Here is a 55,888-nt window from a genome sequence, read left to right as displayed (position 1 = left end):
TTTGGCGCTTGAGGCGGCGACGCTCGCGGTCCGAGAGCCCGCCCCAAATTCCAAAGCGCTCGTCGTGTTCGAGTGCGTATTCCAAGCACTCATCGCGCACTGCGCAGGCTTGGCAGATGCGCTTCGCCTCACGCGTCGAGCCGCCCTTCTCTGGAAAGAAAGCTTCCGGGTCGGTCTGCGCGCACAGCGCCTGGTCTTGCCACTCTTGCTCAACAGCGCCAAAGAGTTCATCCAACGACAGCGCCGCCGCAGCAGCGCCACGGAGATTGGCGTTATTAGCCATGTCGTCCACGCCGTTTTCCTTTCTCCGTTGGTCGTATCCGCCACGGGCTGCGCCTACAACGCGCCCGGGGGACCTTGTTCTGATTCCAAGGGCGGCGGGGCCCATCCTCCCACTGACGGTGATGTCGATGGAGAGTCACTGCTCCCGCCACGCTTTCTTACACACTTGTGATTTAACCCGCCGCCACTAAATATCGTCAACCTGCGGGAGCTGTTTTTTACCTGAGAACCACGAACGTGCAGCTCGTTTTTAACATCCGCCACATTGATCACAATAAAACCATTCAGGGGGCAAAAGCCGGGGGTACTACATCTAGTGGCAGCAAGGATCGACACTCACAATTTCGCACAATCCTCGGCGTGTCGCACCACTGCGCCGAAAAACTTTTCCCCCCCTTTCGACACGCAGCCCGCGACGCACGAAAGGCCCAACCCGCAGCTACAGGGATTGGACCTTTGCATGGCCGCGCCCGCACACCGGGCTGGGCGTTTTAGGCGTCAGAGCTAAAGCGCACGCCTGCGTCCGGAATCTGCACACCCGGAAAGACGCGCATGCCGCCTTGCAGCTCGCAGCGCGCACCAATGGTGGCGCCTTCGCCGATGACGCAATTGTCGATGTGCGCGTTCGCACCCACGTGGACGCCCGAGGCGAGGATGGAGTTCGTGATGACGGCGCCCGGCTCTATGGTCACTCCGTCAAAGACAACGGTGCCGTCGATACGGCAGCCCGCACCGACCTCCGAGCCGCGACCCACCGCGGTACCCGAGAGCAACAGCACACCACCGGCGATGCCCGCCGAGGGATCGACGAAGGACTCGCCGGTGTGGCCCTCGAGGAGCGGCGACGGCGCAATGCCACGCACGATGTCGGACGAGCCACGCACGAAATCATCCGGGCGGCCCATATCGCGCCAGTAGGAGTTGTCCACGTGGCCGAAGACGCGCTTGCCTGCCTCGAGCAGCTGCGGGAAGGTCTCGCGCTCCACGGAGACCACGCGGTCGGCCGGGATGGACTCGATGAGTTCCTTCTTGAACACGTAGCAGCCCGCGTTGATCTGGTTCGTGGGCGGATCCTCGGTCTTTTCCAGGAATGCCGTGACCTGGCCGTTGGAATCCGTGGGCACGCAACCAAAGGCGCGCGGATCGGACACATTAAGAAGGTGCATGGTGAGGTCTGCATCCTTCTCCTCGTGCGCAGCGAGGATGCCATTCAAGTCCATGCCAGAGAGCACATCGCCGTTGAAGACCATGACGGTGTCATGGCGCAGCTTATCGTAGACGTTGCGAATGCCGCCGCCGGTGCCCAGAGCGGTCTCCTCGACGACGTACTCAATGTCGAGCCCGAGCTCCGAACCGTCGCCGAAGTATTCCTCGAAGACCTCTGCCTTAAACGACGTGGACAGTACGACGTGCTCGATGCCCGCGGACTTGATGCGCGCCAGCAAGTGCCGGAGGAAAGGGTAGTTCGCCGTGGGCAACATCGGCTTCGGCGTACTGATTGTCAAGGGGCGCAGACGCGTACCGCGGCCACCCACGAGGATGACTGCGTCTACTGCAGGAGCAACCATGAAATAAATAATCCTTGTCTTCAGGGATGTCTATCGCGAAAGAGTTTAGCCCTTTCGCGCCGTAGCAACGGCGTAGCACGCCCGCAGACGCAGCCCTATTTTGAGAGCCCAGCGCACAGGTGCCTGCCACCATGCCGGATGACGGTCCGCCTGGAAGCGATAGGCCGAGTCGTGATGAGCACGCAGCATGGCGCCCGCATGCGCCTGCGTCGAGTGCCCTTTGGCGTGCGTGATGATGGCCTCGGGACAAAAGACGTTTTCCCAGCCCGCCCGCGTAAAGCGGTCGCCCAAGTCAACGTCTTCGAGGTACATGAAGTAGCGCTCGTCGAAGCCGCCGATGGCCTCAAACGCATCCCAGCGCACGAGCACGCACGAACCCGACAGCCAGCCGGTGATGCGTTGGCGCGTCATGTCCGCGTCATTGCGGTAGGCCTTCGACCACGGATTGGACGGCCACACGGTACCAAAGAGCGCATGGCCGATACCGGTGGCCAGCGTAGGAATGGCGCGGGCGGACGGGTAATTCGTGCCATCCGGCTCCACGATGCGCGGCCCCACCGCCGCCGCGCGCGGCCAGGCCTCCGCGCAGGCGATGAGCGCGTCGAGCGCCCCGTCCCCGAAGGTGACGTCAGGGTTGGTAATGAGGAAGAAGTCATCGCGAATAACGCCCTCGGCAGCGAGCTCGCGCAGGCGCGCGGCGCCCGCGTTCATGCCGCCGCCGTAACCGATGTTTCCGCCCGTGTCGAGGAGCTCAACGTTGGGGCGCTGGGCCGCGGCGGCCTGAGGCACGCCATCGGTGGAGCCATTATCGGCGAGGACCACGACGGCATCGGCAGCCGTAGCAGCGGGCAGTGAATCCAGGCATGCGGCAAGGTAGTCCCCCGGTGAGAATGTCACCGTGACTACTCCTAATGGCCGCTGCGACCCCGCGTGTGCATGTTTCACAATGCGGACAACTCTACACTGCACTGCACCGATCTAATACGTGACAATCGCCATGTCCGTTAAAAAGATCGGGTCTCACTCGCCTACACTGCTTCACAGTTCACCTTGTCTACCTTTTCTATAGAAAGCGATCCTCCGTGAGCCCTGACATGCCACGCCCCGTGCGCGATATTAAACCCGCGCCGACTCGGGCTCGCAGCCTCACCCAAGCCGGTTCCACCTCCCTCAAAGTGGTCCTGGCCGTCGTCGCCGTGCTCGTCATGCTCGTCTCCGGCACCGGCTATGCCCTCGTGGGACGCCTCGGTGGTGAACTCGGCTCCATCGACAACCTGTCGCTGGGCAACGGTGACAAGGGCTTCAAGGACGGCAACAACGCTGACGGCGCCATGGACATCCTCCTCGTCGGCTCCGACTCTCGCGTTGACGCCCAAGGCAATACGCTCAGCCAGTCCGAGCTCGATGCTCTGCACGCGGGCGTCGATGATGGCGAGCACAACACGGACACCATCATGGTCATCCGTATCCCCAACGATGGTTCCCGTGCCAGCGCCATCTCCATCCCGCGCGACACCTACATCAACAACGGGCCGGAGTACGGCAACATGAAAATCAACGGCGTCTTCTCCGCCCACGAGTCTGCACGCAAGGATGAACTGGCTGCCGAAAACCTCGAAGCCGAGCAAGCCGGCGAGAAGCCCAAGTACACCGACAAGGACATCGCCGCCGAGGGCACGGCTGCCGGCCGCGCGGCGCTCCTCGAGCAGGTCCGCGACCTTACCGGCATTGAGATCGACCACTACGCCGAAATCGGCCTCGTGGGCTTCGTGCTGCTCACCGAGGCCGTGGGCGGCGTCGACGTGTGCCTCAACGCACCAGTTAAGGAGGAGCTCTCCGGCGCGGACTTCCCCGCCGGGCAGCAGACCTTGAACGGCGCCCAGGGCCTGGCCTTCGTGCGCCAGCGCCACGAGCTCCCCCGCGGCGACCTCGACCGTATCGCCCGCCAGCAGGCCTTCACCGCCTCCCTCGTATCCAAGCTCCTGTCCTCCGACACGCTCACGAATCCGTCCAAGCTCTCCAAGCTCTCCACCGCCGTCGAACGATCCGTGAGCTTCGACTCCAACTGGGACATCATGAGTCTAGCGAGCCAGCTCTCCGGCCTGGCCGGCGGCAACGTCACGTTCAACACCATCCCCGTGACCTCCATCGACGGCCAAGGCGACTACGGCGAATCCATCGTCACCGTCGACGTCGCCGAGGTGCACCGCTTCTTCGACGATCTTGCAAAGACTGCGGAAGAAACAAGCGAATCCGCCACCCCCTCGGCCACCGACACGGGCGAAAAACCCGTCGCGGATAACCTCGAGATCCACGTCCTCAACGCAGGCGATGTCAGTGGCCTGGCCGGTGGCGTGGGTTCCTGGCTGGAAAAAGTCGGCTACACCGTCGCCCGCACCGCCAACGCCGACCCGGGTATCTACTCCGAGTCCCAGGTTGTCGCCGCTGACCCCGAGTCTGAGACCGCAAAGAAGTTCGCTGAGCAGCTCGGCGGCCTGCCCATCACGGCCAACGCCAACCTCGACGAGAACACGCTCATCGTCGTCACCGGCAATGACTACACCGGTCCGTCCGACCAGGCACAGACGGATGCCTCCGCCGCGGAGGACAGCACCTCCGAGGAGCCGGTTGGCACCCCGGGCGCCGACTTCGGTACCGCTGAGGTCTCCCCGGAGATCAGCGCTGGCGGGGATTCCCCGCGCTGCGTGAACTAACTGCATCGCGCACAAAGAAAACGCCGAAGGCGCCGAACTCCTTACGGGGTCGGCGCCTTCGGTGTCTCTATCTCTCTCAAGGTGTCCCCTCCGGGCGACGACAAACGCCACCCGCGCGGTGTCTCACGCCGCGTACCCCGGGACTGGGGTCATACGCTCGCCGCAAAGGCGAACGCATACCGCAGAGTATGACTCTCGATTCTGGACGCGAGCTGATCTGCGGCTTCATGTTCGTCTCCGATTCGCTGATAGAACAGTCAACATTCTGCAGAAGCTAGCCGCGGACCCGGCAAAGCGCTGCTGGGCCTCAATTTTCATGAAGTTCCTCCGCAACGCGCCCGGTATTCAAGTCCCCGGAAAGCCCCAGTTAGGGCACTACGAAAAGTAAAGGGTCCCCGTCGCCTGCCTCGGGGGGAGGGCGGCAACGGGGACCGAAATGCAAGGTGGGGCTTCCGAGCAACTCGGGGGGGTGAATGCCCGGCGCCGCACTGCCTTGCACACACAGAATAACGTACCACTCACAAAAGTGCGACATTGGCACGCTGAGCTGGGATTTCGCACGCTTCGCACAGCACGCACACCGAGCGCTACACCCCCATTACAGGCGTGAGGTCACCTTCTCATTGTCCGCAATGACATCGAGCCGCTCGGCCTCGGTCAACCCCGCCACGACAACGGCAGATCCGCCGCCTGCCAACGGCGCGAGGACAGCGTCGCTAAACGTCGCGTTATCCACCCACCCCGTGGACAGCAGACGATGCTCCTGCGGGATCGGCACGACCTCTTCCAACGCCGGGGCGTCGCCCATGTACTGGTCCCCGTAGAAACGCACCGTCGGCCCAAAGTCGAGCGCGCCGGCGGGCAGCTCCCCGCCAGTCTCCGTGACGCCACGGCCAAAGGGATCATCGTTGACCACTACCACGTCACCGCTATGCTCCGACGCACGCTCCAGCGACGCAAACGTGACCTCCGGGCTGAGCTCCGTGTCATCTGTAAATTCGTAGTTCACGCGCGCCGCAACCGCTCCCAACGCAATGACGGCTGCCTGCCAGCTCACCGGCACATCGATGACAATCGTGTCTCCGGGCGCCAGCTCGAGCTCCTCTTCGAGCATGTTGGCGATCTTGCACGCCCAGTTGTCGAGGGTCTGGGCCGAGAAGTCCATGCGTGCGCCTGTGGCCTCGTTGTAGACCGTAAGACGCGGCGAAGATGGATCGCGTTCCAACAGAGTGTGCAGCAGTTTCATGGCCGCCCATCCTACCCGCCCGTCGCGCGCCGAGTTGTCCGGCATAATCGGCGTCATGATATCCCAGACCAGCCCCGCTTCTCACCGCACAGGTTCGCTCACCGTCGTCGGTTCTATCAACGCCGATCTTTTCGTCCACACCGCGCGCCACCCGCACCCGGGCGAGACACTCCTGGGCTCCGGCGGCGAGGTTCTCGCCGGCGGCAAGGGTGCCAATCAGGCCGTCGCGGCTGCGCTCCAGGGTGCGCACGTCACGTTCGTCGGCGCGGTAGGCGACGACGCCTACACGCAGCCCGCGCTGCGCTACCTCGAATCCGCAGGCGTCGATCTCACCCACGTCGTTCGGCTCAAGGACACGACGACCGGCCTAGCGGTGTGCACCGTCTCCGATGACGGCGAAAACACCATCATCGTCATCCCCGGCGCGAATGCTTACGTCGACGCCACTTACGTCACCGCGCACACCGCGGCCATCACCGAGGCCGATATCGTGCTGCTTCAAGGCGAAATCCCCGCAGACGGCTTCCAGGCCGCCATTAACGCCGCCAGCAACACCCGCGTCATCGTCAACCTCGCCCCCGTCGTCGAGGTCGACCGCGACGCGCTGCTCAAAGCCGACCCCATCATCGCCAACGAGCACGAGGCCGGTCTTATCCTCGAGCAACTCGGCAGCCCCGCCACCAGCGACGATCCCCACGACCTCGCGCAGGCTCTCCTCGACGCTGGCTTTGCTTCCGTCGTGCTCACTCTCGGTGCCCGCGGCGCCCTCGTCGCCGACGCCGAGGGCCTCACGGACATCGCGACGCCGCACGTCACTCCCATCGACACGACCGGCGCGGGCGATGCCTTCGCCGGAGCGCTCTGCGCCCAGCTCCTCACCGGAGCCGAGCTTGCCGATGCCGCCCGCCATGCCTCCCGCGTCGGCGCCCAGGCCACGCTCACGCACGGCGCGCAGCCCTCCTACCCGGACCGCGACGCGGAGCTGCCCCACGTCTAATCCCACACCAGTCTCGCCCTCCACCGCACCTCCTACACACGCGCCCTTAGGTACAGTGGCGGCCACATTTCCGCGACCGCCCATCACAATCAGAGGAGAGACCGTGACTCCCCAGACAACGCCCCCAACCACGCCGCGCATCATCGACGCCGAGACCATCGCGGCCCACGTCCGCCCACGCGACGCCGTCGACACGCTGCGCCGTGTCCTGCGCGAGGGATTCGACCCGGCCAACGACCACGCGCGCTCAGCGTTACCCACGGCCAACGGCGAGTTTCTCCTCATGCCGTCTACCTCGTCCACGGCATTCGGCATCAAGCTCATTTCCGTCGCCCCCGCAGGCTACAACCCCGACCTGCCACGCATTCAGGGCACGTACGCGCTCTTCGACGGCGAGACGTTGAGCCCCTCCGCGTTCATCGACGGGATTACGCTCACCAATTTGCGCACGCCCGCCGTGTCTGTCGCCTGCATTCTTGATCTGCTCACCGCCTCCTCGCAGCCTCTCGACGCCGTCATTTTCGGCGCCGGCGTGCAGGCCGACGCTCATGCGGCCACGCTGCGTGACACCCTCGCGGGCGTACGTCCCGTCCGCACGACTTTTATCAGCCGCACCGATCCCGGTGACGGACGCACCTGGCACGCTGCCGGGTCCGCCGAGGCCCAGTCCGCCACCGCCGGCGCTGAACTCATCATCACGACGACCACCGCGTCCGAGCCCATCCTCGATGCCGCCGACGTCCGCACCGATGCCCTCATCGTCGCCGTCGGCTCTCATACCCCGGACGCCCGCGAGCTGCCCAGCGAACTCATCGCCGCCGCACAGGTCATCGTCGAAGACCACGAGGCCACGCTGCGCGAGGGCGGCGACGTCATCCTCGCCATCGCAGACGGTGCCGCCGACGCATCCGCGTTCCATACCTTCGCCGAGGTCGTCCGCGGCGACGTCGAGCTCCACCGCGACTCCCCCATCGTTTTTAAGTTCACCGGCATGCCGTGGGAAGACCTCGCCGTCGCCGAGACCATCGCCGCCGCCATTCCCGCACCCTCCGCCTAATTTTCACAACTTTTGCATCGGCAGGCCTGCCCCGCCGCTCATCCACGCACAACACCGCGCTGATGCCGCTTCCTTCGTGCCGCGCCGGCCATTGACACACTTCACACGAAAGACTTTTGTTTCCCCTTCCTTAGCCATATCCCCAATTGTGACCTAGACTACGTGCCAAACTAATTGCGATTCGCTTAACTATCCCTTCGCATGAAAGGTCACGACCATGGCTACCATCACAGCTCCCGACGCAGCAGAGAAGCGAGAGGCCCCTTTCGCTCGGGCAATGAAACCCATCAATCGCGTCGTTGAAGAATTCACGCCGTCGTCCCTGACGTTTGCCATCATTCTCACCGGCGTCGTCGCGCTCCTCGCTCTCATCTTCACCGATTCTGGGCCGACCACCGTCGTCCAGTCATGGGGCGACGGTCTCTCAGGGCTGCTCTCCTTCATGACCCAAATGGCGCTCGTCCTTCTCCTCGGGTCAATTCTCGCAGGCACACACGCCGTGAGCCGAGTACTCAAACGCCTCGCATCCGTGCCCAAAACCGCGCTGCAGGCGTATCTCTTCGTATTCTTTATTGGCGTCGCCGCCATGCTCTTTTCCTGGGGTCTGGGCCTCATCCTCGGAGCCCTCCTCGCCAAGCGCATTGCTGTTGAATTTCATCGACGTGGAACAGCCATCAGCTTCCCCATGCTCATCGCCTCCGCGTACTCGGCGATGGTCATTTGGCATATGGGCTACTCCGGCTCCGCGCAACTTACCGCCGCTACGGAGGACTCCTTCATCGCTCAGCAACTCGACCATACGATCTCCCTCGGCGAGACCCTCTTTTCATGGTGGAATCTTCTCGGCATTGCATTAACGGTCGCCTGCGTCGCTACCATGCTCTTCATCATTGCGCCCCGCCGCATCGATCCTTCCCACGTCATTGATGAATCGCACGTCGAAGCCCTCGCCGAAGCCGATCGACATGCAGCACCCGGGCGTACCTTCGCGGACCGCATCGACAGCAGCCGCATCCCCACCCTCCTCACCGGACTCGCCCTCGTCGCATACCTCGTCGTACATTTCGCTCACGGCGGCAGCACAACGCTCGACATCGTCAACTGGCTCTTCCTGGCGCTCATCTTCCTATTCGTGCGCAATGTCCACGAGCTCATAGAACTCACCGCTGACGCCGCCTCGAATGTTGGCGAAATCCTCATCCAGTTTCCGCTCTACGCCGGCATCATGGGCATTATGACCGGCACCGGCCTGGCCACGCTGCTGTCCGATTCCATTGTCGCCGTCGCAAATCCAGAGACCATCGGTGTTCTCGGCTTCCTCTCCGCTGGCATTGTCAACTTCTTCGTCCCCTCAGGTGGTGGCCAACTCGCCGTCCAAGGCCCCATCCTCCTCGACGCCGCCCAGTCCATGGGCGCCGACCCCGCCGTCGTCATCATGGCCATCGCATACGGCGACCAATGGACAAATATGATCCAACCGTTCTGGGCGCTGCCCATCCTTGCGGTCGCCGGCCTGAAGATCCGCGACATTCTCGGATACACCACAGCCACACTCATCGCCGCAGGTATCCCACTCGCGGCCACCATGCTCCTCGTTGGCTTCGTCGGATAATCTCCTCGCAACAGCACGCAGCCCGGCTCCGGACGGGCTTTTCTGTTGGAGCCAACGGGATTTTCAGCCCCACACCGCCGAATCATTGCACACGCACGCATTGTGACGTAGGCTACCCCACAAAACTAATAGTCATTCGCTAAACGGGAGGATTGACCACCATGACCGACATCCATTTCGTCTCCGCCGCACGCTTACCCATTGGCAAATTCGGCGGCTCGCTGGCGCGTTTCAGCTTGGAAGAGCTCGGCGTGACGGCAGCAAAGGCTGCGATTGAGCGTTCGGGGATTGCCGCCACAGAAATCGATTCCTCCGTCATCGCCAACGTCCTGCCCATCATCCCCAGCGACTTGTACATCTCCCGCAAGATTGCGCTCGGCGCGGGCATGGAGGACTCCTCGATTGCGATGAACGTCAATCGACTCTGCGGTTCCGGCGTCCAAGCCATCATCTCCGCGGCGCAGCAGCTGCGCGACGGGGACGCCACGGTCGCACTCGCGGGCGGCGTCGAGTCCATGTCGAACGCGCCCTACTCCGTCGAGGGCGCCCGCTTTGGCAAACGCATGGGCGAAGGCAAGCTCTATGACTGGCTCACGGGAGCACTCAGCTGCCCGTTCGGCACCGGACACATGGGCGTCACGGCCGAAAACGTCGCCTCTGACCATGGCGTCACCCGCGAGCGCCAGGACGAGTTCGCGGCCGAGTCGCAGCGCCGTGCGGCCGCCGCGCGCGACGCGGGACTTCATACCGAGGAAATCGTGCCCATCGAGACAAAGAAAGGCACCTTCGACCAGGACGAGCACATCCGTGAGACCACCCCGGAGGCGCTCGCTGGGCTCAAACCCGCCTTCCAGAAGGACGGCACCGTCACCGCTGGCAACGCCTCGGGCATCAACGACGGCGCCGCCGCGGTCGTGCTCACCACGGGCGAGGAGCTCGAGAAGCGCGGCCTGACCTCCTTCGGCAAGCTCGTAAGCTGGGGCATCGGCGGCGTCGATCCCACGCGCATGGGGCTGGGCCCTGTCGCGGCCGTGCCGAAGGCCCTGGAGAAGGCAGGGCTCAGCCTCGACGACATTGATCTCATCGAGTCCAACGAGGCCTTTGCCGCCCAGGCGCTCGCGGTCCAAGACCAGCTGGGTTTTGACCCCGCCAAAACGAATATCTACGGCGGCGCCATCGCCCACGGCCACCCCGTCGGCGCCACGGGCGCCATCCTCACCACGAAGATGCTCTACGCGCTGCGCCGCGAGGGCAAGCGCTACGGCCTGGTCACCATGTGCATCGGCGGCGGCCAGGGCATCGCCATCATCATCGAGAATGAGGAGGTCAACTAAATGACTATCCAGAAAGCCGCCGTCTTTGGCGCAGGCTCCATGGGTGCAGGCATTGCCGCACTGTTGGCCTCCGCCGGAATCGACGTCCTACTCTTCGACATCACGCGCGAGGGCGCACAGAAGGGCATTGACATCCAGGTAAAACGCAAGGGCTTTTATCACCCGTCGCACGTGGAGAATATTCGCCCAGCCGTCACGGGCGAGGACCTCCAGCTCCTCGAGGACCGGGACTGGGTCATCGAGGCCATCTTTGAAGACTTAGACGCCAAGCACGACCTCTACGCGCAGGTCGAGCCGCACCTCAAAGACGGCGCCCTGCTCACGTCAAATACCTCGACGCTGCCGCTGGCACGACTTCTCGAAGGCATCACGCGGAAAAACACGTTCGCGATCACGCACTTTTTTAATCCGCCCAAGATCATGCGGCTGGTCGAGCTCGTCGCCAATAACGACGACACGGCCGCGACGCTGCGCCTGGCCATCGAGCAGCAGCTGGGCAAGGTTGCCCTCGACTGCCGCGACACCCCGGGCTTTATCGCCAACCGCGTGGGCTGCTACTGGCTGGCCGCCGGCGTGTTCACTGCCCGCGAGCACGGCGTGAGCTACGAGCTTGCCGATGCCGCCTTTGGCCGCGCGTTCGGCATCCCCCGCACCGGAGTCTTTGGCTTGCTCGACTACATCGGCCTCCAGCTCGTCGCTCCCATCTGGGGCAGCCTCGAAGCTGCGCTCCCCCAGGGCGACCGCATCTTCGACGTGCCGCTGGGCCGCGACGAATTCATCGCAGGCCTCGTCGAGCGCGGGCTCACCGGACGCACCGGCGAGGGCGGTTTCTACCGCGGTCGCGACGAGTCGGTGCGCGAAGACTACTCATATGGCCCGCGCCTGCAGCCGGACGATCCTGTCGTGGGTCTCAAAGACCCGCGCGAGGTCATGGACACCGACTCCCCCGGCGGCCGGTTCGCGCGCGATCTCTTCCTCGCGACGCTGCGCTACGGCTGCGAGGTTGCCCCGGATATCGCGGACCACGTGGGGCTTATCGACGACGGCCTCAAGCTCGGCTTCGGTTGGAAGAAGGGCATCTTCGAGCTGGCCGATGCCGTCGGTCACGAGTGGCTCGTCGCGGCTCTCGCCGCGTCGGAAGGCGGAGTGCCCGCGCTGGTGGAGGCGGCATCGGAAGGCTTCTACCCAGCTGCAGGCCAGGTGCTCTCCTCGACGGGCAATCCCGTCGAGCTGCCGGAGCGCCCCGGCGTGGTGACGCTCGCGGGGCTCCGCGCGGCAGGCGCCACGGCAGTGCTCGAGCACGAGGCCGGGACCTTGCACCACGTCAATGCCGAGGGACGCGGGATCGGCATCATCGACCTCCACACGCCACTCAACTCCCTGCCCACGGCAGGGCTTGCATTCCTCCGCGCCTGCGTGGAGCACGCGGCCGAGGCAGAGGATATCGACGCACTCGTGATCGGCAACGACGAGGCGCGTGCGTTCAGCGCCGGCGCTGATCTGCCTACCATCGCCGAGGCCGCGGCATCCGGGGATGCCGAACGCGTACGAGGTCTCATCCGCGACGGCTCCGAGACCATGCGCGCCCTGCGTTTCGCGCCCGTGCCCATCGTGGGCGCGGTGCGTGGCGTGGCCTTGGGCGGCGGCTGCGAGCTGGCGCTGGCCTGCGACCGCCTCGTCATTCATGCCGATACCAAGGTTGGCTTCCCGGAACGCAACGTGGGTCTCTACCCCGGCTGGGGCGGCTCCATCGCCATGCTCGAGCACAACCTGGAGGCTGGCCACGCCGATGCGCACCAGCGCGCCTTCGACTTCATTACCTCCGCGACTCCCGCGCCGAACGCCTATTTCGCCCGTGACGTGGACGCCGTGCGCGAGAGCGACGTCATCCTCATGTCCCCTGACCACGTTCTTGCCCGCGCCATCGAGGAAGCCGCCGCATTGGCTGAGGGGTACACGCCCCGCACGGACGTCTCGCTACCGCTCTACTCCGGCCAGCCGCCGCTCGACGCCGCCTGGCCACTCGAGGACACGACGGACAATGACCACGCCATCGTGGCCCAGCTCGCGAAGGTCTACACCGCGGGCTCGCTCGACGAGCAGGAGGCCGCCGGCGACGCGAACGGCGCGGCCGCGCTCTCCTACTCAGAATTCAGCGACCGTGAGGTCGAGCTCGATGTCCCCGTCCTGCTCTGGCCCGCCAACGTGGAACGCTCCGCGCACATGGCGCGCACGCGCACACCGCTGCGCAACTAAGGGCGGGGTCCGCCTGCTCGGCGGCACCGATAGCCACAACGCCCGAATAAGGCCTCAAAATTTTGAGATCCACGGTCTTATTCGGACGTTGTGGCTATTTTCGGTGGGGCCGACTCGTTAGACTATCGGCGTGTCTGACTCTCCCGAAATCTCTGCGTCCACGCTCTCATCACGCGCCCGGACCATCGTCCTCACGGTGGCGCTGCTCAACCTCGCGGGCTGTCTCGTCGAGGCGGGCATCGCCGCGGCCATTGGCTCGGCCTCGCTGTTCGCGGACGCGGCGGACTTCCTCGAGGATTTCCTCATCAATATTCTCGTCGTCACGGCGCTGGGATGGTCGCTCGCGAGCCGCCGCAAGGCCAGCTACGTGCTGGCCGGACTCATTCTTATTCCGGCATGCTCGGCGATCGGCATGGCCATCTGGAAGATGGTGACGCACGAGCCGCCGGAAGCCCTCACCCTGTCGGCGACGGCCGTGGGCGCCATGATCATCAATCTTGTCTGCGCGCTGCTGCTCGCGCAGCTGCGTAACGCGGGCAACGCGCTCACCCGCGGCGCGTGGCTCGCCGCACGCAATGACGTGGCGGCCAACCTGCTCATTCTGGCCGCCGGCGTCGTCACGATGTTCTGGTTCAGCGCGTGGCCGGACATCGTGGTGGGACTTGTCATCGGCGTCATCAACCTGCGCGCAGCGAATGAGGTCTTCGAGCAGGCTCGCGCCGAAGACCCCGAGTTGGAAGAAGACTAACTACTTGTACGCCGAGAAGCCCGTGATCTTCTTGCCCATGATGAGCGACTGGACGGTGTCCGTGCCCTCATAGGTGTGCATCGCCTCGATATCGGCGAAGTGGCGAGCAATGTGATTATCGAGCAGGATGCCCACGCCGCCGAGCATGTCGCGGGCATCGGCAGCAATGCGGCGCGCGGCGCGGGTGTTGTGGAGCTTGGCCATGGACGCCTGCTCCGGCGCGAGCGTGCCCTCCTCCTCGCGAGTGGAGGCCTCGCGGCACATGAGCATCATCTGGCTGAGATCAAGCGCCATGTTCGCCAGGCGCTGCTGGATAATCTGTGCCTTGGCGAGCTCGCGGCCGAATTGCTGGCGCTCGAGAACGTACTCGCGTGCAATTTCGTAGCAGGCGACGGCCGACCCCAGAGCCATCCATGCCACGCCAATGCGCGTCGCCATGAGCACGCGTGCGGTGTCTTTGAAGCTCTTTGCGTTGGGCAGCTGATTCGCCGCCGGCACGCGGCAGTCCGTGAGCGTGATGTGCGCCTGGTGGATGGCGCGCAGCGAGAGCTTGTTCTCGATGACGGTCGCGGAATAACCCGGGGTGTCCTGCGGAACGATGAAGCCGGAGACGTCGCCGGACTCGAGGCGAGCGTAGACGATGGTGATGCCGCCGGAGGCGCCGTTGCCGATCCACTTCTTCTCGCCGTTGAGGATGAACTCATCACCGTCACGTACGGCGGTCGTCTCCAAGGCGATGGAATCCGAGCCGTGATTCGGTTCTGTGAGCGCAAAGGAGCCGAGCAGCGAGCAGTCAGCCATGTCAGATAGGTACTTTTTCTTCTGCTCGTCAGAGCCGAGCATCGCAATCGAGCGCATGGCCAGGCCCGCCTGGACGGCGATGACAGTGCCCATCGACGCGTCGATGCGCGTGACTTCCATAAGCGCCAAACCTGCTCCTAACGAGGACATATGCGCATGACCGTCGACCTCGAGACCGTCCGTCATGACGTCCTTCTCACCCAGCAGGCGCACGAGGTCGAGCGGGTACTCCGCCTTCTGCCAGTGCTCGTTGATGACGGGGAGGCAGGCGTCGCGGAAGGAGGCGGCGCGGGACCATGTGGCGGCATCGGCAGCAGTGATGCCGTCGAAGACGCCCAGGAAATCGGTTGTAGACTCAAACAGGTTGTGTGACATGACGCCTCCCGGCACGCTCGCGTACGAATGATTATTAGTTTGCTATTGTGACGAGCATAACACGTCCTGTCAAGCACTCGACCCATTTCCCCATCCAGAAAGGCAGCCCGCGCCATGGCCAATCAGAAACGCCGCGACCAGATCTCCGCCGCAGCTCTCGCCCTCTTCGATGAGCGCGGCTACCACGCCACCGGCATGGAAGACATCGCGAAGGCGGTGGGCATGCGCGCCTCGAGCCTGTATAACCACTTCCACTCCAAACAGGAAGTCCTCGCGGACATCTCAATCACCGCAATGGAGGACATGCTGCGCGCCAACGCCGCAGCCCTCGCCGGCATCACGGGGCCGCGCGAGCGACTCGCGGAAACCATGCGCACGCACATCGTTTATCACACCACGCAGGCCATGCGCGTGCGCGTGCTCACTGCGCACATTTCATCCCTCGAAGAACCGAGCCATTCCATCGTTCTCCAAGCCCGGCGCGATTATGTCGCGCGCTGGATGACCGTGGTCAACGAGGGCGTGACGGAGGGAATCTTCAGCGCACCCGACGTAAAAATTGCTTGCTGGGCGCTCATCGACATGGGTCTCGGCGTAGCCAATTGGTACTCGCCAGAAGGCGCGTATTCACCAGAGCAGCTGGGCGAGATGTACGCCCAGTTTGCCCTGCGCCAGCTGGAAACCCCCTAGATTCAGGTCACATTTTCTGAAAAATTGTGCTTGACGCCACACCGGACTACCACTACCCTTGGCAGGCAACACGCGAATAGTCATTCGCATTTCGCGGTTGAATTCAGAGCACAAGGAGCATCCCCCATGTCCACCAACAAAGTTGTATCCGACCTCTCTTCGGCACTCGACGGCCTGGAATCCGGCATGAGCATGGCCGTGGGAGACTTCGGCATCTGCGGCAACCCCCTTGTCCTCTTGGAGGGCATCGTCGACACCGGCGTCACCGACCTCGAGGTCTACTCCAATAACCCGGGTACGCAGATCGACGACAAGCACCTGGGCCTGGCGCTGCTCTTTAACGCCAAGCAGGTAGCTAAGTTTGGTGGCTCCTTCATCGGCTTCAACAAGGAATTCGAGCGTCAGTTCTTCGCTGGCGAGCTCGAGGTCGACCTCATCCCCCAGGGGACACTCGCGGAGAAGATGCGCGCGGGCGGCGCGGGAATTCCGGCGTTTTACACCGCGACGGGTGTCGACACGGCGCGTGCGGACGGCGGCCTGCCGGTGCGCTACGCGCCGGACGGCACGCTCGTGAAGGAATCGGAGCCCATGGAAACGCGCGAGTTCACCCGCAATGGCGTCACGAAGACCTACGTGCTCGAGGAATCCCTCGTCACGGATTTCTCGCTCCTGCGCGCGTGGAAGGCGGACACAGAGGGCAACCTCGTCTTTCGTAAGACGGCGGGCAACTTCAATGCGGACGCCGCGATGTGCGGCCGCGTCACCGTCGTCGAGGTGGAAAACCTCGTCGAGGCGGGCGAGCTCGACCCCAACGAGATCGACGTGCCCGGCATCTTCGTCGACCGCATTCTAGAACTCACCCCGCAGCAGGCCGAGGACAAATACATCGAGCGCCCGACTTTCCGCACGCGTGGCGAGGGCGGCGGCCGCCCCGAGGACCCACACACCCCGGAGAAGGGCTGGTCCCGTCTCCAGATCGCGGAGCGCGCGGCGCAGGAGCTTAGCGATGGTGAGTACGTCAACCTTGGTATTGGCATGCCCACGGCGGTCTCCAATTACATTCCGGAGGGCATCAAGGTCACTCTCCAGTCCGAGAACGGCATCCTCAACACTGGTCCGTACCCGTATGAAGAAGACATTGACGCGGACCTCATCAACGCCGGCAAGGAGTGCGTCACCATCCTGCCGGGCGGCTCCGTCTTCGACTCCTCGACCAGCTTCGCCATGATTCGCGGCGGCCATGTAAACACCGCAGTCCTCGGCGCCTTCGAGGTCTCCCAGACCGGCGACATCGCAAACTGGGGCATCCCAGGCAAGAAGATGAAGGGCATGGGCGGCGCCATGGACTTGGTCAAGGGCGCCCAGCAGGTCATCGCGATTATGGACCACACCGCGCCCGGCGGCGAGTCCCGCATCCGCAAGGTCTGCGAACTGCCGCTCACTGCCAAGGGCGTGCTCACCAAGATTGTCACCAACCTCTGCGTCTTCGAGGTGACTCCAGATGGCCTCGTGCTCACGGAGCTCGCCCCCGGCGTCACTGAGGCCGACGTCGCCGCAGCGACCGAGGCGGATTACACCTCGCAGCTGCCCGTCGCTGTGAGCTAACCTGCTGCGGGAATACTCGCGGGGCCCGGGGCGTCTGACTAGGTGTCATTTAATACCGAAATTAAAGAGTAACTTCATGCGCATCGACATCTGGTCCGACATCATCTGCCCGTTTTGCATCATTGGCAAGCGCCACCTTGAGCTAGCACTCGAGCGCTTTGAACACGCGGACGAGGTCGACATCCATTGGCATAGCTTCGAGCTCGATCCGAACGCCGCCCCATATTCCGGCTGCAACGTCGTGGACATGGTGGCGAGTAAATACGGCTCCACCCGCGAGCAGGCCGAGGCCGCCCAGCTCGACATCGCTCGCCGCGCCGAGGCCGTCGGCCTCACCTTCAACTGGGAGGTCGCCAAGCCCGGCAATACCTTCGCCGCACACCGCCTCATGCACGCCGCGTGGGACTACTTCGCTGCCCAGCCTGCCGATGCCCCCGCCCCCTCGCCCGCCGCCGTCGAAGAGGCCTTCATCACCGCCTACTTCACGGACGGATTGGATATCTCCGACCCGGAGGTGCTCCACGCCATCGCCACGGAACTCGGCCTGCCCGCGCAACGCGTCACTGAGGTCCTCGACTCCGACGCCTACGCCGACGCCGTGCGCGCCGACGAGGACCACGCCCACCAGCTGAGCATCACCGGCGTGCCTTTCTTCCTTATTGAAAACAAGTGGGCAGTCAACGGTGCCCAGCCGGTCGAGCTCTTCGTCCAGGCCCTCAACCAGGTCTGGGACGAAACCCACAAGCAGCCCGCGGCGCTCAACGTCATCGGCGGCATCGACTCCGGAGCGGCCTGCGGCCCGGACGGCTGCTAGCTGCCACCCCGGATCACAGTTGTCTCTACAGGATCAGTGAGTTCTAAAGAGAATCGCGAGTTCTAAAAATTCTAAAGGCGCGACCAATTTCTAAAAGTTCTAAAATCTATGAAGAACCTCGTCCTCTACCACCGAGAAAGAACACGCCGCGATGATCCCCGATAACAACCCCTTCCGACCGAGCTTTGGGGCGTCACCCCTCAAGCTCGGTGGTCGTGATTTCGAAGTTAATTCCTTCCTCTATGGACTCTATGGCGGCGTAGGCAGCATGCAACGTGTTGTCCTCATCAGCGGCGCGCGCGGCATTGGGAAAACTGTTCTGCTCAACGAGTTCGAAGACACAGCCCGTTCCATGGGATGGATAGTCCTCCGTGCCTATCCCGATGCCCACATGGTGGAGCACCTCCGCGACTCCGCTATCCCCGAAGCGCTCGCGGCACTCGATTACGCGCCGCGCGACGGTCGCCGTATCTCCGGCGTCTCGGTCGCTGGCATCGGCTCCATCAAGGTCGATGCACCTCCGCCTGCGGATACCCCGCTCCCCACGCTCATCTCACGCCTTCGTGCCCTGGCACGTGCGGCACACGCGCATGAGGCCGGTATCCTCCTGACTCTCGACGAGATTCAGGCTGTCGATGTTAACCAGCTCAGCGAGCTCGCAACGGCAGTCCAGGATCTTGTCCGCGATGATGCCGATATCGCCTTTGCCTCTGCTGGACTCACCTTTGGTATCGATGCTTTATTGAAACACCCCGGCACGACGTTCATGCGCCGCGCACATCGTCTCGAGCTGGCCCCACTGACCGACGAGGTAGTCGCCCGTGTCCTCACCGAAACAGCAGAATCAGGAGGCAGGCGCTTCACCGAATCAGCGCTTTCCCGCGCCGTTGAGCTCGTACATGGGTACCCTTACCTCATCCAGCTCGTCGGCGCCCTAGCGTGGACCAAGGCATCCATCGCCGGCACCACGGTCATGACTGACAAGCATGTCACCGAGCTCGCTCCTGAAATCGTCCAGCACATGGGCAATCAGGTCCACGCCATTGCGCTGAAAACCACTACCGACCGCGAGCACGAGTTTCTCTCCGCGATGGCCCAGTGCGACGCTGACCAACGTGGAGCAATCCCCATCGCCGCCATCGCTCAACGACAGGGAAAGACCACGAAGGCGCTCTCCATGGTGCGTCGCGGGCTCATCGACAAAGAACTCATCACGCCCGCTCGCTATGGCGCGCTCCGTTTTGTACTCCCCTACTTCCAGGACTATCTGCTCATACAGACGCATCGCTAAACACTCAAGGAGGGCAAGCCCGCATGGGACTTCCCCTCCTTGTCACGCTGGGAGACGGCTTTTAAGCCACGGCCTCGTGCGTGCGGTGCGACAGCGTCTCGTCATCAGTGCCCGGCGCGGTGCCGAGTTCGCCAGTCTCCTCGTCCTTCGTGCGGTTGAGCCACACAATGGAGAGCAGCAACCCGCCCCAGATGACGACGATGAAAAGAATCATCAAGATGATGGCGCTCGTGTTCATGATGGTGCGTCCTTTCTTTTAGTTGTGGGCGGTCGGGTTGGCCAGCGGATTGGGAGTGCCCTTCGGTCGACCCTTGGCTGGAACGCCGTAGTCCGAGGTCTCGAGACCGTCGAGGTGCTGGGAACCGCGGAACGTGAGCAGCGGGCCCACGATGGCAATCGCGAAGATGATCGCCATGACCGCCCAGCCGTAGAGACCAATTTGGGACTGCATGTAATCGCCGTACGGCTCCTTGATGAGGCTCATAATCTCAGTGACAAGGAAGTAGACGAGCAGCAGCGGAGTAGCCACGAAGGTGAGGAACTCCCACACCAGCCCGACGCGCAGCGCGGACACGGCGTTGATGTGCTGCGCAATCTCGGTGCGGCGACCGAGCACCCAGCCCACCATGATGAGCGCGCAGACGCAGCCAAAGACGATGCCCAGGTTATTGGTGAACTTATCCATGACGTCGAGGGTGACGAGGCCAGACTGCGTGGAAAAGAGCAGACACGAGACGATGGCCATGACAGTGCCGGCGTAGAGAGCAGCCTTCTTTCGCGGGATGCTGAACTTATCAGCGACGCCAGCGAAGACAACCTCCATGATGGAGATCATCGAGGTCACGCCGGCCAGGAACAAAGACCCAAAGAAGAGGAAGCCAAAGAGTCCGCCCAACGGCATGGAATTGATGATCGTCGGGAACGCGATGAACGCCAAGCCGATGCCGGAAGAGACAACTTCGTCCACGCCCACGCCCTGCTGGGCGGCCATGTAGCCCAACGTCGCGAAGACGCCGATGCCGGCGAGAACCTCGAAGGAGGAGTTCGCGAAGGCCGTGACCAAGCCCGTGTTCGTAATGTTGGTTCGCGGCTTGAGGTAGGACGCGTAGGTAATCATGATGCCGAAGCCGATGGACAGCGAGAAGAAGATCTGACCGTATGCGGCGATCCACACGGACGGGTCAGTGAGCACCGACCAGTTCGGTGTGAAGAAGGCATTGAGACCGTCCACGGCCCCATCGAGGAAGAGTGCGCGCACCACGAGGACGATGAACATGACGGCGAGGACCGGCAGGAAGATGGAGGTGAGCTTGCCGATGCCGTTGTTGATATCCGTCGCAAGAGCCACGATGCAGATAATCCAGACGAGGACCATGACGAGCAGAATCGGCCAGACGAATTGCGCCGAGTAATTCACGGAGGTGTCCGCCTGGAGGAAATCACCCATAAAGTACTCGTCCGGCTTATCGCCCCAGCCCTGGTTGAAGGACTTCACCGTGTAGATGGCCGCCCACGCGACGATGGCAGCGTAGTAGATGGCGATAAAGAAGTTCACGCCCACCTTGAACCAGCCAGTCCACTCCGCCTTGGGCGACATGCGGCGGAAAGCCAGCGGCGTCGAGCCACGGAAGCGGTGGCCGAGGGCGAGGTCAAACCACAGAATCGGGATACCCGCGGTCAGCAGCGCCACGATATATGGAACAAGGAACGCGCCACCGCCGTTTTCGTACGCGACGTAGGGGAAGCGCCAGATATTCCCCAGGCCAACGGCAGAGCCAATCGCGGCCATGAGAAACACCAGGCGCGTATTAAATGTGTCTCGCTCGGAGCGAGTCCTCACTTCATTCGACATAGAAGCCACCTTGTCCTTGTCCGGGGCTGTACCCGGAAACCCGATAGAGAGAGACGATGCTGGGCACGACCCGCCCGGCACCCCACGATGAACATTTCTCTCCCAAAACGCGGGAAAGCAGTGCGCAACGTGTATGAACAGGAATCATAATCTACCTAGCGATCGATAGGTAGAAGATCGGCGAAATTTATTTTCATATGTTTGCCCACGGATGAGCTGCTAGTTCCTAGTACTGCGAAGAGCTAGACGTCACGCAACAAACTTTGCACAGGATCACGCTGCACACGCTCGCCGAATACCCATCCTCATGCGCCTCCGTCGAGTCCGCACAGGCAACACCACCATGACGGAATACTCTGCACCTTTGCGAAGCCAGAAGCCGCACGAACCCTATTGCTTCGCTGCGCTGTGCAGCCCATGTGTCTCCGATAGACTTACCAGCATGAAATTGACACGCGTTTCCCTCAAGAATTGGCGGAATTTCCGAGAGCTCAACGTCGACATTCACAACCGCCTTTTCGTCGTGGGCGCGAATGCCTCGGGAAAATCTAATTTTCTCGATGCGCTGCGTTTTATTGGAGAAATCGCGCGCCGCGGCGGCGGCATGACATCTGCCCTCGACACGCGAGGCGGTATGAAAAACGTGCGCAACCTCAACGCACGGAATTTCAACCGTGGCCAAGTCACCTTCGAGCTACACCTTCAAGACGACTCGCATGACTGGATATACCGACTCAGCCTGCACCAGGAAAAGAACGGTTTACACCGACCACTCGTCGCTGAGGAGGCTGTATACAAAGATAAGAACGAACTTCTCCTTCGCCCTAATTCCGACGACATGGACGATCCAGAGCTGCTCACCCAGACTCACCTAGAACAGATTGCCGCCAATAAGTCTTTCAGACAGCTGGCAGACTTCTTTTCTTCAATCGAGTACTTTCATCTTTCTCCCCAAGCCTTGCGCGAGACCGCTCACGGTGCTTCAACCAGCGACGCCTTTGGACGCGGGTTCTTGGCTGAGATCAATTCCGTTCCGGAACAAACACGAAACGCGTGGCTTGGCCGCATTCAGGCCGCGCTCACTGCGGCCGTTCCTGAATTCGAATCACTCAAGCTACAGGTCGATAGATCCGGCAATCCGCACCTCGTAGCCGGGTACCGGCACTGGCGCAAAGAGGCCGCGCATCAACAAGAAACGGAGTTTTCGGACGGAACGCTCAGGCTCATCGGTTTACTGTGGGCGGTGATTTCTAAATCCTCGTCGTCCGGCTTGCTCTTGCTTGAGGAACCTGAGCTGTCGCTCAACTCTGGAATCGTGCGTGTGCTTCCCACACTCTTCGCGCGCGCCCAGCGCGGAAAGTCAATGCAGATAGCAATGTCGACGCACTCCCCTGATCTGCTCGATGACGAAGGCGTCGACCCCGCAGAAGTTCTCGCTCTGCGTGTCGGACGCGAGGGAACAACAGGCACCCTCCTCTCCGAAATCGAGTCGGTCCATGCCGAGCTGGCGGCTGGCCTTCCGCTCTCTGATGTCGTTGACGCTCTCATCAATCCCCATGGCCTCGATGGGCTCATCAGCGTCGCCAGTTGAAATGGACAACCATGCTCATCAACTATGTCGTTGAAGGTAATTCCGATAAAGGCGCTGTCCTAGCACTTCTCAAAGCAACAGGACATCAACCGGCACACTCTTTCGTCAAACGTGGATACGCGCAGCTTGATAAACATACACCGGGGTATACCCGTGCAGCTGAGCTCGATCCCTCAACAGGCTGGTTAGTGCTGCGCGACAGCGATGGAGCTTGTCCCGTTGAGCTACGAGCACGCCTTTCCACCCCAACAGTGCCCTCTTTTTTCTATCGGGTGGCGTGCACAATGACCGAAGCTTGGCTTCTTGGAGATGCGGACGGTATAAGCGAGTATTTCTCCATTCCGCGTCGCGCCATTCCACGGGAACCTGAGGCGCTAGTACATGCCAAACGCACTCTGCTCTCTCTCGTCCACGAATATGCTCCACGTGAGCTCAAAGAAGAGTTCGTATCGACGCTGGGAACACAGGTGCGGATGGGTCCGCTGTTTGCTGATCACCTCACCGAATTTGGCCGTGATCACTGGGATATTGACGCCGCCCGCCAGCACTGTCCCAGCCTGCAGCGTGCCTGGCTGCGTCTAACTGCCGCTGCTTCTTCCAGCACAGCTCGCTAATCCCTCAGTTTTCCACCGAACTTACAAGGTATATTTCTGCCATGCCCACTTCCTTGCTCGCCGCCCTGCCCGGCATCCTCACCGCCGCACGCGAAGAGGCTGAGCAGGCGAAGGCCGCGGCCGCGCCACTCACGGACGCCGAGGGCACCATCCTGCACGGCGACAATCTGCAGGCCCTCGCGGGGCTTCTCGCCGGAGGTGCGGCGGGCACGGTCGACCTCATCTACATCGATCCACCCTTCGACTCCCGCGCGGAGTACGCGGCAACGGTTACGGTGCCTCTCTCCGATGGACGCGCCGTCGAGATCACGCGGCCGGCGTATAAGGACTCGTGGGGGCACGGCGGCATCGGAAAGCTGAGCGCTACGGATGCCAGCACAGCGGCCTATCTGGGGATGCTTGCGCCGCGGCTTATCCTCATGCGCGAGCTCCTCGCGGAGTCCGGCTCCATCATGGTGCACCTCGACTGGCACGTGGGCCATTATGTGCGCGTGCTGCTCGACGAGATATTCGGGCGCGAATGCTTCATCAATGAGCTGGTGTGGCGCTACGGCAAAATGAGTCGGACTACGCGCCGCTTTCCGCAGAACCATGACACGATTTACTTCTATGCAAGCGACCCGCACCGCTATTACTTCCAGCCGGTCAAGGGCGCGGAAAGCGAATACAAGAAGCGTTACGCGCGACGGCTGCGCGGAGACAAGCTCTACTGGGGCGACGTCAAGGAGAGCACGGATCGGCTCATCGCGGGCCGCGCGCGCAAACGAGTGAAGGAACTCGGACGCGAACTGGTCGATGAAGACGTGCTCTTCGACTTCACTTCGGAGTTCAAAGTGCAGGACGACGTCTTTTACGACATCTCGATTATCAAAGGCAATGCCGCGGAACGTTTGGGTTACGACACCCAAAAGCCGGAGAAGCTACTCGCCCGGCTCATCGAGGCTGCGTGCCCGCCCGGTGGGCTCGTCGCTGACTTCTTTGGCGGTTCGGGCACGACGGCCGCGGTGGCGCAGCGCACCGGCCGACGGTTTATCACGGGTGATGTGGGCGCGGCGGCGGTGAGCGTCATGCGCGCGCGGTTAGGCGTACCGATACGCGCTCTTGTCGACGCCGCGGAAGCCCAGGTCATTGACGCGCAGGTTCGCGTCCTCGATGGGCGCTTGGCTCTGGTCGACTTTGCGTATCGCGACGTTTCCGCGGTCGCGGCGGCGTTGGGCCTTGACGAGGAGAACGCACGGAAACTAGCGGAGATTCATGAAGCGGAGCCGCTGGCGCTCGCGGCCACGTGGACGGTAAGTACTGCGGATGGCACGGAGATCTATTCGGGACCCGTCGCACCCGTGGAGGGCCCCGGCGCGCAGGTCGAAGTCAGCGATGTCTTTGGACACCGCGCGACGATCTACCTCTAGGACATATGAGCGGCCTCTGCGTCCATGGATCCGGGGCTTATATGTGCTGAACGTAGATCATGATGTCGCGAGTGGGGGTAGTCATGCGGGAGTGCAGAGCGTAACGGCCTTCACAATATGGGGTGACGCGGGCTACACTACACAACATATTGTTCAACAATCCCGCCCGGGACCTCAGGGCGTCACAGTAGAAAGGACCGGCCCCACATGAGCGCGCTGCGCATTGACCTCAACGCCGACCTCGGAGAGACCACCGCAGGCAACCCCGTCGCGGACGACGCGGCGATGCTGGAGATGGTCTCCTCGGCCAACGTCGCCACCGGCTTCCATGCGGGCGATGCCCACTCCATCGCGCAGACCGTCCGCGCGGCCGCCGAGCGCGACGTCGTCATCGGCGCGCACGTGGGCTACAACGATATGGCTGGCTTTGGCCGCCGCTTTATCGAGTACCAGCCGGAGGAGCTTGCGGACGAGGTCACCTACCAGATTGGCGCGCTCGACGCCCTGGCCCGCGCGGCTGGCACGAAGGTCGCTTACGTCAAGCCGCACGGAGCGATGTACAACGCGATCGTCCACCACGAGGCGCAGGCCAAGGCCGTTGTGGACGGCGTCAAGGCCTTCGGCGATATCCCGCTCATGCTTCTGCCCGGCGGCGTGGCCGTGGACATCGCGGAGAAGAATGGCCTGACCGTCATCCGCGAGGCCTTCGCGGACCGCAACTACAACCCGGACGGCACGCTCGTCTCCCGCACGTTGGACTACGCGGTGCTCGAGACCCCCGAGGAGGTCACGGCGCGCGTGCTCCAGGTCGCAGAGACCGGCTCGGTTACCGCCTACGACGGCACGCGCCTCGACGTCGACGCGCAGTCCATCTGTACCCACGGCGACTCGCAGGGCGCAGTCGACATGCTGCGCAACGTTGTCGCGACGCTGAAGGACAAGGGCATCGACGTGCGGAGCTTCATCTAATGCGTATCCATCCCGTGGGTACGCGCGCGCTGCTCATCGACTTAGACGGCTTGGACCAGGTCATGACGTGGCATGGTGCACTCGAGTCCGAGCCGCTGCGCGACCAGGTCGACTGCATCGCCGCCGCGACCACGCTCCTGCTCACCTTTGAAACCCCCAACGCCGCCGCCGAGGCCGCGCGTTTCCTCCCCAGCTTCGAGCCCGCCAGCCGCGCCGCCGCCGAGCCGCGCACTGTGGAAATCGACGTTCTGTACGACGGCGAGGACCTCGAGGAGGCCGCCCAACTCGCGGGAATGACCCCGGACGAGCTCATCGAATGGCACACGTCGACCGAGTGGACCGCCGCGTTCGGCGGCTTTGCGCCGGGCTTTACCTACTGCGCGCCGGCCGACCCGGGCCGCAGCCTGGCGATGCCCCGTCGCGCCACGCCCCGCACCGCCGTCCCGGCGGGCGCAGTGGGCATCGCGGGCGACTTCTCGGCCGTCTACCCGCGCGTCTCCCCCGGCGGCTGGCAGCTACTCGGCACCACCACGACGCCCATGTGGCAGTCCCAAGCGCAGCCGCCCGCACTCGTCCAGCCCGGCGACCGCGTGCGCTACCGCGCGGTGTCGCAGCTTCCGGAGTTGCTGCCGGATACGTCGCGCCACGCCGGCGCCCCGGCGCGCCTGCCGCGCCTCGAGGTCGTCGAGGCTGGCCTGCTCACCTTGTACCAGGACCTCGGCCGCCCGGGGCGCGGCAACCTGGGGGTCACGCCCTCGGGTGCGGCGGACCGCGCAGCCGCAGCGACGGCCAATATTGCGGTGGGCAACCCCCGCGGTGCGACGGTGCTCGAAAACATTGGCGGGCTCACGGTGCGTGCGCTCACCGATACCGTCGTGTGCGTCACCGGCGCCGTCGCCCGCGTCAAGCTGGGCACCATGCCGGTTCACCTCGCCCGCCCCGTGCTCGTCACAGCGGGCCAGACGCTCACCATCGACAATGCGACGCTGGGCCTACGCTCCTACGTCGCGGTTCGCGGCGGCATCGTCGCCGACGCCGAGCTCGGCTCATCCGCCACTGACATCCTCTCCGGCCTCGGCCCAGACCCCGTCCACAAGGGCGACGTCATCGGCGTGTTGCCGCGCTCGACGGCCATGACGGACGCGCAGCTCGCCAACCCGCTGCGCGTCACCGAGGAAAGCGGCCGCACCGTCGGCCGTCTGCGCTGCGTGCTCGGCCCGCGCGACGACTGGTTCCCGGCCGACGCCGTGCACGCCTTCACGGAGACCGAATGGACCGTCACGCCGGATTCCAACCGCGTGGGTCTGCGCCTCGACTCCGAGGTCACCCTCGAGCGCAACCGCCACGAGGAGCTGCCCTCCGAGGGCATGGTCGCGGGCTCTGTCCAGATTCCGCCTAACGGCAAGCCCGTGGTCTTCCTGCGCGACCACGCCGTCACCGGCGGCTACCCCGTCGTGGCGACGGTACTAGAAGAAGACATTGATATCGCGGCCCAGCTCCCGCCGGGGGCCCGCGTCCGCTTCGAGATTGTGGAGAAGTAAAAACATGAAGATTCAGACCGTGCTCATCGCCAACCGCGGCGAGATCGCCGTGCGTATTGCGCGCACCGCCCGCGACCTTGGCATGAAGTCCATCGCCATCTACTCCGAGGCCGACGCCGGTGCCCTGCACACGCAGGTCGCGGACGAGGCCTACGCCCTGCCGGGCAACACCGCGGCGGATACGTACATGAACGTCCCCGCCATCCTCGATATCGCGGTGCGCGCGGGCGCGGACGCCGTCCACCCGGGCTACGGCTTCCTGTCGGAGAACTCCGAGTTCGCCCGCGCCGTCACCGGCGCCGGCCTGACCTGGGTCGGCCCCTCGCCGGACGCCATCGACTTGCTCGGCGACAAGATTGCGGCCCGCCGCGTCGCCGAGGAGGTCGGCGCCCCGCTGGCGCCGGGTACCTCGGACCCCATCGACGACTGGCAGGAGGCCCGCGAGTTCGCGCAGAAGCACGGCCTCCCCATCGCGATTAAGGCGGCCTACGGCGGCGGCGGACGCGGCCTCAAGGTCGTCGACGATCTCGAGTCCATCGAGGGCGCCTTCAACTCCGCCGGCCGCGAGGCCCGCGAGGCCTTCGGCCGCGCCGAGTGCTACGTCGAGAAATTCCTCACCCACCCGCGCCACGTCGAGGCCCAGGTCATCGCGGATACCCACGGCAACGTCGTCGTGCTCGGCACGCGCGACTGCTCCACGCAGCGCCGCTTCCAGAAGCTCGTCGAGGAGGCCCCGGCCCCGGGGCTCACTGACGCCCAGCGCGAGGGCATCATCGAGGGCGCCCGCGCCATCTGCCAGAAGGTCGGCTACACCGGCGCCGGCACCGTCGAGTACATCGTCTCTGAGGACGGCACCATCTCCTTCCTCGAGGTCAACACCCGCGTCCAGGTCGAGCACCCCGTCACCGAGGTCGTCACCGGCGTCGACATCATCGCCGAGCAATTCCGCGTCGCCGCGGGCGAGGAACTCTCGCTCACCGAGGATCCCGCCTCCCACGGTCACGCCTTCGAGTTCCGCATCAACGCCGAGGACATCCTCAACGGCTTTGCGCCCTGCCCTGGCACCATCGTCGCCTTTGAGCCGCCCACCGGCCCCGGCATCCGCGTCGACGCCGCCGTGCGCTCCGGCTCCATCGTGCCGCCGTACTACGACTCGCTCATCGCCAAGCTCATCGTGTGGGGCCCGACGCGCGAGGTCGCTCTACGCCGCGCGCAGCAGGCACTCACGGAGTTCACCATCAACGGCGTGCGCACCGTGCTCCCCTTCCACCGCGACATGGTCCACGAGCCCGCCCTCGTGAACCTCGACTCCGGCACGGGCGTCTACACCGACTGGGTTGACCACAACTACCGCCCGGGCGGCGCCGTGCAGTCCGCGCCGGTGGAGTCCATCTACGCCCAGCGCCGCACCGTCGCCGTGGAGATCGACGGCAAGCTCGTCAACATCGGCTTCCCCGCCGAGCTCTTCACCGCGCCTTCCGATGCCCCCTCCTCCGCACCGTCTACCGGCGCCGCCCCCACCGACGAGAACGCCGTCACCAGCCCCTTCCAGGCCAACCTCGTGGACTGGCACGTCGCCAACGGCGCGCAGGTCAGCGAGGGCGATGTCATCGCCACCGTCGAGGCCATGAAGATGGAATCCACCATCAAGGCCCCGCACACCGGCACCATCACGCTCCAGGCGAAGCCGGGAGACAAGCTCACCCCCAGCACGGTCATCGCCACCATCGCCTAAGTCGGTGAATCCAGGCTCGGACTCCGTCGCCGTAGAGTAAGGTCAAACGCATGCTTGCTGACACCGTGACCTCTGCCCTGCGCGAGGCTATCTCCGATGGCGAGTTCGAGCCTGGCCAACAGCTCAGCGAAATCCGCGCCGCCGAACGCTTCGATTGCTCGCGCAATACCCTGCGCGAAGCTTTCGCCATGCTCGGCGCACAAGGCTTGGTCCACCGCAAGCCCAACCGCGGCGTCTTCCTCGCTGTCCCGGACGCAGAATTCGTGCGCGATCTTTATCTGGCCCGCGCGGCCCTCGAACCCGCTGGCGTGCGGTGGGGCACGTTCGACGACCCCGGCGCACTGGTCACGCTCACGGCCTCGGCGCGCGAGCACCTGGACGAGCCCGGCCACGCAATGGTGTCGAATATCAACCAGCGCTTCCACCGTGCCCTCGTGGCGAGCCTGGGCAGCGTCTCGCTCGACCGCGAGATGTCCAACCTGCTCGCCCGCATGCGTCTGAGCTTCCTGCGCGTCATCCCCCGCTACCCCGATCTCCACGCCTCCCACATCGACGGCAACGTGGAGCTTGCCACGCTCATTGCCGAAGGCAAGCGCGAGGACGCCGCGGAGCTTTCCCGCGCGACGCTGCTGGGCACGCTCGACAAGATCCTCGCCGTACTGGACTAGCTCTCGCCCTCTGTGTCACTGCCAAAATCGCCACATCTGCGCCGATTTTTCGCGCGTTGAGGCAACGAGCCCTGTACTACGGCACCTGGTATTCGAGGTCCCGCGCGTTGGTCACGAGCATCGTGCCGGGCTGGTGCGTAATCGCCAGGCTCGGCTTGGATTCCATGACGATGGCCTGCGGGGTCACGCCGCACGCCCAAAAGACCGGCACGGTGCCCGCTGGGATATCGACGGCCTCGCCGAAGTCTGGCTGCGTGAGGTCCGCAATTCCGATGGCGGCCGGGTCGCCCACGTGCACGGGCGCGCCGTGAACGGACGGGTAGCGCGAGGTAATCCGCACCGCGTCGGCGACCTGGGCGGCCGGGATGGGGCGCATGGACACGACCATGGGTCCGGAGAACACACCCGCCGGGGTCGTGGGGATGGTCGTGCGGTACATGGGCACGTTGCGACCCTGCTCGATGTGCGCGACGGGCACGCCGTTGTCGAGGAGAGCCGTCTCAAAGGTAAAGGAACAGCCGATAAGGAACGCGACCATGTCCTGGGACCAGTAGGCGGTGGCATCGGAAGGCTCGGCGATGAGCTCGCCGTCACGGAAGACGCGGTAGCCGGGGATATCGGTCCGGATGTCGCCGCCGGGCAGGAGCTCGGAGGAATACTGCCCTGCCTCGAGGACACCCACGATGGGGCACGGCTTGGGGTTACGCTGCGCAAAAAGCAGAAAATCGAAGGCGTATTCCTGGGGCACGGCAAGCAGATTGGCTTGCATGTAGCCGCGCGCCAGGCCCGCTGTCGTGGTGAGCGCCTGGGTGCGCGCTGCGGCGCGAACCTCTTCGGGAATCATCATTATGCCCACAGCGCCGTGATGCCGGAGAAGGCCTTGACGCCGATGAAGATGGTGAGCAGCCAGGCCAGCAAGCCGATGCCCAGCAGCCACGCAGGGTACTTATAACCGCCCAGTAGGTCGCGGCGGCGCCAGGCGACCCACATGACGACGGCAAAGCCGATGGGAAGGATAAGGCCGTTGAAGGCACCGGCGAAGATGAGGAGCTTCTGCGGAGCGGAGTTCATGATGGCGAATGCGACGGTGCACACGACGATGAAGGCGACCGTTAGGAAGTTGCGGGTGCGCGGGGCGACCTGCTGCGTGGTGACGAAGGAGATGGAGGTGTAGGACGCACCGATGACCGAGGACAGGCCCGCGGCGAAGAGGACGACGCCGAAGGCGCGGAGGCCGAACTGGCCGGCGGCCTGGAAGAAGGCGTCCGCAGCCGTGTTCTCCTTGGAGAGGGTCACGCCGGTGGCGACGACGCCGAGGATGGCGAGGAAGAGCAGGACGCGCATGATGCCGGTGATGATGATGCCCCACACGGAGGTCTGCGTGATGTTCTTGATATTCTCCGGTCCGGTGAGTCCGGAGTCGATAAGGCGGTGGGCGCCAGCGAACGTGATGTAGCCGCCCACAGTGCCGCCCACGAGCGTGGTGATGACGAAGAAGTCGATCTCCTCGGGCAGGAACGTATTCTTCAAGGCCTCGCCGACCGGCGGCTGGGAGACGATGGCAACGTAGAGCATGAGCAGGATCATGATGGCGCCGAGCGCGGCGACGAGACGGTCGAGAGCCACGCCCGCGCGCTTGGACAGGAAGATGAACACGGCGATGGCTGCGGCGATGATGCCGCCCCAGCGCGCGTCGATGCCGAGCATCGCGTTGACGCCCAGGCCCGCGCCGGCGATATTGCCGATGTTGAAGACGAGGCCGCCGATGAAGACGAAGACCGCCATGCCCCAGCCAAGGCCCGGCAGGACGGTGTTGCCCAGCTCGTTGGCGCGCAGGCCGGAGACGGCGAGGACGCGCCAGACGTTGAGCTGCACCGCGATGTCGACGAGGATCGACAGGAGGATGGCAAACGCGAAGGCCGCGCCCATCTGGACGGTAAAGACCGAGGTCTGGGTGAGGAAGCCCGGACCGATGGCCGAGGTGGCCATGAGGAACATGGCACCGGCCATGGCGCCGATGCCCTTGGGCGGATTCTTCTGGACGGGCGTTGCCGTTGTTTCCGTGCTCACGGTGGACTCCTTTGAGTGATGAGGGTCGCAGAGGTGTGTGATGTCGATCATCATAGAGGTTTGTTCAACAATCTGTAAATAGGGTGGGGCGGGCCACTCCCCCGCTGCGTCGAGAACCAGGGTGCGCAGCGGGGACGCGGACCTGAATCGCACAGGCGGGCGCGGTGCGATTAACTTAGAGGCATGGCAAAAAAGGACGCGATCGATATCACCACCCTCATGGGCAAGTCCTCGCGCACCTACGCCACGCGCAAGGTCACCCAAGAGATGATCTCCGCGCGCACCCACGTGGCCATCGCGCTGTGGGATATCCCCTGGAAGTCGGCACCGCACGGCAAGCTCTACGGTTGGGTCATCGCGGTCGAGGCGGGCGGCAAGCGCCGCTTCGTGCGCACCGGCAAGACGATGAACGCGGACCCCTACCCCCAGGTCTTCGCCGAGTTCGAGCGCGCGGTCAAAGGCGTTCCCAAGCCCATCTGGGTCGTGGTGGGACGCCGTCAAGCGGCGTTGGGCACGCGCATCCGCCGGGCGGGCTACCTCGTCACCGGCTCGTTCGCGGACGAGAATAAAGCGGGCAACCGGGCACGCGGACTGCGCAAGCAGCACGAGGCCCAGGCCGTGCGCCGCTCGAAGAAGGAAGGCGAGCGCCCTGCCAAGCAGGCGCCGGCGATCGAGGCGCCGCCCACGCATTGGCTCCCCAACCGCTCGCGTTGTGCGGGCCGGGGCCAGCAGGTGCGCATTGCGACTGACGCGTCCTCGGACACGCTATCTAAGGGCGCGATGTGCTTCGTCGCCTCCAATGGCGACTACCAGCTACGCACGCGGATGACGAAGGCAGGCACGGACGAGCTCGAGCTGGAGACCATCACGCTCGCGCTCAAGTACGCGCTGAAGAACGGCTTCGAGCGCGTCATCATCGAGACAGATTCCGTCGCGGCGCTCGAGGCCGTGGACAATATCCTGGCCGGCGGGCGCGGCGCAAAGTCGCGGCGCACGTGGCGCGGCGTCTCCTCGGGCGCACGTTCGCGCTTCCAGCAGGCGTGGCGGGACTTCAACAAGCAAGGCAAGGCGACCATCGGCCGCGTGCTAGGGCATGCGGGCGACCCACTCAACCACGCCGCGGACCGCATCGCGTACCTGGGTCTGCGTGCCTCGAACTTCCCCGAGAAAGAGTCGCGCGCGACCGCATGGAAGGAAATCGACAACATCCTGCGCCAACTGCCGGGCAAGCTGGGGCGCTAGTTAGTTCGTGGGCGACTGGTCGCAGCCGATGTCGAAGGTCTCGTCGCGCGCGGGCTCGTCCACGTAGGCGACGTCGAGCCTCGAGTAGAGCTTCGCGTTGTAGCCGCACTCCTGGGGCTTGCGCACAGTGACGGTGACGGGCAGCTCTGTGAAGCCAGAGTCCGCACAGTTGGGGTCACAGTCGTTGATAAAGGCCGTGCCTTCCGCGCGGGCGGAGTCGGCACCCCAGTTCGACCACTTGAGGTCACGGACGAGGTAGTTGTTGTCCGCGCAAGCGAGCGAAATCAGTTCGGGGCCCTCGAGTCCGGTCACGGAGACGCAGCCCAGGATAGCCGTGGCCTCGACGCGGGTAGTCACGTCCGGGGCGACGAGGCCATGGACCTCCACGATCTGGCCGGTGGACGGTAGAACACTGAAGCTCACGTGGTCCGCGTCGCGGTAGACGGTGACGAGCGAGTCTTCACCCTCCGTAATGTCCGCGCTGCCCAGGTCGTTGCCGCCGGCCGCCGCGAGGTTGTCATAGACGAACTTCTGCTGCGCGGAGGTCAGCCCTGGGTGCAAAAGAAGCTGGAGCGAGCCGAGCGCGGCGTCGCCATACGTGGCGACGGCGAGGTCACGCAGGGCGTCGGCGGAGGGGGCATCGGCAAGCTGGGCGAGCGTGATGCGGGGCGAGGGGTCGAAGTCCGCGAGTGCGGCGGAGGTGCCCTCGGTGCGGGTGTCCTGGCGCAGCTGGCCGGCTTGGACCTCGTATTCCGTGGTGACGGTGGCCTGGCCGTCGCTGTCCGTGCGCTTCATGTACTCCTGACCGAGGGTCGGGGCATCCGCCTGGCTTGCCGATGCCTCCCCGGCCCGGGCAAGCACCTCCTCCGCCGTCGCCTGGGGCGTGGCGTTATTGCTCAAGCCCGGAATGACGGCGACGCCGAGGGCCAGCACCGCGACGGCCGCAGCAGCGACGAGGAAGGGACGGCGCTTCTTCTGGGCAGGTTGTGTGAGACGTTCCAGGAGGGCGTCGGCGCGCTCCTGCTGTTCGGGGGTGAGTGACTCGTCGGGGACGGGGTTAGCCGCAGCAAGTTGGGCGAGAGGATCGTTCATGACGGTTGTCCTTAGTGGGAGCCGGCGCTGTCAAGGGCGCGGGCGAGGCTGGTGCGCGCGCGGTGAAGACGCACGCGGGCGTTCGTGGGAGTGAGACCTAGGACCTCAGCGAGCTCGGCCGGCGTGAGGCCCTCCCACGCGTGGAGGGTGAGAATCTCACGCTCAGCGGGACTGAGAGTGAGCAGTGCACGGTTGATATCGAGGTTCAGATCGCTGTGGCTCGCAAAATCCTCGGCCAGGGGATCCGCCTCCGGCTGCTCGAGATCCACGAGCCGCGGACGGCGCTCCTGCGTGCGATAGTGTTCGCGCAAGACGTTGCGGGCGACGCCGTAGAGCCACGGGAGGACGTCGCCTTCAATCTGGTCGAAGTTGCCCCAGGCGCGCTCGAAGACGTCAGCGGTGAATTCCTCGACGTGCTCGGCGGGCGCGCGGCGCGCAAAGAACGCGCGCACGGCAGGGTAATGCGCCCGGAAAGCCTCGCTAAAGGCTTTCCGGCGCGCGGCGGGGAGATAGGTGACGGACACTGACTGCTTTCTTGGGGTGTACCTATGGTGGTGGCGCGGCGTGAGCTGTCGGCCGCCTGTGCGGTTTAGCTGCGAGCTGTCTGGGCCGTGCCGTTGCCGGCGTCGGCGAAGCGCGCGGTGGTCGTCGCTCCGTTCTCGCAGGTAACAGTGTACGTGTGGTAGCCGTCAGCCGGGCCGGGGCCAATCTGCTCCGGCGCGGTGAACTCGCCCATGAGGTAGCCAGCATCTGCCGCCGGCCGCAGGACGGCGTGGGCACCGAAGCTCGTGGTGAGGTCCGCGCGTGTGCTGTTGTCGGGGCACGTCGCGGTGAACGTCATCTCCATGCCAGGCTTGAGAATGTCCTCCGTGCCAGCAGTCATGGCGGGGGTATCGCTCGCGCCCGTGGCAATCGCTGCCCCACCCGCGGTAAGGACGGCGACGGTGGCGGTGGTGATGGCGATGATTCCCTTTTTCATGAGAGGACTCCTTCTTCTCGTGGTGGTGCTTCGTACTGGCATTCTTTCCTGCCGGAAGCCTTTCACCCTCCTTGTGGTTGTTTGGGCGCACAGCGTTACAACGAGCCCTGCATTTCTCTGGCTATTAGTTGAATTTGCCCGCCACAACGAGCGCAACCAGCGGAAATACCTCAGCGCGGCACCTACCAGTACCACACCAGTTCCGGGCGACTCGTCTTCGCAGCGACAAGTAACCATGGTGATTCTGGCCCCCGTTTTCGCCCTCAAGGACGGCGTGATCCACCCCGTGGGCATGATGGAAGGCCGCTACGAGGGGACACTGAATCTGGCCGTCATGCCGCTCGATCAGATCATGCCGGCGCTGCGTCTCGATTCGGTGCCTTTAATTCCCCAGACATAGGACAGCCCCCAAGAAAGGCACCGCCGCTCAGCTTTCGACGTTCGATAGAGGTTGCGCTCCCCATCGACGGAACCGAGCGGCGGCATGTCCTGGCGGGCCCCAATACACCGCCAAGTAAAAGGAATGAACCCTTGCACGAAGGTTCATTAAATGGTGGGGTGAGTTAAAATATGCACCATTTTGACGTAATACGAAAGGACTTCGCGGCGCCGTTATAAAAAAGTTACTTAAACAATCGGCGCGAACAGGGCTTTTAGGTGCATGTTCAATAGGTTGACAGAAATGGGGGCGGAATGCGGGGGTGAAAACGTGCGCCCCACAGTCTCACCCCGTGGAATTGATATGCACTCAGAGGAATTTTATACCGGCTGCGCTCCGCGCTCCCGCGCGGGCACCGATGCCTGCACGCGTCGCCCATCGAGACGACGAACAAGGAAGGCATAGATAGCGCCGTTATGTTGTGCATGACGGCCGCGCATGCCCCTGGCAAGGCCGCCTCGGGCGCAAAGAACTGTGCGGCCATACCGGAGTGTTCAAGGCATGCTCCTAGGAAGGTGTCAACACATAACAGGACCATGCATGGGTGGCAGTGGTATGACGACTACGCTGGGCGTAGCGTGCAACACCGATTAGTGCAAAATGTAACTTCGCACAATTTACGCCCTCGACAGGGAGTGCACTATTTTCCGAAAGAGGATCCGCCCGGCCGAATGCGGGGTCGCGACAATTTCCCGCGCATAGTTAACCAAGCGCTGATCAAAGGGTGTGGGAGCTGAAATGACCCGGGCCGGAACACCCAAATGCCAGGCCCACAACCGCGTCCTCAGAACATGAAAATTGTTAGTTACAACGATGAGACGGCCAGCCCCACCGGCAAGTCGCCACGCATTTTCAAGATTCTCATTCGTCGATGTCGCCTCGTTATCTTCGATCACCCCATCAAACCCGTGCTCCTCGAGGTAGCGACGCATGGCGGGCGCCTCGCCCTTACCGCTGACGATGAAAGTCTGCCCAGGTACCGCTGCAGCCATCGCCGCGCGCAAACGCTCCTCGAGCAATATTCCTGGACGCCCGCGCTTGACGCGCGAGCCGAGAACAACGATAGGATCCACGGGGATAAGCATAATCGTTGCGCCACCAGGCAAAGAATGGACACATGCCAGTGAGTCCGGCGGTGTCTACGGCGCATACGCAAAGAAAGCGCTACTCACCCATTAACTTGGCGCGGAGGTTCGCGTCTTTCTGCTCGACCTCGGCAGCCATATTCGCCTGGTAGTCGACCATTTTTTTCAGAAGCTCTGCGTTGCCAGCGGACAGGATGCGCACGGCGAGCAAGCCGGCATTCTTGGCGCCGCCGATGGAGACGGTCGCGACGGGTACGCCTCCGGGCATCTGGACGATGGAGAGAAGGGAATCAAGTCCGTCCAAGTCCTTAAGCGCACGCGGAATACCGATGACAGGCAGCGGCGTGGCGGCCGCGACCATGCCCGGCAAGTGGGCTGCACCACCGGCGCACGCGATGATCGCCTTAAGGCCGCGCGTGTGAGCGGATTTGGCGTAGGACAGCATCTTCTCCGGGGTACGGTGCGCGGAGACCACGCCTACCTCGAAGGGGATGCCGAAGTCCGCGAGGACCTGGGCGGCGGGTTCGACGGTGGGCCAATCGGAATCGGAGCCCATAATGAGGCCGACCTGTGCATTCATATTCTTCTCCTCGAAAGTAGTGGGGGTTAAGCCTGGTCGGCCCATTCGGCGTGGACCAGAAAGTACGCGGCGAGCTTGGCGTCGCGGCGGGTGGCGGCGACGGTGGCGGCATCGGCGGCATTGCCGGTGAGATTGACGTGGCCAATCTTGCGGCCCGGACGGTGGCCCTTGCCGTAGAGGTGGATCTTGGCGTTAGGGAAACGGCGAGCGACCTCGACGACACGGTCAGCCATGGGCATAGCCGGATCCTCGTCGGCGCCCAGCACGTTAGCCATGACGGTAATGGGCGCGGAGGCAGACGGATCGCCCAGCGGGAGGTCGAGGACGGCGCGCAGGTGCTGCTCAAACTGGCTGGTAATGGAGCCTGCCTGGGTCCAGTGGCCGGTGTTGTGGGGGCGCATGGCCAGCTCGTTGACGGCGATATCCTCTACGCCCTCGTCGTTGGTGTAGGCGAAGAGCTCGACAGCGAGCACGCCCGTCACGCCGAGCTCGGTGGCGATCTGCACGCCAAGATCCGTGGCACGCTGTGCGAGCTCGGGAGCGAGATCCGGAGCGGGCGCGATGGCTTCGGCGCAGACGCCGTTTTCCTGCACGGACATGGTGATCGGCCAGACCTTGACCTCACCAGAGGGATTGCGAGCGACGAGGATAGACAGCTCGCGGGTAAGCGCCACCTTCTTCTCCGCCATGAGCGGGGTGCCAGCCTCGAGCAACTCAGCGACGAGGGACTCGAGCTCAGTCAGGTCCTTGGGGAACCACACGCCGTGACCGTCATAGCCGCCGCGGCAGGCCTTGAGACAGACGTTACCGTCGACCTCGTTCCAGAAGTTCTGGGCATCCTCCGCCGAAGAGATGTCGGCGAAGGGCGGCACTGGTGCGCCGAGCTCGCGCATGCGGCGGCGTTGCACCAGCTTGTCCTGGGCGTTAATGAGGGCGCTCGGGGCGGGCTGGACGCTGTAGCCGGCGTCGAGCATGGCCGCGAGGGCATCGGAAGGCACGTGCTCGTGGTCGAAGGTGACAGCGTCCGAGCCCTCGGCGACGGCGAGACAGTTCGCGGTGGAGTGATAGTCCCCCACCGTCACGGCAGGAATGACCTGCGCCGCCGAGGAGTCTGGGGCACCGGCGAGGAGTTGGATTTTGATCCCTAATTCAACGGCCGCCGGTTGCATCATGCGCGCGAGCTGGCCGTCTCCGATAACACTTACTGTCTTAATCACGCCCTACATCCTACTAGCCGCCCTCGCGGCCTTTATGGCTAGCGCCACAGCGGCGAGCTGTACTGCTCCAGCTCGGAGGCTACGGCGCGCTCGATACGCTTCGTGCGCGGCAGATCCGGGAAATAAAGTGCCCGATCGTAGCCGCGAATAGCAAGCGAAATCCCGCCGCGGCGGCGGCGCACGCCCACGACATCGGAAAGCGGAATGGAGTCAATCTTCTTGCCTGTCCGCGCGATAATGCGCGTCGTCGTAAGGATGAACCGACGGCGGCGTGCGCGATAGACCGGCAGAACAAAGCGCCACAGCACGAGGATGCCCCAGAGCACCACCACGGCGTTGCGCACCGTTGCTTCAAAGCCATGTGCGTCCAGGTAGCCAATGCCGATCCAGGCGAGACCCGTGATGAGGATGAGCTCGAGGACAGGGAAGATGAGCGAGCGATACGGCGCCGTCACGTCGACGACGGGATACTCGCCCGGGCGCATCTTCATAAGATTCATGACTCCTCATCCTAGACGTCCCTCGCCCCAACAGCCGCACCCTGCAACGCTCACAGGAAGCATTCAACGAACGTCCTAGAAAACTCTGCGGTAATTCCACAGGCAGGTGGAAGGAAACAAAAGTGTTCTCACATCTCAGCGCCGCAGAGTAAAGAGCGACACCGAGTTAGAAAGGTCTGCTTCCAATGAGCACCGATATCGCAATCATGATGGGCGTCGACATCATCGCCATCGTCCTCCTCGTCTTTGCCGTTTACCTGCCCCGCCACCAGCGCGCCGATCTGGTTGTCGCTTTCATCGGCGTCAACATCGGCGTGTTGGGCGTCTCCCTCATGCTCGCCGACATGGAAGTCTCCGCCGGCGTGGGCCTGGGTCTCTTCGGCGTCCTGTCCATCATCCGACTGCGCTCCTCCGAGATTTCCCAAACCGAGGTCGCGTATTTCTTTGCCGCGCTCGCCACAGGGCTTATCGCCGGCTTGTCGGATGAGGTCAACCCCATCGCCATCGGCGCCATCATCCTCATCGTCCTCGCCCTCGTCATCGTCGATTCCCAGCTGCTCTTCGGTGGCTACTTCGTTCGGGAGATGACCCTCGACCGCGCGATCACCGACCAGGATGAGCTCAAGGATGAGCTGGAAGACATGCTCGATGCCCAAATCCTCGGCGTGACCACCCACCGCGTCGACATCGTCAACGACACGACCTGGGTCCAGGTCCGAGGCCGCCGCAGCCCGCTCGAGCGCCGCAAGGACTCCACGGCGAAGCACGCCGAATCCGCACACTCGGAGTTGGCTCATGTTCAGTAGATTCGACTCCATAACCCTCGACGAAATGAACGCCGAGGCCCGCATGATGACCCGCGTCGACCGCAAGTACCTCATCCACTCCGACGAGCTGCGCGCATTCCTCGACGAGGTCCCCGCCGATACCCGCGTGCTGGAGATCAATGGCAAGCGCCAGCAGCGCTACGCCACCACCTACTTCGACACCCCGGACTTGCTTTCCTACCGCATGACTGCGCAGAAGCGCCGCCGCCGCTTTAAGGTTCGCCAGCGCACCTACGTCGACTCCAACCTGGGCTTCTGCGAGGTAAAGACCCGCGGCCCGCGCGGGGTCACGGTCAAGCACCGCGTGCCCATCGCGCCCGCGTACGCCCACAGCGGCAGGCTCGCCCCCGAGGCGCTGGATTTCCTTGATGCGGAGCTCAACCCCCAGCTCGTGGGCCAGCTCAGCCCCAGCGTCCACAACACCTATCTGCGCGCAACGCTTCGGCCCAGCGGTGTCGGCCGCGCCACCATCGACACGGCACTGACGTGGCGCTCAGAGCGCTCCAACCAGCGCCTAGAGAACTGCGACGTCGTCTTCATTGAAACAAAGTCCAGCGCCCGCCCCTCCCCGCTCGACAAAATCCTGTGGGGCCTTGGCCACCGCCCTACCCGCGTCTCCAAGTTCGGCACGGGCATGGCCACCATGCACCCGGAACTGCCCTCGAATAAATGGAACCGCGTCATCAACAACTACTTTAAGGACACCCTGTCATGAAGAAGCCCCTCCTCGCCTCCATCGCGACCGCAACCGCAGCGATTATGCTCGCCGCGTGCTCCCCGCAGGCCGCCGAGAACACTCCCACCGCCAAGTCCGTCTCCTACGACACCGCCCGCCCACCGTCAGCTTCCGAGGCAGCCGATGAGAACTCCGATCACACGGTGACCAAGGACGACGAGTGATCCATAGATGACGTTCAGGACCTCACCGGCTCCGATATCACCGAGGCCGGCGTCTACCGGATTACCGGCGACGCAGGCGATATCACCGTCAACGCCGCGGAGGACGCGCAGGTCGTGCTCGTGCTTTCGGATGCCGCCGTGGGTACCGTCACCGTCAACGGCACCGACACCGCAGTGACTGCGGGCGAAGCCGCTGAGGGTGGCATGGGCGGTGGCCCCGCTGGCGGCATAGGTCGGCGACCCGATAACAGCACCGCCTCGAGCAATGGCCTGTCATCGCAGGCTTAACGTCCCCTCACGAATTCATCCCCGCACCGCTCCATCGTGAGTGTGGCGGGGATGCTGCGTTGCTGCGTTTCAGGGGTGCTACCCCACCGACACATCGACGGGGTAGGCACGCAGCTTGCCCAGCGGCAGGCTGGTGTCGCTGGGCCACCACGACTGCGTGGGGTCGTATGTGAGGTTCACGTGTTGATCCTTATATCCAGACCATTCGCCGTGGTCGTCTAAGCTCACCATCTCTTGGTTAGGGCGTGTCCTTAACGCTCCTCGGTAACCGGTCGACCTGCCCGTCAACGACTGCGGGCTATCGAGAACCAACACCCAGAGCGTCAAGTCCGGGGACTCACCATTCGGCGTCGGCTGCCCCTTCATGACTTCCCGCGCCGTCATCTGCTTAATGGTGCCGCTGAGCACGTTCTCACCTTGGGGCTGGCTTTCCTGCGCAGTAGCAGTATTCGCTGCTGTCTGGGCCGGGCCTGCCGATGCCGTCCCAAGACCCGCGTTGCTCAGTACCGAACGGTCCGATACGTCGACGAAATTCACGGCCGTGACCCCCAACTCGCTCGGATTCTGGATCTCGACCTTCTCAGCAGTTTTCACAAGATGGGAATCCTGCATGCCGAACTTAGTCGCATAGGATTCCGGACGCAGCGAGTGCCATTCGATTTGATACATCCCACCGTTGCCTACCGAGAGGCCATAGCGTCCACCGCCCGCGCCGGCAGCACCCCTGATGAGGACGTCTTCGGAGACCACCGGATTCGCCGGATTGGCCGCACCGTTGATGGCAACGACGGGGCTGACGTCGTAGTTGCAATCGCACAGGAGCAGCTCCGGCGAGTTGTCCCCCGTGATGTCAGCGAGCGCATACTGGTAGCTTCCGCTCGCTCGTGAAGTCCGCAGGCTGTAGTCGTAGTTGAAATTCACCGAGCGTGGATTATCAAGGATGCGCCCGTACGCCTCTGCGAGAGAATCGTCACCGGACGGCGCGGGCTGCGCGTCCTGTGCCACGCCCTCGCTGGGGTCGGCGGCGGACGCCGAAGGAGCGCCCTCGCCGGGCTGTTCCGACGGCCGCACCGTGATGGTGCTCGTGCGCGGCTCGGAGGAACCGCCCTCGCTGCACGCCCCGACGGTGAAAGCTACGGCTATCAGCGCTGCAGCCGACAGCATGCGCGAAGAACGACGGAAGGATAAAAGAGAACGTCGAGCCACGTCGAGGCACCTTTCCGCGCAGTGCGAGCAAATGAGGGGATAGGAAGAGAAAGACTCTCTTATCCTATCCCCTCGTAGAAGACGCAGACTCGAAATTAGTCGGTCGGGCGCAGGTGAATGACGTCACCGGCCGAGTAGTATTCGCCGCCGACGTTGATACGGCCGTCCTCCGCAACACCTTCCACGATGCCGGTGACATCCCCGGTCGGGGCTTCGAGGCGCACATTGAGTCCAATCGACGAGCAGACCTTGCGGTAGTCATCCATGAGCTGCGGATCCTGGTTCTCCCACTGCTCGATACGGTGGCGCAGCGCCTTGAGGATTGCGATGGCCACCCCGGTGCGGTCATCCTCGCGGCCCGCGAGCACAAGCGAGGTAGCCGTGGGAACCGGCAGTTCCTCTTCCGCGATGGAGACGTTAATGCCCATGCCGAGCACGACGCGTGCGGACGGCGCCTTGCCGCCCTGCGTCTTCGGCGCCACCTCAGCCTTATTGATTTCGGCCTTATTGACCTCAGCCTTGTTGATTTCGGCTTTATTTACCTCAGTCTTGTTGATCTCTGCCTTATTGACTTCAGTCTTCGGCGCGACCTCGACCTTGGACACCTCGAGCTTGGAGGCTTCCGTCTTCGGGGCGATTTCGGCCTTATTAATTTCTGCCTTATTGACTTCGGCCTTATTAATTTCTGCTTTGTTCATTTCGCCGGACTTGAATGTGCCCGACTTGAAGGCCTTGCCCACGGGACCGGCTTCGGCGAGGATGCCGCAGAGCTTCTTGCCGTCGAGTAACACGTCGTTGGGCCACTTGAGGACCGTGCCGGGGATCGCGTCGGTGACGGCCAAACCCGCGGCGAGAGGCAAGGTGCCCAGATGATCGAGGGACTCAGGAAGCAGGAGAACAGAGAAGGTCACCTGCGAGCCCTTCGGCGCGGTCCACACGCGGCCCAGGCGGCCTTTGCCGGCGGTCTGCAGATCAGTGAGGCGAACAGTGCCATCAGTGACGTCGGTGGCCTGCATCAGATCGGTATTCGTCGAACCGGTTTCCTCGACGTAGTCGATAACGGCATAGTCTTCAGCGAGTGCGGTGCGAATACGCTCCAAGTCATAAGTGCTCATGGCTCTTCACGTTACCCGCGTCGGTCCATGCGGACAGAACGAGCCACCGGCGAATCGCTGGGGCGAATCTCTGGTCGCATGCGCTGGTCACGACGGCCTTCCTTCGAGTGTCGACCCGCCGCCCTACGCAGCCAGTTCAGGCGCTCCCCACTCTCGCGCAGGAGGGGTATGCGCGTTACCCCCATTGAGCGTGAAAAACCACAAAAAGCGGCCACGAGCGCTGTGGGTATTTTACCTTTGAGACAACTGTTGTTTCTGAAAGGTGAAAACTCCATGAAGAAGACTATCCTCGCGACCACTGCGGCACTCGCTCTGGTGCTCACGGGCTGCTCGAACTCGTCCGATGACAGCTCCCAAGCAGCACAAGAGGGCACGGGCGAAGGCGGCCGCGGCCCCATCACCTTCGCGATGGGCAAGAACGATACTGACAAGATTCAACCCATCATCGAAGCGTGGAACAAGGAGCACCCGGACGAGAAGGTCACCCTCGCCGAGCTTGCTGGTGAGGCCGACGCACAGCGCGAGACCCTCGTTCAGTCCTTGCAGGCTGGCAACTCCGATTATGACGTCATGGCACTCGACGTCGTGTGGACTGCAGACTTTGCCGCTAACCAGTGGCTGGCACCGCTCACCGGCGACCTCGAGGTCGACACCGCAGACCTGCTGCCGGCCACCGTCGAATCCGCGACGTACAACGACATGCTCTACGCACTGCCGCAGAACACCAACGGCCAGCTGCTCTTCCGCAACGCGGAGCTCGCCCCGACCGAGGTCAACAAGTTCGATGACTTCAAGTCTGCGTGTGAGGCGCTCAAGGAAGGCACCAACTGCCTGACCACGCAGCTCAAGCAGTACGAGGGCCTCACCGTCAATACCGCCGGCTTCATGGAAGGCTGGGGCGGCAGCGTCCTCAAGGACGACGGCTCCGTCAACGTGGACTCCACCGAGTCCAAGGAGGGTCTCCAGGCCATGGTCGACGCCTACAAGGATGGCGTCATCTCCAAGGACTCCACCGCCGCCACGGAGGAAGAGACCAACCTCGCATTCACCGAGGGTAAGACCGCCTTCGCCATCAACTGGCCGTACATGTACACCAACGCCGTCGACGCTGGCGTCAAGGTTGAGGTCTCCCCGCTCGTGGGCAAGGACGGCGTGGGCGTGTCCACGTTGGGTGGCTACAACAACGGCATCAACATCAACTCCGAGCACAAGCAGACTGCACTGGACTTCATGAAGTTCATCGTCAACGAGGACAACCAGAAGTCCTTCGCTGAGGCTTCCTTCCCGCCGGTCCTCTCGTCCATCTACGACGATGCGGAACTGATCAAGCAGTTCCCGTACCTGCCGGCACTCAAGGAGTCCTTGGAGAACGCTGCACCGCGTCCGGTCTCCCCGTTCTACACCGCCATCTCTAAGGCCGTGCAGGATAACGCCTACGCAGCCCTGACCTCCGGTACCTCCGTCGACGACGCCACCGCCGACATGAAGGCTGCCATCGAGCAGGCACAGCAGGGCTAATTCACCGTCCTCACAGACGCCTCGCCGCCCCCGTCGTGGGGCGGCCTTCGCGTTTTCTCAAACGCTTTCCTCGTCCCTACGGTCCGCAATTCGCTGAAGTCACACTTTCACGCGATAGGATGTCCGTCACAAGGATGCCGCATCGCCCCGGCGTACGGAGCGCGTCATCATCACTCAAGCTAGAAAGGCCCACCGCTGTGGCAATTTCCACGCCCCAAGCCTTAAAACGCAAGACCTACGGCCAGGCCGCCGGGCTCATTGCGCCGGCGCTCATCGTGCTGGCTATCGTCATCGGCTACCCCATCGTGCGCGCCATCATGCTCTCCTTCCAGGGCAACCGGCGCCTCGACCCCTCCACCGGCGTCTTCGTCGAAGGACAGTTTGCAGGTCTCGAGAACTACCTCTACTGGGTCAACAACCGATGCATGTCCGGCACGGGAGTGGTGAGCGCCTGCCCGCCGGGGGTTATCGCCACGGACTTCTGGCCTGCCGTGCGCATCACGATCTTCTTCGCCGTCGTCACGGTGCTGCTCGAGACCATCCTCGGCATGATCATGGCACTCATCATGAACGGCGAGTACAAGGGCCGCGGCCTTGTACGTGCGGCCGTGCTCGTGCCGTGGGCCATTCCTACGGCCGTGACGGCGAAGCTGTGGCAGTTCATGTTCGCCCCGCAGGGCATCGTCAACTCCCTGCTGGGCACGCACGTCGCGTGGACGACGGACCCGTTCTATGCGCGTTTGGCCGTCATCATCGCGGACGTGTGGAAGACTGCGCCGTTTATGGCGCTGCTCATCCTCGCCGGCCTGCAGATGATCCCCAGGGACGTCTACGAGGCGGCCCGCGTCGACGGCGCCACCGCGTGGCAGCGCTTCACCAAGATCACACTACCGCTGGTGAAACCGGCCCTCATGGTCGCCATCCTCTTCCGCACCCTCGACGCACTGCGCATGTACGACCTGCCCGTCATCATGATTTCCAGCTCCTCGAACTCGCCCACCGCAACGGTGTCGCAGCTCGTGGTCGAGGATATGCGCCAGGGCAACTTCAATTCGGCCTCGGCACTGTCCACGCTCATCTTCCTGCTCATCTTCGCCGTCGCCTTCATCCTCATCCGCTTCCTCGGCGCTGACGTGGGCGGCACGGCGGAGAAGCGTGCGCAACGCCGCCAAGAAAAAGCGGCGAAGAAAGCTCAGGACAACCAGGAGGTAGCAGCATGACCGGCAACAAACTGTGGAGCACCGTCGGCCACTACGCCGGCATCCTCTTCATCATGTTCTGGGGTCTTGCGCCCTTCTACTGGATGGTCGTCACGGCCTTGCGCGACAGCGCCCACACGTTCGATACAACTCCGTGGCCCACGCACGTCACGCTCGACAACTTCAAGGACGCGCTCGCCACGGACAAGGGCAACGACTTCCTCGGCGCCATCGGCAACTCCCTGCTTATTTCGCTCGCGACGACCGCCGTCGCCGTCGCCGTGGGCGTGTTTACTGCGTACGCGCTCGCGCGTCTCGACTTCCCCGGAAAGGGCTTTGTCACAGGCATCATCCTCGCGGCCTCCATGTTCCCAGGCATCGCGCTTGTCACGCCGCTCTTCCAGCTGTTCGGCGATCTCACGTGGATCGGCACCTACCAGGCGATGATCATCCCGAACATCTCCTTTGCCTTGCCGCTCACGGTCTACACGCTGCTCAGCTTCTTCCGGCAGCTGCCGTGGGAGCTCGAGGAGGCCGCCCGCGTCGACGGCGCGACAAAGGGCCAGGCCTTCCGCCTCGTCCTTTTGCCGCTCGCCGCACCGGCACTCTTTACCACCGCGATTATCGCGTTTATCACGACGTGGAACGAGTTCATGCTCGCCAAGCAACTGTCCTCCACCGCCACCGAGCCGGTGACGGTCGCCATCGCGCGCTTCAGCGGCCCCTCTGCTTTCGAGTACCCTTACGCGGCGACGATGGCCGCGGGCGCCCTCGTGACGGTGCCACTCATTATTATGGTGTTAGTTTTCCAGCACCGTATCGTGGCGGGGCTTACCGCCGGAGGAGTGAAAGCCTAGATGAGAACGAGTCACACAGCGCTTGCCGTCGGCACCTTCGTCGCCGCTGCGCTCGCCGTGACTGCGTGCAGCAGCGGCGAGGAATCCGCGGAGACGTCGGCGCCCGCCTCCCCCGCGCCGAGCGTGCACAGCAGCGCCGCGTCCCCAACGAGTATGGCCTTACCTACCGATGCCCCCGCTGCGGCATCAGTCCCCGCCGAGGCCTCGGCCCCGGCTGACGGTGGGAATGAGGGGGCATCGGAAAGCCCAGCCCCCGCGGCACCGCTGACGAATCCGCAGGGCGCAGAGCCCACCGCCGAGGGCGCCCCGACCCCGCAAATCCTCAGCCCCGCGGAGCTAAGGGGCAAGGACATCGAGCTGGCCTCCGGGGAATACCTCGTCATTACGGGCGCAGAGGGGCTCGACGCGACGGTCGCTGATCCTGCCGTTGCCGTCTTCAGTCCGGCCTACGAGCAAGACGGCACCCAGTTCAACGCCGGCGTCGGCGGGCTCACTGCAGGCACCACCGAGGTACAGCTCTCTGACGGCACGACATTTAGCGTGACGGTGCGCTAATGCGCCGCGCGCTTCTGTGGGACTCGGCCTTGGGCTTCGTCGGCTTCTTCGCTGCCCTGGCCCTCCTGCAGGCCATCCTCAATCTCTTCCAACCCTCCCCCGCTCTGTGGCCCGGCCTCTTAGCCGGAGTCCTCGTGGCGCTCGAGTGGGCACTGTGGCGGGCCAAGCGAAAGGATCTTCAATGAGCTGGTTCCACAACGCCATTTTCTACCAAGCCCTCCTCCACGCCTTCAATGACTCGAATGGCGACGGCATGGGCGACCTGCGCGGAGTGACGGACAAGCTCGACTACCTGGAATGGCTGGGCGTGGATTGCCTCTGGCTGCCGCCCATGTTCGACTCGCCCATGCGCGACGATGGTTACGACATCGCGGACTACCGCTCCATTAACCCGCGCTACGGCACGATGGCCGATTTCGAGGAGCTCCTGGAGCAGGCGCACGCGCGCGGCATCCGCGTCATCACGGACTTGGCACTCAACCACACCTCTGACCAGCATTACTGGTTCCAGGAGTCCCGCCGCGATCCCGCCGGCCCCTACGGGGACTACTACGTGTGGGGCGACGACCCCACGCGCTACCCCGAGATCCGCATTATCTTCACCGACTACGAAATCTCTAACTGGGCGTGGGACGAGGAGCGCGGGCAGTACTACTTCCACCGCTTCTACACGCACCAGCCGGATCTCAATTACGACTGCCCGGCGGTGCAGACCGAAATCTTCGATATCGTGCGATTTTGGATGGACAAGGGACTCGATGGTTTCCGCCTCGACGCCATCCCCTATCTCTTCGAGCGCGACGGCCAAGGCGGCGAATCCCTGCCCGAGACTTTCGCATTCCTCGAGCGGCTGCGCGCGATGGTCAATGCGGAGTACCCGGAAGCGATGATGATCGCCGAGGCCAACCAGCCGCCGCGCGAAACCATGGAGTACTTCGGCAGCGGCAACCGCGTCCACATGGTCTTCAATTTCCCGGTGATGCCCAAGATCTTCGAGGCCGTCGCCACGGGCAGCGCCGAGCCCCTCTACGACATCCTCGACGAACTACCGCCCCTGCCGGCTGACTGCCAGTGGGGCACGTTCCTGCGCAATCACGACGAGCTCACCCTCGAGATGGCGAGCCCCGCGGCGCGCACCCGGATGTACGACGCCTATGCCAAGGACCCGCGCGCCAAGGCGAACGTGGGCATCGCACGCCGTCTCGCCCCGCTCATGGAAGGCGATCGCCGCAAGATCGAGCTCCTCTTCTCCCTGCTTATGACACTGCCGGGCGCGCCCTTTATCTACTACGGGGACGAGATTGGCATGGGAGATGACGTCTCCCTTCCGGATCGCTATGCCGTCCGCACGCCCATGCAGTGGGAACCAGGCCCCGGCGCCGGCTTTTCTACCGGCGAGACTCGGTGGCCCATCGTTGGCGGCGAGGGTACTTCCGTCGCGGAGCAGCAGCTTGACGATGCCTCCTTGCTCATGACCGTCCGAGGGCTCATCGCCCAGCGCAAGGCGCACCCCGAACTCGGCACGGCGCCCTATGAAGCGGTCGAGACTGGCGTCGAAGGCGTGTTCGGCTTCCAGCGCGGCGATCTGCTCTGTCTCCACAACTTCACCGACGCGGACGTCGATTTGGGCCCGGTGGAATTGGGCCCATATGGCTACGCGTGGGTGCCGATCGAAGAAATTGGGGACGGAGCCGTATAGGCGCCCAGCCGTCACATCCTCGTCCTCGATTGGCGCGCCCCTCATCCGTCGGCTATTCTTCGCGACTGCTCGCGCGCCATGCTGGCATGAATATGTGATGCCTTGTCTGCGCGTGTTCCGAGATTATCACCGTGGCTCACGGTCACGTAGAACGCCTCGAACGGCCGTTTTCGGGCTTGTGAGCGGTGAAAAACGAGTCTACTTTATCACCAAGACGGAACTATGTGACGCTTCCCTCAGGCTTAAATGAACTAGAGGTTAACTCCAGTTGTGCTGCGATTTAACACCTGTTCCCCTAGGTTCAAATGAGCACACATTAGAACTAATACTGCAGGTCAAACCAACTTTTAACTGCAGACAGGCCAGCGGTCTAAGCTTCAAACTGTACATACTCGTCGCGCATTTCCTGCGCTTCGCACCTGCATCGAACCGGGAAGCCGCAACAGAGCCATCCCGTCGTACAAGAAAGAAATCTCCGCCGTGACAGCGACCCTGCTTATTCTCGCCATCGTGGTCATCACCGCGTTGGCTTTTGACTTCACCAACGGTTTCCACGATACGGCCAACGCTATGGCAACCTCGATTGCCACCGGCGCCCTCAAGCCGTTCACGGCAGTTGCCATCTCCGCCGCCCTCAACCTCGTGGGCGCATTCCTGTCCGTCAATGTCGCGGCAACCGTCGCCAAGGGCATCGTCAACCTTGACTCCTACAACCTCTCGAGCGCCACGGACGGCGAGAACCTTCTCATCGTCGTCTTCACCGGCCTCATCGGCGGCATCTTCTGGAACCTGTTCACCTGGCTCCTCGGCCTGCCGTCCTCCTCCTCCCACGCTCTGTTCGGCGGCCTCATCGGCGCGGCCTTCGCCGCCATGGGCACCGGCGGCGTCGCATGGTCGTCCATCATGGGCAAGATCATCGTGCCGGCCCTCGCCTCGCCGGTGATCGCAGCCCTCGTGTCCGCCACCGCAACGGCCCTCGTCTACTGGGTCACCAACACCATCCCGGACAAGACGAAGAACGAGCACTTCCGTCACGGCCAGATTGTCACCGCATGCCTAGTCTCCCTCGCACACGGTGCCGGTGACGCGCAGAAGACCATGGGCGTTATCTTCCTCGCCCTCGTCGCTGCTGGCGAAGCCGTCTCCGACCAGCGCATCCCGACCTGGGTCATCGTTGCCTGTGCCGTCACCATCGCGGCCGGCACCCTCTCCGGCGGCTGGCGCGTTATCCGCACCCTGGGCAAGGGCCTCGTTGAGATTGAGTCCCCGCAGGGCATGGCCGCTGAGGCCACCTCCGCCGCTATCATCCTCACCTCCGCCGCTGGCGGTATGGCGCTGTCCACGACGCACGTGTCCACCGGTTCCATCATGGGTACCGGCATCGGCAAGAAGGGCGCCGAGGTCCGCTGGGGCGTGGCCATGCGCATGGTATCCGCCTGGCTGATTACCATCCCGTGCGCCGCCGCCGTCGGCTTCGCTTCTTGGTGGGTCGCAACGGGCGTCTCCGCGGCTACGACCACCACCGTGGGCGTCATCGTCGACTTCATCATTCTCATCGCCATGGCGGTCATCATGGTCATCCGCGCCCGCATGAACCCGGTCGACGCATCCAACGTCAACGACGAGTGGGACGCGGACGCCGAGTCCGTCGACTCCTCCCTGGAGCCCAAGACCCCCGCGGCCGTCGCCAACGAAGGCGCTGTCGCTACCGCAGCCGCAGCCTCCACCATCAACGACCCGGCTTCCCCCGCTCCGCAGGCCAAGAACCTGTAAGCACTGTTAAGAAGGTAACTCGCTCATGACTGCCGCATCTATCGCCATCGCCATCTTCCGCGTCGCCGGGCTCGCGCTCATCTTCGGCGCCGGCATTCCCCTCCTCTTCGCCCTGGGCATGCGCTGCATGACCGGCGACCCTATCCGCAACGACCAGGGTGTCATCGTCGGCGACACCGAGGCCTCCACGCAGATGAAGGTACTCGGCTGGACCGTCTACGCGTTCCTCGCCGCCGTCATCGTCGTGGCCATCTTATGGATCTCCAAGGGCACGCTGGAGCACTACTTCGGCTGGGAGCTCTTCGGAAACCTCGGAGGCTCTCACTAGCCCCTTCAACGACACGCCGCGTGCATATCTATGTGCATGCGGCGTGTCGCCGTTTTTCACCACCCCACCCGCACATTCCCCACTAGGTGAACAGCAGGTAAACATAGCCTTAACAAGAACTTTGCCCAAACATAGGTCAACATGTATAGTGGGCACTTACCAACGAAGTGCCGTCCGAGCGATAACGCTCGGACGTTCTTCCCCTAGAGAGGGATGCACACATCCCCGATGATCGACAAAGGAGGTTCGACAATGAATACGATCACTACCCTGCTGGACACGCTGTCCTCAGCCTTCGGCGGCTCCACGGCCACCGGCCTCGATCTCATTCAGGAGACCCCCGCCGCCGCCCGCGTCGCCGAGCACCTGCTCGAGCACGACCTAGTCCCGGCCACCTCGGCTGAGATTATTTCCACATTCGAGTCCACCACTGGCCGAGCTCCCCGCACCGCGGAGCTCGCAGCGACCGAAGGCTTTCTGTCCAGCTTCGGGTGGGCTGCATAAACTCCCGCCCCTCAGCGACCCCGCACGACCTTTCCAAGGCCCGCGGGGTCGCTTTTTATATAACCCAGCGGGCCCACCCCCAGCCCCGCGCCACGCCACCAGACCACTTCAGAAAAATTTTTGATGATTTCCTCACGTTTGAGCTGCGAAAACTAGTTTCGTGATACAAATCACCGGCGCGGCAGTGTGGAAAACCGCCGGTCGTGCCAGTACGATTTCCAAACATGACTATTTCCTCACATTTGACGGAACTCGAAACCGCCGCGGACACCACCGCCGCGAAGATTGCTGAGCTCAAGCGTCGCCGCGAGGCCGCCCAGGCCCCCATGGGCGAAAAGGCGCATGAGAAAGTCCACGCAGCTGGCCGCCTGACGGCACGCGAACGCCTCGATTACCTGCTTGATGAAGGCTCGTTCGTGGAGACCGACATGCTCGCCGTGCACCGCACGACGGACTTCGGCATGGGCGCCAAGAAGCCCGTGACGGACGGCATCGTGACCGGCTGGGGCACCATCGACGGCCGCGAGGTGTGCATCTTCAGCCAAGACGGCACCGTCTTCGGCGGCGCGCTCGGCGAGGTCTACGGCGAAAAGATGGTGAAGATTCAGGAACTCGCCGTGACCACTGGCCGCCCGCTCATCGGCCTGTACGAGGGCGCGGGCGCGCGCATCCAAGACGGCGCGGTGTCCCTCGACTGGATTGCCGCAACCTTCTACCAGAACATCAAGGCCTCCGGCGTCGTCCCGCAGATCTCGGTCATCATGGGCGCTTGCGCTGGCGGCAACGCCTACTCCCCGGCGCTGACCGACTTCGTCGTCATGGTCGACGAGAAGTCCAAGATGTTCGTCACCGGCCCGGACGTCATCACGACCGTCACTGGCGAGAAGGTCACGCAGGAAGAGCTCGGCGGCGCCAAGGTCCACATGAAGGAGGCCGGCAACTCGCACTACACGGCATCCTCGGACGAGGACGCACTCGACTGGGTCCACGATCTCGTGAGCTACCTGCCGTCGAACAACCGCCAGCTCGCTCCCGTCGAGTCCTACGAGGAACTCGACGAGATCACCGCAGACGACCTCGTTCTCGATGAGATTATCCCGGACTCCCCCACCCAGCCCTACGACGTTCGCGACGTCATCGAGGCGCTCACAGATGACGGCGAGTACATGGAAATCCAGGCAGCGCGCGCCGAGAACGTCGTGGTCGCCTTCGGTCGCATCGAGGGCAAGACCGTCGGCTTCGTTGCTAACCAGCCCATGGTGTACGCCGGCTGCCTCGACATCGACTCCTCGGAGAAGGCCGCACGCTTCATCCGCACGTGCGACAGCTTCAACATCCCGATCGTCCTCCTCGTCGATGTCCCAGGCTTCCTGCCGGGCTCGGACCAGGAGCACAACGGCATCCTGCGTCGCGGCGCGAAGCTGCTCTACGCCTACGGCGAAGCCACCGTCCCGAAGATCACCGTCACTATGCGCAAGGCCTACGGTGGCGCGTACTGTGTCATGGGTTCCAAGGGCCTGGGCGCTGACGTCAACCTGGCATGGCCGACCGCCCAGATAGCCGTCATGGGTGCCGCCGGCGCTGTGGGCTTCATCTACCGCAAGGAGCTCAAGCAGGCTCGTGAGAAGGGCCTCGACGTCGCCGAGCTCGCCAAGTCCTTCGAGCGTGAGTACGAAGACCACATGCTCAACCCATACAAGGCGGCCGAGCGCGGCCTCATCGACGCGGTCATCCTGCCGTCGGAGACCCGTTCCACCATCGCGAAGAACCTGCGCCTCTACGCGGACAAGAACGTCGCCCGCCCGGCCCGCAAGCACGGAAATATCCCGCTGTAAATCACACGGAGCAACAACCGGCAGGACCACACCAGCGCGCACCGCTTGGCAGCGCTGATGCGACCCCTGCCGGTTCCGGCTTGTAAACTAAGGCGTTATGACTGATCTGAAAACCACTGCAGGCAAGATTGAGGACCTCGGTAATAAGATTGCCGAGTCCCGCTCGCCACTCGGCGCGGATGCCGGTACCCCAGCGGCCCGCGCGCGGCTGGATGCCCTCATGGACGACGGATCCTTCGTGGAAACGGACGCTCTCGCCCGTCACCGCTCCAAGGATTTCGGCCGCGAGCACGACCGTCCTTACACGGACGGCGTCATCACCGGCTACGGCACGATCAATGGCCGCAAGGTCTGCGTCTACTCGCAGGACGCCACCGTCTTCGATGGCACGATGGGTGAGGTCTACGGCGAGAAGATCATCAAGCTCTACGACCTAGCTTTGAAGACCGGCGTGCCCATGGTCTCCATCGTCGAGGCCGGCGCCCCGCGTGCCCAGGAGGGCATCGTCACGCTCGCCATGCAGGCGCGCATCCTCGAGCGCGTCACGCGCGCCTCGGGGCTTATCCCGCAGGTCGCCATCCAGGTCGGCGAGCTCGCCCCGCTGGCTACGCTCGCCCCGGTCATGGCGGATATCGTGATCGGCGAGGGCGGCCACCTTCACGCCGCAAATGCGGACGAGGCCATCGCCGCCGCCCGCACCGTGCTGGGCTACCTGCCTTCCAATAACCGCGCAGAGGCCCCGCGCACGGACGCCGCCCTCCAGGCAGGCTCCATCGCGGAGAATATCTCGGAGTCCGACCGCGCGCTCAACGCGGCCATCGCGGACAACGGCTCCTTCGAGATGAGCGCCATCGTCGACGCCCTCTTCGATGACGTCCTCGAGCTCCAGGCCGATGTGCGCGGCATCTCCACCGCATTCGCCCGGCTCGAGGGCCGCACCGTCGGCCTTATCGCGACGGCCGGCGGCTTCGACGAGGCCGCAGCGGAGAAGGCCGCCCGTTTTATCCGCCTGTGCGACGCGTTCAACACGCCGATTATCGAGCTCGTCGACACCCCGGAGCTCACCGCGCAGCCAGCACGTCTATCCAAGCTCGTCCAGGCCTACGCCGCGGCGACCGTGGGCAAACTCACCGTGGTCCTGCACCGCGCGTACGGCTCCGGCTACGTCGTCATGGGCTCCAAGGATCTCGGCGCGGACCTCGCCTACGCATGGCCCACCGCGGAGATCGCCGTCGCGGACGCCACGACGCTCGCCAGCACCCTGGGCGTCGAGGAGGCCGAGGCTGCAGAGTTCCTCACCCCGTACCAGGCCGCCGAGCGCGGCCTTGTCGACGCCGTCATCGAGCCGGCCGCCACCCGCGGCTACCTCATCGAGGGCCTGCGTCTCCTCGAGCGCAAGATCGTCTCGACCCCCGCCAAGAAGCACAGCAATATCGTTCTTTAGAAACTACCCAAGGAGGCAGCTATGAACGCTCCCGTCATTCAGGTCCTGCGGGGCAACCCCAGCGACGACGAGGTCGCGGCTCTCACCGCCGTCCTCACGCAGCTCGACGCGGACGCCCGCGCCAAGGCCGCGCAGACGAAGCAGACGCGTGATCTGTGGACCGAGCCGGGCCACCGGTTCAACCCGTCCGCGTTCCGCAACGTGCGCTACTACTAAAGCATGCGTATCGTTCTCGCTTCTCAGTCCCCGTCCCGCGCAGCCATCTTGCGCGGCGCCGGGGTCGAACCCGTTTTACGCCCCGCACACGTCGACGAGCGCGCCATCGAGGCTGAGCTTGCCGATGCCGCCCCCGGCGACGTCGTCGCAGCCCTCGCCGCTGCCAAGGCCGAGGCCATCGCGCCCCACTACCCTGATGACGTCGTCATCGGCGGCGATTCCATGCTGCTGCTCGACGGGCAGCTCCAAGGCAAGCCGCACACCGAGGAGCGCACTGTCGAGCGCTGGCGCGCCCAAGCGGGCAAATCCGCGCAGCTGCTCACCGGACACTGCATCCTGCTCGGCGACAAGCGCTACGTGGAGACTTCCACGACGACCGTCCACTTCGCGCAGGCCTCCGAGACCGACATCGCGGCCTACGCGGCCTCGGGCGAACCCCTCCAATGCGCGGGCGCGTTCACGCTCGAGGCCCTCGGCGGCTGGTTCATCGACGCCATCGAGGGCGACCCCTCCTCGGTCATCGGCCTGTCCCTGCCCGTCGTGCGCCGCGCGCTCTACGAGTTTGGGGTGAACGCCTCGGAATTCTGGAATCTGCCGCGCAACTAGCCACGCGACTCCCTCCATCCTGCGTAGAGTGGCGAACATGGAAAT

Annotated in this window: 56 protein-coding genes (2 of these 56 only partly in view); 38 read left to right on the top strand and 18 right to left on the bottom strand. The window is 63.8% G+C overall.

Annotated features, from left to right (window positions below; genetic code table 11):
• The 3 genes from HMPREF0307_RS01180 to HMPREF0307_RS01170 form a co-directional block, all read right to left on the bottom strand.
• Positions 1 to 292 carry the 5' portion of a WhiB family transcriptional regulator gene (locus HMPREF0307_RS01180; RefSeq protein WP_066485327.1) on the bottom strand. 8 nt of this gene lie to the left of the window's left edge, so 292 of the gene's 300 nt are visible here — the first part of the coding sequence; its start codon is at positions 290 to 292; the stop codon falls past the left edge of the window.
• Between the two features lie 481 nt (positions 293 to 773).
• Positions 774 to 1,850 carry a mannose-1-phosphate guanylyltransferase gene (locus HMPREF0307_RS01175; RefSeq protein WP_066485325.1) on the bottom strand — a complete coding sequence of 359 codons (1,077 nt, stop codon included), beginning with the start codon at positions 1,848 to 1,850 and terminating at the stop codon, positions 774 to 776.
• Between the two features lie 45 nt (positions 1,851 to 1,895).
• A complete protein-coding gene (locus HMPREF0307_RS01170; protein ID WP_369799407.1) occupies positions 1,896 to 2,795 on the bottom strand; it encodes a glycosyltransferase family 2 protein in 900 nt (299 codons plus the stop codon).
• Positions 2,796 to 2,932: 137 nt separating this feature from the next.
• On the opposite strand from HMPREF0307_RS01170, the gene HMPREF0307_RS01165 reads away from it, so the two are divergent.
• Positions 2,933 to 4,564, top strand: coding sequence for an LCP family protein (locus HMPREF0307_RS01165; RefSeq protein ID WP_369799406.1), 1,632 nt, complete (start codon positions 2,933 to 2,935; stop codon positions 4,562 to 4,564).
• Positions 4,565 to 5,162: 598 nt separating this feature from the next.
• Here HMPREF0307_RS01165 and HMPREF0307_RS01160 read toward each other — a convergent pair.
• Positions 5,163 to 5,810: a TIGR03089 family protein gene (locus tag HMPREF0307_RS01160; RefSeq protein WP_066485322.1), complete on the bottom strand. Its 648-nt coding sequence runs from the start codon at positions 5,808 to 5,810 to the stop codon at positions 5,163 to 5,165.
• 55 nt (positions 5,811 to 5,865) lie between these two features.
• Here HMPREF0307_RS01160 and HMPREF0307_RS01155 point away from each other — a divergent pair, with 55 nt between their 5' ends.
• From HMPREF0307_RS01155 to HMPREF0307_RS01130, 6 genes are all read left to right on the top strand, one after another.
• The gene (locus HMPREF0307_RS01155) at positions 5,866 to 6,807 is read left to right on the top strand and encodes a ribokinase (RefSeq protein WP_066485593.1); all 942 of its coding nucleotides are present in this window, start codon (positions 5,866 to 5,868) and stop codon (positions 6,805 to 6,807) included.
• A gap of 103 nt (positions 6,808 to 6,910) precedes the next feature.
• The gene (locus HMPREF0307_RS01150; protein ID WP_066485319.1) at positions 6,911 to 7,864 is read left to right on the top strand and encodes an ornithine cyclodeaminase family protein; all 954 of its coding nucleotides are present in this window, start codon (positions 6,911 to 6,913) and stop codon (positions 7,862 to 7,864) included.
• A gap of 277 nt (positions 7,865 to 8,141) precedes the next feature.
• The gene (locus tag HMPREF0307_RS01145; RefSeq protein ID WP_197418360.1) at positions 8,142 to 9,476 is read left to right on the top strand and encodes a short-chain fatty acid transporter; all 1,335 of its coding nucleotides are present in this window, start codon (positions 8,142 to 8,144) and stop codon (positions 9,474 to 9,476) included.
• Between the two features lie 161 nt (positions 9,477 to 9,637).
• Positions 9,638 to 10,810: an acetyl-CoA C-acyltransferase gene (locus tag HMPREF0307_RS01140; protein WP_066485314.1), complete on the top strand. Its 1,173-nt coding sequence runs from the start codon at positions 9,638 to 9,640 to the stop codon at positions 10,808 to 10,810.
• On the top strand, positions 10,811 to 13,066 hold the full coding sequence (locus tag HMPREF0307_RS01135) for a 3-hydroxyacyl-CoA dehydrogenase/enoyl-CoA hydratase family protein (protein ID WP_066485303.1): 2,256 nt from the start codon (positions 10,811 to 10,813) through the stop codon (positions 13,064 to 13,066).
• Between the two features lie 130 nt (positions 13,067 to 13,196).
• Positions 13,197 to 13,814, top strand: a complete 618-nt coding sequence (locus tag HMPREF0307_RS01130; RefSeq protein ID WP_066485301.1) for a cation efflux transmembrane domain-containing protein — start codon at positions 13,197 to 13,199, stop codon at positions 13,812 to 13,814.
• Here HMPREF0307_RS01130 and HMPREF0307_RS01125 read toward each other — a convergent pair whose 3' ends face one another.
• Positions 13,815 to 14,990: an acyl-CoA dehydrogenase family protein gene (locus HMPREF0307_RS01125; RefSeq protein ID WP_066485299.1), complete on the bottom strand. Its 1,176-nt coding sequence runs from the start codon at positions 14,988 to 14,990 to the stop codon at positions 13,815 to 13,817.
• A gap of 114 nt (positions 14,991 to 15,104) precedes the next feature.
• On the opposite strand from HMPREF0307_RS01125, the gene HMPREF0307_RS01120 reads away from it, so the two are divergent.
• The 4 genes from HMPREF0307_RS01120 (at position 15,105) to HMPREF0307_RS01105 (ending at position 19,390) form a co-directional block, all read left to right on the top strand.
• Positions 15,105 to 15,680: a TetR/AcrR family transcriptional regulator gene (locus HMPREF0307_RS01120; protein WP_066485294.1), complete on the top strand. Its 576-nt coding sequence runs from the start codon at positions 15,105 to 15,107 to the stop codon at positions 15,678 to 15,680.
• A 126-nt stretch (positions 15,681 to 15,806) separates the two neighbouring features.
• A complete protein-coding gene (locus HMPREF0307_RS13410) occupies positions 15,807 to 17,285 on the top strand; it encodes a 3-oxoacid CoA-transferase (protein ID WP_066485290.1) in 1,479 nt (492 codons plus the stop codon).
• Between the two features lie 76 nt (positions 17,286 to 17,361).
• Positions 17,362 to 18,099: a DsbA family oxidoreductase gene (locus HMPREF0307_RS01110; RefSeq protein ID WP_066485288.1), complete on the top strand. Its 738-nt coding sequence runs from the start codon at positions 17,362 to 17,364 to the stop codon at positions 18,097 to 18,099.
• A 151-nt stretch (positions 18,100 to 18,250) separates the two neighbouring features.
• On the top strand, positions 18,251 to 19,390 hold the full coding sequence (locus HMPREF0307_RS01105) for an ATP-binding protein (RefSeq protein ID WP_066485286.1): 1,140 nt from the start codon (positions 18,251 to 18,253) through the stop codon (positions 19,388 to 19,390).
• A gap of 61 nt (positions 19,391 to 19,451) precedes the next feature.
• Here HMPREF0307_RS01105 and metS read toward each other — a convergent pair whose 3' ends face one another.
• Positions 19,452 to 19,628 carry a methionine/alanine import NSS transporter subunit MetS gene (gene metS, locus HMPREF0307_RS12430; protein ID WP_082723162.1) on the bottom strand — a complete coding sequence of 59 codons (177 nt, stop codon included), beginning with the start codon at positions 19,626 to 19,628 and terminating at the stop codon, positions 19,452 to 19,454.
• Positions 19,629 to 19,646: 18 nt separating this feature from the next.
• A complete protein-coding gene (locus tag HMPREF0307_RS01100; protein ID WP_181734573.1) occupies positions 19,647 to 21,242 on the bottom strand; it encodes a sodium-dependent transporter in 1,596 nt (531 codons plus the stop codon).
• A 442-nt stretch (positions 21,243 to 21,684) separates the two neighbouring features.
• Between HMPREF0307_RS01100 and HMPREF0307_RS01095 the strand changes: the two genes are divergently transcribed.
• The 7 genes from HMPREF0307_RS01095 (at position 21,685) to HMPREF0307_RS01070 (ending at position 29,769) form a co-directional block, all read left to right on the top strand.
• Positions 21,685 to 22,833 (top strand): AAA family ATPase, encoded by a 1,149-nt coding sequence (locus HMPREF0307_RS01095; RefSeq protein ID WP_066485273.1) that lies wholly within the window; start codon positions 21,685 to 21,687, stop codon positions 22,831 to 22,833.
• 11 nt (positions 22,834 to 22,844) lie between these two features.
• Complete coding sequence (locus tag HMPREF0307_RS12790; RefSeq protein WP_156435891.1) at positions 22,845 to 23,447, top strand: hypothetical protein; 603 nt, start codon at positions 22,845 to 22,847, stop codon at positions 23,445 to 23,447.
• 41 nt (positions 23,448 to 23,488) lie between these two features.
• On the top strand, positions 23,489 to 24,856 hold the full coding sequence (locus HMPREF0307_RS01090; protein ID WP_066485271.1) for a DNA methyltransferase: 1,368 nt from the start codon (positions 23,489 to 23,491) through the stop codon (positions 24,854 to 24,856).
• 207 nt (positions 24,857 to 25,063) lie between these two features.
• Positions 25,064 to 25,825 (top strand): LamB/YcsF family protein, encoded by a 762-nt coding sequence (locus HMPREF0307_RS01085; RefSeq protein WP_066485269.1) that lies wholly within the window; start codon positions 25,064 to 25,066, stop codon positions 25,823 to 25,825.
• Positions 25,825 to 27,366, top strand: coding sequence for a 5-oxoprolinase subunit B/C family protein (locus tag HMPREF0307_RS01080; protein WP_066485267.1), 1,542 nt, complete (start codon positions 25,825 to 25,827; stop codon positions 27,364 to 27,366). Before HMPREF0307_RS01085 ends, HMPREF0307_RS01080 begins: the two co-directional genes overlap by 1 nt.
• 4 nt (positions 27,367 to 27,370) lie before the next feature.
• Positions 27,371 to 29,101, top strand: coding sequence for an acetyl/propionyl/methylcrotonyl-CoA carboxylase subunit alpha (locus HMPREF0307_RS01075; protein ID WP_066485264.1), 1,731 nt, complete (start codon positions 27,371 to 27,373; stop codon positions 29,099 to 29,101).
• 50 nt (positions 29,102 to 29,151) lie between these two features.
• Positions 29,152 to 29,769 (top strand): GntR family transcriptional regulator, encoded by a 618-nt coding sequence (locus HMPREF0307_RS01070; RefSeq protein WP_066485258.1) that lies wholly within the window; start codon positions 29,152 to 29,154, stop codon positions 29,767 to 29,769.
• A 76-nt stretch (positions 29,770 to 29,845) separates the two neighbouring features.
• Here the strand turns inward: HMPREF0307_RS01070 and HMPREF0307_RS01065 are convergent, their stop codons facing one another.
• Together HMPREF0307_RS01065 and HMPREF0307_RS01060 are read right to left on the bottom strand one after the other, a co-directional pair.
• Complete coding sequence (locus HMPREF0307_RS01065) at positions 29,846 to 30,616, bottom strand: putative hydro-lyase (protein WP_066485252.1); 771 nt, start codon at positions 30,614 to 30,616, stop codon at positions 29,846 to 29,848.
• Positions 30,616 to 31,779, bottom strand: coding sequence for an NRAMP family divalent metal transporter (locus HMPREF0307_RS01060; RefSeq protein WP_196131523.1), 1,164 nt, complete (start codon positions 31,777 to 31,779; stop codon positions 30,616 to 30,618). The genes HMPREF0307_RS01065 and HMPREF0307_RS01060 overlap by 1 nt, the downstream gene beginning before the upstream one ends.
• A 243-nt stretch (positions 31,780 to 32,022) precedes the next feature.
• On the opposite strand from HMPREF0307_RS01060, the gene HMPREF0307_RS01055 reads away from it, so the two are divergent.
• Entirely contained in the window at positions 32,023 to 33,081 is a 1,059-nt protein-coding gene (locus tag HMPREF0307_RS01055) for a ribonuclease HI (protein ID WP_066485246.1), read from the top strand.
• Here HMPREF0307_RS01055 and HMPREF0307_RS01050 read toward each other — a convergent pair whose 3' ends face one another.
• The 3 genes from HMPREF0307_RS01050 to HMPREF0307_RS01040 all read right to left on the bottom strand — a co-directional run bounded on the left by HMPREF0307_RS01050 (position 33,082) and on the right by HMPREF0307_RS01040 (position 35,152).
• The gene (locus tag HMPREF0307_RS01050; RefSeq protein WP_066485238.1) at positions 33,082 to 34,173 is read right to left on the bottom strand and encodes a hypothetical protein; all 1,092 of its coding nucleotides are present in this window, start codon (positions 34,171 to 34,173) and stop codon (positions 33,082 to 33,084) included.
• Between the two features lie 11 nt (positions 34,174 to 34,184).
• Positions 34,185 to 34,697: an RNA polymerase sigma factor gene (locus HMPREF0307_RS01045; RefSeq protein WP_066485228.1), complete on the bottom strand. Its 513-nt coding sequence runs from the start codon at positions 34,695 to 34,697 to the stop codon at positions 34,185 to 34,187.
• 65 nt (positions 34,698 to 34,762) lie between these two features.
• Complete coding sequence (locus HMPREF0307_RS01040; RefSeq protein WP_066485218.1) at positions 34,763 to 35,152, bottom strand: hypothetical protein; 390 nt, start codon at positions 35,150 to 35,152, stop codon at positions 34,763 to 34,765.
• On the opposite strand from HMPREF0307_RS01040, the gene HMPREF0307_RS12785 reads away from it, so the two are divergent.
• Entirely contained in the window at positions 35,136 to 35,552 is a 417-nt protein-coding gene (locus HMPREF0307_RS12785; protein WP_156435890.1) for a hypothetical protein, read from the top strand. The two genes, HMPREF0307_RS01040 and HMPREF0307_RS12785, sit on opposite strands and share 17 nt — an antisense overlap.
• A gap of 656 nt (positions 35,553 to 36,208) precedes the next feature.
• On the opposite strand, the gene HMPREF0307_RS01035 is transcribed toward HMPREF0307_RS12785, so the two are convergent.
• From HMPREF0307_RS01035 to HMPREF0307_RS01020, 4 genes are all read right to left on the bottom strand, one after another.
• Positions 36,209 to 36,664 (bottom strand): YdcF family protein, encoded by a 456-nt coding sequence (locus tag HMPREF0307_RS01035; protein ID WP_231724979.1) that lies wholly within the window; start codon positions 36,662 to 36,664, stop codon positions 36,209 to 36,211.
• Between the two features lie 91 nt (positions 36,665 to 36,755).
• Positions 36,756 to 37,256 carry a 5-(carboxyamino)imidazole ribonucleotide mutase gene (gene purE / locus HMPREF0307_RS01030; protein ID WP_066485205.1) on the bottom strand — a complete coding sequence of 167 codons (501 nt, stop codon included), beginning with the start codon at positions 37,254 to 37,256 and terminating at the stop codon, positions 36,756 to 36,758.
• A 26-nt stretch (positions 37,257 to 37,282) separates the two neighbouring features.
• A complete protein-coding gene (locus HMPREF0307_RS01025) occupies positions 37,283 to 38,470 on the bottom strand; it encodes a 5-(carboxyamino)imidazole ribonucleotide synthase (protein ID WP_141759158.1) in 1,188 nt (395 codons plus the stop codon).
• 41 nt (positions 38,471 to 38,511) lie between these two features.
• On the bottom strand, positions 38,512 to 38,973 hold the full coding sequence (locus HMPREF0307_RS01020) for a hypothetical protein (RefSeq protein WP_066485202.1): 462 nt from the start codon (positions 38,971 to 38,973) through the stop codon (positions 38,512 to 38,514).
• Between the two features lie 185 nt (positions 38,974 to 39,158).
• Here HMPREF0307_RS01020 and HMPREF0307_RS01015 point away from each other — a divergent pair, with 185 nt between their 5' ends.
• From HMPREF0307_RS01015 to HMPREF0307_RS12780, 4 genes are all read left to right on the top strand, one after another.
• Positions 39,159 to 39,779, top strand: coding sequence for a DUF4956 domain-containing protein (locus tag HMPREF0307_RS01015; RefSeq protein WP_070540159.1), 621 nt, complete (start codon positions 39,159 to 39,161; stop codon positions 39,777 to 39,779).
• Entirely contained in the window at positions 39,769 to 40,515 is a 747-nt protein-coding gene (locus HMPREF0307_RS01010; RefSeq protein WP_066485193.1) for a polyphosphate polymerase domain-containing protein, read from the top strand. Before HMPREF0307_RS01015 ends, HMPREF0307_RS01010 begins: the two co-directional genes overlap by 11 nt.
• Entirely contained in the window at positions 40,512 to 40,700 is a 189-nt protein-coding gene (locus HMPREF0307_RS01005; protein WP_066485190.1) for a hypothetical protein, read from the top strand. Before HMPREF0307_RS01010 ends, HMPREF0307_RS01005 begins: the two co-directional genes overlap by 4 nt.
• Before the next feature lie 114 nt (positions 40,701 to 40,814).
• Positions 40,815 to 40,988, top strand: a complete 174-nt coding sequence (locus HMPREF0307_RS12780) for a hypothetical protein (protein ID WP_156435889.1) — start codon at positions 40,815 to 40,817, stop codon at positions 40,986 to 40,988.
• 78 nt (positions 40,989 to 41,066) lie between these two features.
• Here the strand turns inward: HMPREF0307_RS12780 and HMPREF0307_RS01000 are convergent, their stop codons facing one another.
• Both HMPREF0307_RS01000 and HMPREF0307_RS00995 read right to left on the bottom strand, forming a co-directional pair.
• Complete coding sequence (locus tag HMPREF0307_RS01000; protein ID WP_141759154.1) at positions 41,067 to 42,194, bottom strand: hypothetical protein; 1,128 nt, start codon at positions 42,192 to 42,194, stop codon at positions 41,067 to 41,069.
• A 95-nt stretch (positions 42,195 to 42,289) separates the two neighbouring features.
• A complete protein-coding gene (locus HMPREF0307_RS00995) occupies positions 42,290 to 43,309 on the bottom strand; it encodes a biotin--[acetyl-CoA-carboxylase] ligase (RefSeq protein WP_066485182.1) in 1,020 nt (339 codons plus the stop codon).
• Between the two features lie 273 nt (positions 43,310 to 43,582).
• On the opposite strand from HMPREF0307_RS00995, the gene HMPREF0307_RS00990 reads away from it, so the two are divergent.
• From HMPREF0307_RS00990 to HMPREF0307_RS00925, 14 genes are all read left to right on the top strand, one after another.
• Complete coding sequence (locus HMPREF0307_RS00990; RefSeq protein ID WP_066485177.1) at positions 43,583 to 44,827, top strand: ABC transporter substrate-binding protein; 1,245 nt, start codon at positions 43,583 to 43,585, stop codon at positions 44,825 to 44,827.
• A gap of 197 nt (positions 44,828 to 45,024) precedes the next feature.
• Entirely contained in the window at positions 45,025 to 46,047 is a 1,023-nt protein-coding gene (locus HMPREF0307_RS00985) for a carbohydrate ABC transporter permease (RefSeq protein WP_066485166.1), read from the top strand.
• Entirely contained in the window at positions 46,044 to 46,883 is an 840-nt protein-coding gene (locus tag HMPREF0307_RS00980; RefSeq protein ID WP_066485159.1) for a carbohydrate ABC transporter permease, read from the top strand. The genes HMPREF0307_RS00985 and HMPREF0307_RS00980 overlap by 4 nt, the downstream gene beginning before the upstream one ends.
• On the top strand, positions 46,884 to 47,438 hold the full coding sequence (locus tag HMPREF0307_RS00975) for a hypothetical protein (protein WP_066485152.1): 555 nt from the start codon (positions 46,884 to 46,886) through the stop codon (positions 47,436 to 47,438).
• On the top strand, positions 47,438 to 47,623 hold the full coding sequence (locus HMPREF0307_RS00970; protein ID WP_066485149.1) for a hypothetical protein: 186 nt from the start codon (positions 47,438 to 47,440) through the stop codon (positions 47,621 to 47,623). The genes HMPREF0307_RS00975 and HMPREF0307_RS00970 overlap by 1 nt, the downstream gene beginning before the upstream one ends.
• Positions 47,620 to 49,137 (top strand): maltose alpha-D-glucosyltransferase, encoded by a 1,518-nt coding sequence (gene treS / locus HMPREF0307_RS00965; protein WP_066485144.1) that lies wholly within the window; start codon positions 47,620 to 47,622, stop codon positions 49,135 to 49,137. The genes HMPREF0307_RS00970 and treS overlap by 4 nt, the downstream gene beginning before the upstream one ends.
• 480 nt (positions 49,138 to 49,617) lie before the next feature.
• Positions 49,618 to 50,910 carry an inorganic phosphate transporter gene (locus HMPREF0307_RS00960; protein ID WP_066485141.1) on the top strand — a complete coding sequence of 431 codons (1,293 nt, stop codon included), beginning with the start codon at positions 49,618 to 49,620 and terminating at the stop codon, positions 50,908 to 50,910.
• 25 nt (positions 50,911 to 50,935) lie between these two features.
• Positions 50,936 to 51,238 (top strand): hypothetical protein, encoded by a 303-nt coding sequence (locus HMPREF0307_RS00955; protein WP_066485134.1) that lies wholly within the window; start codon positions 50,936 to 50,938, stop codon positions 51,236 to 51,238.
• A 252-nt stretch (positions 51,239 to 51,490) separates the two neighbouring features.
• A complete protein-coding gene (locus HMPREF0307_RS00950) occupies positions 51,491 to 51,742 on the top strand; it encodes an adenine nucleotide alpha hydrolase family protein (protein WP_066485132.1) in 252 nt (83 codons plus the stop codon).
• Positions 51,743 to 51,966: 224 nt separating this feature from the next.
• Positions 51,967 to 53,577, top strand: a complete 1,611-nt coding sequence (locus HMPREF0307_RS00945) for an acyl-CoA carboxylase subunit beta (RefSeq protein WP_066485126.1) — start codon at positions 51,967 to 51,969, stop codon at positions 53,575 to 53,577.
• 97 nt (positions 53,578 to 53,674) lie between these two features.
• Positions 53,675 to 55,021, top strand: a complete 1,347-nt coding sequence (locus tag HMPREF0307_RS00940; protein WP_066485123.1) for an acyl-CoA carboxylase subunit beta — start codon at positions 53,675 to 53,677, stop codon at positions 55,019 to 55,021.
• A 21-nt stretch (positions 55,022 to 55,042) separates the two neighbouring features.
• The gene (locus tag HMPREF0307_RS00935; RefSeq protein ID WP_066485115.1) at positions 55,043 to 55,237 is read left to right on the top strand and encodes an acyl-CoA carboxylase subunit epsilon; all 195 of its coding nucleotides are present in this window, start codon (positions 55,043 to 55,045) and stop codon (positions 55,235 to 55,237) included.
• A gap of 3 nt (positions 55,238 to 55,240) precedes the next feature.
• Positions 55,241 to 55,843, top strand: a complete 603-nt coding sequence (locus HMPREF0307_RS00930) for a Maf family protein (protein ID WP_066485113.1) — start codon at positions 55,241 to 55,243, stop codon at positions 55,841 to 55,843.
• A 37-nt stretch (positions 55,844 to 55,880) separates the two neighbouring features.
• Positions 55,881 to 55,888, top strand: partial view of a DUF3151 domain-containing protein gene (locus HMPREF0307_RS00925; protein ID WP_066485111.1) — the start only. It continues 412 nt past the right edge of the window; the window shows 8 of its 420 coding nt (coding positions 1-8); its start codon is at positions 55,881 to 55,883; the stop codon falls past the right edge of the window.

It is taken from the genome of Corynebacterium sp. DNF00584 (assembly GCF_001552965.1).
Lineage (GTDB): Bacteria > Actinomycetota > Actinomycetes > Mycobacteriales > Mycobacteriaceae > Corynebacterium > Corynebacterium phoceense.
This window is presented reverse-complemented; position numbering and strand designations above follow the sequence as displayed.

Excerpts from the sequence above, each read along its gene's own strand:
- HMPREF0307_RS01175 (WP_066485325.1), bottom strand. The coding sequence starts at position 1,850 with ATGGTTGCTCCTGCAGTAGACGCAGTCATCCTCGTGGGTGGCCGCGGT.
- HMPREF0307_RS01160 (WP_066485322.1), bottom strand. The coding sequence starts at position 5,810 with ATGAAACTGCTGCACACTCTGTTGGAACGCGATCCATCTTCGCCGCGT.
- HMPREF0307_RS01155 (WP_066485593.1), top strand. The coding sequence starts at position 5,866 with ATGATATCCCAGACCAGCCCCGCTTCTCACCGCACAGGTTCGCTCACC.
- HMPREF0307_RS01145 (WP_197418360.1), top strand. The coding sequence starts at position 8,142 with ATGAAACCCATCAATCGCGTCGTTGAAGAATTCACGCCGTCGTCCCTG.
- HMPREF0307_RS01140 (WP_066485314.1), top strand. The coding sequence starts at position 9,638 with ATGACCGACATCCATTTCGTCTCCGCCGCACGCTTACCCATTGGCAAA.
- HMPREF0307_RS01135 (WP_066485303.1), top strand. The coding sequence starts at position 10,811 with ATGACTATCCAGAAAGCCGCCGTCTTTGGCGCAGGCTCCATGGGTGCA.
- HMPREF0307_RS01125 (WP_066485299.1), bottom strand. The coding sequence starts at position 14,990 with ATGTCACACAACCTGTTTGAGTCTACAACCGATTTCCTGGGCGTCTTC.
- HMPREF0307_RS01120 (WP_066485294.1), top strand. The coding sequence starts at position 15,105 with ATGGCCAATCAGAAACGCCGCGACCAGATCTCCGCCGCAGCTCTCGCC.
- HMPREF0307_RS13410 (WP_066485290.1), top strand. The coding sequence starts at position 15,807 with ATGTCCACCAACAAAGTTGTATCCGACCTCTCTTCGGCACTCGACGGC.
- HMPREF0307_RS01110 (WP_066485288.1), top strand. The coding sequence starts at position 17,362 with ATGCGCATCGACATCTGGTCCGACATCATCTGCCCGTTTTGCATCATT.
- HMPREF0307_RS01105 (WP_066485286.1), top strand. The coding sequence starts at position 18,251 with ATGATCCCCGATAACAACCCCTTCCGACCGAGCTTTGGGGCGTCACCC.
- metS (WP_082723162.1), bottom strand. The coding sequence starts at position 19,628 with ATGAACACGAGCGCCATCATCTTGATGATTCTTTTCATCGTCGTCATC.
- HMPREF0307_RS01100 (WP_181734573.1), bottom strand. The coding sequence starts at position 21,242 with ATGTCGAATGAAGTGAGGACTCGCTCCGAGCGAGACACATTTAATACG.
- HMPREF0307_RS01095 (WP_066485273.1), top strand. The coding sequence starts at position 21,685 with ATGAAATTGACACGCGTTTCCCTCAAGAATTGGCGGAATTTCCGAGAG.
- HMPREF0307_RS12790 (WP_156435891.1), top strand. The coding sequence starts at position 22,845 with ATGCTCATCAACTATGTCGTTGAAGGTAATTCCGATAAAGGCGCTGTC.
- HMPREF0307_RS01090 (WP_066485271.1), top strand. The coding sequence starts at position 23,489 with ATGCCCACTTCCTTGCTCGCCGCCCTGCCCGGCATCCTCACCGCCGCA.
- HMPREF0307_RS01085 (WP_066485269.1), top strand. The coding sequence starts at position 25,064 with ATGAGCGCGCTGCGCATTGACCTCAACGCCGACCTCGGAGAGACCACC.
- HMPREF0307_RS01080 (WP_066485267.1), top strand. The coding sequence starts at position 25,825 with ATGCGTATCCATCCCGTGGGTACGCGCGCGCTGCTCATCGACTTAGAC.
- HMPREF0307_RS01075 (WP_066485264.1), top strand. The coding sequence starts at position 27,371 with ATGAAGATTCAGACCGTGCTCATCGCCAACCGCGGCGAGATCGCCGTG.
- HMPREF0307_RS01070 (WP_066485258.1), top strand. The coding sequence starts at position 29,152 with ATGCTTGCTGACACCGTGACCTCTGCCCTGCGCGAGGCTATCTCCGAT.
- HMPREF0307_RS01065 (WP_066485252.1), bottom strand. The coding sequence starts at position 30,616 with ATGATGATTCCCGAAGAGGTTCGCGCCGCAGCGCGCACCCAGGCGCTC.
- HMPREF0307_RS01060 (WP_196131523.1), bottom strand. The coding sequence starts at position 31,779 with ATGGCCGGTGCCATGTTCCTCATGGCCACCTCGGCCATCGGTCCGGGC.
- HMPREF0307_RS01055 (WP_066485246.1), top strand. The coding sequence starts at position 32,023 with ATGGCAAAAAAGGACGCGATCGATATCACCACCCTCATGGGCAAGTCC.
- HMPREF0307_RS01050 (WP_066485238.1), bottom strand. The coding sequence starts at position 34,173 with ATGAACGATCCTCTCGCCCAACTTGCTGCGGCTAACCCCGTCCCCGAC.
- HMPREF0307_RS12785 (WP_156435890.1), top strand. The coding sequence starts at position 35,136 with ATGATTCCCTTTTTCATGAGAGGACTCCTTCTTCTCGTGGTGGTGCTT.
- HMPREF0307_RS01040 (WP_066485218.1), bottom strand. The coding sequence starts at position 35,152 with ATGAAAAAGGGAATCATCGCCATCACCACCGCCACCGTCGCCGTCCTT.
- purE (WP_066485205.1), bottom strand. The coding sequence starts at position 37,256 with ATGAATGCACAGGTCGGCCTCATTATGGGCTCCGATTCCGATTGGCCC.
- HMPREF0307_RS01020 (WP_066485202.1), bottom strand. The coding sequence starts at position 38,973 with ATGAATCTTATGAAGATGCGCCCGGGCGAGTATCCCGTCGTCGACGTG.
- HMPREF0307_RS01015 (WP_070540159.1), top strand. The coding sequence starts at position 39,159 with ATGAGCACCGATATCGCAATCATGATGGGCGTCGACATCATCGCCATC.
- HMPREF0307_RS01010 (WP_066485193.1), top strand. The coding sequence starts at position 39,769 with ATGTTCAGTAGATTCGACTCCATAACCCTCGACGAAATGAACGCCGAG.
- HMPREF0307_RS01005 (WP_066485190.1), top strand. The coding sequence starts at position 40,512 with ATGAAGAAGCCCCTCCTCGCCTCCATCGCGACCGCAACCGCAGCGATT.
- HMPREF0307_RS00995 (WP_066485182.1), bottom strand. The coding sequence starts at position 43,309 with ATGAGCACTTATGACTTGGAGCGTATTCGCACCGCACTCGCTGAAGAC.
- HMPREF0307_RS00990 (WP_066485177.1), top strand. The coding sequence starts at position 43,583 with ATGAAGAAGACTATCCTCGCGACCACTGCGGCACTCGCTCTGGTGCTC.
- HMPREF0307_RS00980 (WP_066485159.1), top strand. The coding sequence starts at position 46,044 with ATGACCGGCAACAAACTGTGGAGCACCGTCGGCCACTACGCCGGCATC.
- HMPREF0307_RS00975 (WP_066485152.1), top strand. The coding sequence starts at position 46,884 with ATGAGAACGAGTCACACAGCGCTTGCCGTCGGCACCTTCGTCGCCGCT.
- HMPREF0307_RS00970 (WP_066485149.1), top strand. The coding sequence starts at position 47,438 with ATGCGCCGCGCGCTTCTGTGGGACTCGGCCTTGGGCTTCGTCGGCTTC.
- treS (WP_066485144.1), top strand. The coding sequence starts at position 47,620 with ATGAGCTGGTTCCACAACGCCATTTTCTACCAAGCCCTCCTCCACGCC.
- HMPREF0307_RS00955 (WP_066485134.1), top strand. The coding sequence starts at position 50,936 with ATGACTGCCGCATCTATCGCCATCGCCATCTTCCGCGTCGCCGGGCTC.
- HMPREF0307_RS00950 (WP_066485132.1), top strand. The coding sequence starts at position 51,491 with ATGAATACGATCACTACCCTGCTGGACACGCTGTCCTCAGCCTTCGGC.
- HMPREF0307_RS00945 (WP_066485126.1), top strand. The coding sequence starts at position 51,967 with ATGACTATTTCCTCACATTTGACGGAACTCGAAACCGCCGCGGACACC.
- HMPREF0307_RS00940 (WP_066485123.1), top strand. The coding sequence starts at position 53,675 with ATGACTGATCTGAAAACCACTGCAGGCAAGATTGAGGACCTCGGTAAT.
- HMPREF0307_RS00935 (WP_066485115.1), top strand. The coding sequence starts at position 55,043 with ATGAACGCTCCCGTCATTCAGGTCCTGCGGGGCAACCCCAGCGACGAC.
- HMPREF0307_RS00930 (WP_066485113.1), top strand. The coding sequence starts at position 55,241 with ATGCGTATCGTTCTCGCTTCTCAGTCCCCGTCCCGCGCAGCCATCTTG.